The organism is Plantactinospora mayteni (genome assembly GCF_016862935.1).
GTDB classification, from domain to species: domain Bacteria; phylum Actinomycetota; class Actinomycetes; order Mycobacteriales; family Micromonosporaceae; genus Plantactinospora; species Plantactinospora mayteni.
In genome coordinates, this window is the sequence record NZ_BONX01000063.1 from 1 (window position 1) to 56,805 (window position 56,805).

Below are 56,805 nucleotides of genomic sequence, written 5' to 3' on the forward strand. Positions count from 1 at the left end.
CCTCGCCCTCCTCCTCGTCGTCGCCGCCGAAGTCGAAGACCTCGTCGGCGACCATGCCGGCGGCGAAGCCGAGCGCGGCCCCGCCGGCGACACCCGCGACGACACCGCCCATGCCGGGACCCCGGTCGCGGTGCTCCTCGTGGTAGCCGTGGCCGCCGCCGCCGTGATGGCTGTAGCCCGGGCCATGTCCGTACGCCGGGGCGGCGTAGCCGTGGCCGTACCCCGGCGGGGGCGGCGGGTACCCGCCCGGGGCGGCGTGGCCGCCGAGACTGCCCCGGTGGGCGTGGTGCTGGTCGAGCGCCTCGCGCAGCCAACCGTCGACCACACCGGCCCAGTCGGTCCGGTCGGCGTCGGTGTGCTCGATGCGGTAGCGGCCGTAGGAGTCGTGGCCGCCGGTGAAGAGGCCGGCCCGCTTGTCGAATTCCAGCACCACGTGCACCCCGTGCGGATCGGCGACGAGGGTCAGCTCGACCTCGTTGATGCCGTGCGCGTACTGGGACGCGGCGTAGTACTCGATCTCCTGGTAGAACGGCAGGCTCTGGTGCAGGCCGTAGATGTGGCCGCGCTCCAGGTCGGCGCCCTTGAACTGGAACCCGAGAGCGCCGAACGCCTCAAGGATCCGTTCCTGCACGGGCAGCGGGTAGGCGTACACCGGGTCGAGGTCGCCCTTGTCGGCGGTGCCACGGATGGAGACCTCGGTGCGCAGGCCCAGCGTCATGCCGTGCAGGCGTTGCCCGTACAGGTCGGTGACGGGGGTTTCCCAGGGCATGATGATCTGGAACGGCAGGGAGACCTGCTGGCCTTCCCGCAGATGCAGCCCGCCGGAGACGTCGGCCCGGTGGAACTCGACGAACGCGTCGTACTCCTCCTCGGCGCCGTCGACCTCGATCCTGGTGACCAGGCCGACCCCGATGTGGTCGATCTCGACGTCGTGGCTGCCGCCGGTCAGGTTCACCTGCCCGGCCAGCGGCAGACCCGGTCGGGTGTTCGGGTTGGACAGGACCGTGTCGACGCTGGGAGCGCCGACGCCGAAGACACCCAGCATCTTCTTGAAGACCACGTACTTCTCCCTGGCAACGGGGCAAACGGTTGTACTGGCGGCCGGCCCCATGGTGGAGAACCATGATCGGTGTCCTCCACTATGGATCCCGGTTGGCTCGGCACGTTAGCGTCCCATCCTGGGAGATAGCTGAACGTCTCGCATCAACTACGCAAAGCTATTGCGTGAATGCGATTCATTCTGGTTTGGTGCGCGGGGCGAAGATTGAGGCCAGCCGCGCGCCTGCCGTGAACACCCCTCCCCCGGCGCCGCTCATCCCGCATCGCCTGGCCAGGCGCCGGTGATGCACATCACATGACACATTGGACGGAGCAGCTCTTGACAGCGTGGACTAGGTGGACTCCGGGGTGCGGGCGCAGACGCGAAGTTGCGCCACCGCGCGGGCGATGACGTCGCGGCGGCGGCGATCCTGGCGGGCGTGCACGACGATGCGCCGCAGGACGGTGGGGTGCACCACGGGCCTCGACACGACTCCCTCGGGAAGCTCCGCGACGGCCAGGCGCGGCAGGACGGTGACTCCAACGCCCGCCGCCACCAGTCGCAGCGCCGCCCGATGGTCGTCCAGCCGGACGGCGTATCGCGGCGTGAATCCGACCGCCCGGCACGCACTGGAGACGATCTGCCCGATCGGGCTGTCGTAGATGTCGTGATCCACCCACGGTTCAGCTTCGAGATCCCGTAGCGCGACCTCGCGGGCAGCGGCGAGCGGATGCGCGACCGGGAACACCGCGACGAGTTCCTCGACGGTGAGTTCATGCCGCCGATAGCCGTCAAGCTGCACTTCGACGCCGCTGGCGGGCTCGGTCCGGATGTCGAGGTCCGGTTGTCGACGGCCGCGCCGGTCGACGGGTTCGTTGAGGCTGATCTCGACGGTGAGGTTCGGTTGGTGTTGACGGATGACACGTACGACCTCCGGTATCCACCGTTCGGCGGCGGAGGTGAAGCAGGCGATCGCCAGGTGCTCCGCCTGACCACCCCGCAGGTCCGCCACGACCCGTTCAAGCCGGTCGAAGTCGGCGACGAGAGCCTGGGCCTGATCCGCGAGGTGCCGGGCGGCATCCGTGGCGACGATGCCGCGCCCCTGCTTCTCGAACAGGACCAGTCCGGTCTCCCTCGCCAGGGCGGCCATGTGCTGGCTGATCGTCGCGGGCGAGTAGCCGAGGTTCCGGGCCGCCTTGTTGATCGATCCGGCCGCCAGTACCGCGCGCAGGACCACGAGCCGTCGCGGGTTGAGCATGCGGCCAACCGTACGGCGACAGCGAATGATCGGCGACTTTTGTTTGCTTGTTACGACCCCTGATCCGGCCCAGGATGACTGTCGGGCAGATCGGCCGGCCCGGTCTCCGGCGCGGTCAGACCCGTCTCCGCGGTCAGAGAGGAACGATGATGGACACGACGTTCTGGGACGAGGCGGACCGCCTCCTGATCCGCTACGGAGTGAGCTTCACCCCGCGGATCATCGAACGTGCCGCCGGCGCGTACGTCTTCGATCGTCAGGGAACGCCGATCCTCGACTTCACCTCGGGGCAGATGAGCGCGATCCTCGGTCATGCACACCCGGACATCGTGTCGACGGTCTCCGCCGCGGTCGCGTCGCTGGACCACCTCTACAGCGGCATGCTGAGCCCTCCGCTGCTGGAGCTCGCCGGCAGGCTCGACGCGACCCTGCCTGCCACGCTGGGCAAGACTCTGCTGCTCAGCACCGGCGCCGAGGCGAACGAGGCCGCGATCAAGATGGCCAAGCTCTGCACCGGCCGCTACGAGATCGTCTCCTTCGACCGCTCGTGGCACGGAATGACCCAGGGGGCGGCCTCCGCGACGTTCGCCGCCGGGCGGCGCGGGTACGGTCCGCCGACACCGGGGAACCTCGCCCTGCCCGCACCGAACGCCTACCGGTCGCCGTTCCGGTCCTCCGACGGGTCGCACGACTGGGAGGCCGAACTCGGCTACGGCTTCGCGCTGGTCGACCAACAGTCCGCCGGGAGTCTCGCCGCCTGCCTCGTCGAGCCCATCCTCTCCTCGGGCGGGATCCTCGACCTGCCGCCCGGATACCTCCGCCGCCTCAGGGAGATGTGTGACGAGCGCGGAATGCTGCTCGTCCTCGACGAGGCGCAGACCGGTCTCGGCCGTACCGGGGCGATGTACGCGTTCGAGCGCGACGGCGTCGCCCCGGACATCCTGACGCTGTCGAAGACCCTCGGGGCCGGGCTGCCCGTGGCGGCCGTCGTCACGACTGCCGAGATCGAGCAGGTCTGCCACGAACGCGGGTTCCTCTTCTACACCACGCACGTCTCCGACCCGTTGGCGGCGGCGGTCGCGCTGACGGTCCTCGACGTGATCGAACGCGACGACCTCGTCGCGCGTGCCGCGAGGCTGGGCGAGCAGCTCACCGGCCGGCTGCTGGCCCTGCGCGACAGCTACGAGGTCGTCGGTGACATTCGCGGCCGTGGCCTGCTCCAGGGTGTCGAACTCGTGCGGGACAAGGCGAGCAGGGCGCCGGCCGACGCGCTGGGCAAGGCGGTCACCTCAGCCTGCCTCGAACGGGGCCTGCACATGAACATCGTCCAGCTACCTGGCATGGGCGGCATCTTCCGGATCGCCCCGCCGCTCACGATCAGCGACGACGAACTCCACACCGGCCTGGACATCCTGGAGGCAGCTCTCCAGGCCGTACCCGGCGCCGCCGGATGACGTGGTCGCCAGGACAGCGCTGACCCCACCCGAGGGCGGTGCGCCTGCCGGGGTTCCGGCCGACGACCTGCCCGGGACAACGCCGGGCCTCGTCACGGTCGAATCGACAGGTGACGAGGCCCGGCCGGGGGTCAGCAGTACAGGTTGGCTCCGGCCGAGACGCCGAGAACGCCGACGAACTGCTGGTACTTGGTGACGCGGCTCTGCACCTGGGCGGGGTTCCCGCCGTTGCACTCGATGGAGCCGTTGATGCTGCGGATGGTCTCGCCGAAGCCGGCACCGGTGACCATCGCGTTGTGCGCGGTCATGCTGCCCGGCCCGTTCTGGGTCATCCAGTACCAGATGGCGGTCTTCCAGGCCACCGCGGCGTCGTTCTGGACCAGCCAGGGGTTGGTCAGCAGGGGTAGCCCGAGGGCGTTCCCGGCGGCGTTGTAGTTGAAGTTCCAGCTCAGTTGGATCGGCCCGCGCCCGTAGTAGGCGGCCTGCCCGGCGGGGCAGCCGTACGGTTGGCCGGCGTCGCAGTAGTGCGGGTAGTTGGCGGTGTTCTGCTCCACGATGTGGACGAGTCCACCGGTCTCGTGGTGCACGTTCGCCAGGAAGGCCGCCGCTTCCTGACGCTGGACCGTGGCGCTGCCGGTCCTGGTGAACGCCGGGTACGCGCCGAGCGCGGCGACGAGGCCGGAGTAGGTGTAGAAGGAGTTGCGGCCCGGGAACATCTGGTTGAACTGCGCCTCGCTGACCACGAAGCTGCCGGGGTTGGGGGGCGGAGTGGTGGGCGGTTGGCCACCACAGGTGTACGGCTCCCAATACCAGGTGCTGATGATGGGGTCGTAGCCGGGATTGTCGTGCTCGGCGATGTAGTACAGGCCGTTGGTGTAGCGCACGATGCTCCCGGCGGCGTACCAGGTGCCGGCGACCCAGTTCGGGTAGTTGCAGCTACCGCCCGGTGGCGTGGTACCGCCGTCGCAGGCACCGAGGTCCTGCCAGACGCCGGTGGTGCCCGGCGGCGCCTCGTTCTGGGTCCACCACTTCGCCTGGTAGTTGCGCCCGCTGTGGGAGACCTGGTCGCCTCCCCAGTAGACGGCCGAGGACTGCCACGGCGCCGCGCAGGCTGCCGCCGATGCGGGGGTCGACGGGATGATCGCCACGAGTGCACCGGCGACAACCAGCGCCGCGAGCGCGACCAGGGCGCGCAGTCTCGACATGTGATCACTCCTTCCTGGGGGTACATCGGAACGATGGCTGACCGCACATCGACGGCAGTGACTCTAACACGTTCTGTTCGTAAACTTTACTAATCATTTCGCGCGTGCCGACGCGACCCCACGCCGGGGATCCCGTCAGCCGTCGGTCACCACGCCGGTCAGGACCGCGTTCGGCACCGGCCAGTCCGATACGTCGACGAAGTGCAGTTCGACGACCTCGTCCGACTCGGCGACCGCGTCGGGGATCGTCGGTATGGTGATCTCGCCGCTGGTCGCGTCGGGGCCGATGAACAGGTACGAGACCAGCCAGGTCTCGGACAGCGGCCGGGACGGTTCCACCGGTTCCGCTGTGTTGTCGGTGAACCACTCCGGGTCGACGTCCGTGGTGGACAGTTCGACACCGGTGGCCGGAGCCTGCGGCAGGGCGTACGTGAAGATGCCCGTCTCGGTCAGCTCGGACGCGGAGAAACGCCAGGTCAGCGTCTCGCCCTCGGCAACCCGGACGGAAGCGGACTCGACGGACAGGATCGGTTCCGGGTCGTCGTTGAGGGTCGAGAGTCCGCCGAGGTAGCTGCCGACCATGAAACCCCGCTCCGCCTTGGCTGTCAGCGTCTGCCGCTCGGTGTAGTTCCACCGCGTGTCACCGACCACGTCGATCGGCACCCGGATGCTGCGCTCGCCGGGGCGTACGGTGGCCAGCCAGGACCGGCTCGTGTACGTCGTCTCGTCAAGCAGGAACAGTCGTACCGCGCCGCCGCCGCGTCCGGTGATGGTCACCGGGATCTCGTACGTCGCGGTGCCGGAGTCACCCTCGGCCACCTCCAGGGTGCCGATGTCGAGCCGTGGCAGGCGGGTCGGGCCCGGGTCGGGCGTGCCCGGCGACCAGCCCCACGCGTCGAGCAGCCAGGCGCGGCCCGTCGCGGTGCGCGGGGTGAGTTCGATGGCGGCCAGCCTCGCGGGTGCGTCCGTGAGCGGCACCCGCACCTCCTGCCCCCAGTACGAGGTCGTGTTGTCGGTGCCGGGCAGGCCGTCGATCCGGATCTCGCCGAGCGTGCTGCGCCGGCCGTCCGTACCCACCACGGTGACGCCGAGCCGGGTCCCGGTCGTGTTCGGCGGGACGACGACCCGCAGCGCCAACTGGCGGGCACCGGCGACGGTGACGGGCCGGGCCGGAGCCAGCCGGATCGGGCTGCCGGCGGCGGACCAGTTCAGCGCCGCCGCGTACCGGCCGGGCTCGGGGATGGTCCAGAGGAAGGGCACGAAGTGTCCCAGGGTGGCGTTGCGGTCCTCCGGGTCGATACAGGACCGCTCCGCGTCGTAGGTCACCTGGTCACAGATCCGCGCACCGCCGGAGACGGTCAGCGACGGGTCCGGGGTGATCAGCGGCGTACGGTTGCCGCCGAGCGCGTGGCTGAGTACCCGGGCCGGGTCGGCCGAGGGCGCCCGCACGCCGCTGCCGTCGAGCAGCGGCCGGACCCGGTCGTCGCCGCCGACGAAGAGCCGCGCGGCGGCGGCGATATAGGTCGCGCCGGCGGTCTGCTGCTGCGCCGCGGTGAGCCGGGTCGGGGCACCCGGGGAACAGACCGGGTCGGGCTCGTCACCGACCTGGAAGTCGTCGACGGAGGGTGCCACCGACTGCCCGGGTGTCCACTCGGTGTTGAAGAAGTTGTGGTTGGCGCCGAGCACGTACAGCGCGCTACGCAGCGCCCGACTGGTGCCGATGTCCCGGGTCTCGTCCACGAACATCTGGCCTTGCAGGTCGGAGACATCGCCGTCGCAGCCGGGCAGGATCGTCACCGACGGGACGTCGGAGACCGGATCGTGACCAAAGAGGGTGGGACCGACCAGCAGCATGCCGCGGACGGTCCAGCGAACCCGGCCGTGGTAGCCGTCCCGCCCGGCGGGCGGCGGGGCGAGCGAGTCCATCGCCGCGCGGCTGACACCCTCACCACCGCGCGAGTGACCCATCAGGAAGACCTGGGACAGATCGGCGCGCGGCGCGGCGCGCACGACCGCCGGCGCAGCGGCGCGTCCGCTGCCCGCCCAGTCGGCCCACTTCGCCAGGTGCAGCCGGACGAGCGAGGAGCGGGCCTGGGCGCCGCCGTCCTCGGCGTCCCAGTCCTGGCCGTTGACACCGTTGGCCGAGATGGACACGGTCAGGTAGCCCTGCGAGGCGAGCAGCCGCTGCGCCTGGAGGTAGCCACGGTAACTCGGGATCGGATCGGTGCCGGCCGGGCAGGGCCACTCCTGGGGTACCTCCTCGTCCCCCCGGTAGCAGACGGCGTGTCGGCCGTGCAGGAACAGGGCCAGGGGCCGGGCGCCGGACGTACCCTGCGGTGCGACCACGACCGCCCGCATCTCGACCTTCTCCGGGAAGTCGGGCAGCGTGACGGCGGGCAGCTCGTACTCCCCGGTGATGGACCGGTAAGGCCCGGCGACGCCGGGATCGACGGCGCCGGCCGGCTGGGTGGCCGGCACGGCGGCGATCGGCGCGGCGCGGCGGGTGCCGCGCGGCTGGTCCTGGTCGATCCGCCTGCCGCCGGCCCGCACCGTGAGTTCGCCGAGCCGGCCGGCCCCGCCCAGCCCGAGGCTGAAGGTCCGACCGTCAGGGTGGGGGCGAGCCCGGCCGAGCCGCCGGTCGCCCGACCAGAACTCCACGGCGGCATCGCCCATCGGGACGGAGGTGTCCGAGCGCCAGGTCAGCTTGCCATCGGTCACCGACCAGCCGCCGGTCGCCGACCCCGGCGGAGGGCTTCCGGGGGGAACGGCCGCCGCCGGCCCGGCCGCCCCGGTCACCAGCGCGAGGACGAGCCCGACCGCCATCAGGAATCTACGCATACGGCCGTGTCTATCCCATCCGTGCAACGTCGTCGGGTGGTGTCGAGCCGGGATACCGGCCGTGCATACTCGTAGCCGGCTCTACGACGTGCTCACCTCGCACGGTGGCAGGTTCGCCGGGACGGGACTCGATACCCGGGTCGTGGCGTATCCACTCTGGACCGCCGGGACGGCGACGGCGGTGGCCACGGCGTTGCTCGGCGCAGCCGTGGTACGACGGATCAGCAACCCGCGACGACCGACGTAGCGGTCACAGGTGCGGAGCGGATGTCACCGGGTCCGCCGGAGTCGCTGGGGAGGGACACCGGCGGCGGTGAGCCGGCTGGCTATCGCGGCGGAGCTGGTGCAGATGGAGACGATGACGTTGTCGTCGTCACCGACGTGGCACGCGGCGGCGAGGGTGCCGACGCCGATCGGGTCCAGGGCGGAGACGTCGGACAGGTCCACCATCACCCGCCAGGGACGAACCTTGCGAACCGCACGGACGAGAATGTGCCGCAGTTCGGCGGCGCAGTCGATCCCGACCGGCCCGTGCGGCTGCACGACCAGTGTGCCGTCCACGACCGTCGACACCTCTACCGGGGTGTTGGGCACCGGACCGCCCTTCTTCACCGTGTACTGCGTGCGGGCCCACCTTATGAAGGTGAGAAACACGTGTCGAGAACGGCGGAAGAATTGCGCCTCATATCGATATCAGGCCGGCGCCCAACACCACTCGGGTCGTGACCGGTCGGACGCCGGTCTTGGCTCAGCGGTAACCGGTGGCGTCGGCGGGCCGACCCGGATCCTGCACCTCCACGATGTACCGCCACGCGTCGGGTCGGCTGCCGTCCACGTCCGTCAACCCGTAGACCTGTGCGAGCTGACCGCTGGAGACGGACCGGCCCGACCAGCGCGCCCGGTCCGGATCGGCGGCGAGCGCGGCGACTCCCCGACCGACGTAGGTCGGCGACTCGGAGATGACGAAGTGGGGCTCCTTGACGGTCGCGTCCCGCCAGTTCTCCTCGGTCACCCCGAACAGGTCGAGCATCATTTCTGACCGCAGCCACCCCGGGGTCACCGCCACCGCCGCGCTCCCGTACGACGCCAGTTCGTGGCTCTGCGCCAGCGTGAGCCGCTCCACCGCCCCCTTGACCAGGTCGTAGTAGACACCCACCTGATGGCGGTACGCACGGTTGTACTCGAACGTGCCGTCGGTCATCTCGATGACGAGCCCGCCCGGGTTCCGGATCAGCAGCGGCAGCGCGAAGTGGCTCGTCACGGCGTGCGTGTCGATCCCCACCCGCAGCATCCGCAGCCCCTTCGTCAGGTCGTGCTCCCAGATCGTCTTCCCGAACTCGGCATGCACGTCTCCGCCGAAGATGTCGTTCACCAGGATGTCGAGCCGGCCGTGGTCGGCGTCGATCCGCTCCACCAGCCCGCGCACCTGGTCGGCCTCCAGGTGATCCACCCGCAGCGCGACGCCATCCCCGCCGGCCGCGGCGATGAACTCGCCGGTCTCCTCGATCGTCTCCGGACGGTCCATCTCCGAACGCCCCGCCCGGCTGCTCCGCCCGGTCGCGTACACCACGGCGCCGGCCCGGGCCAACTCCACCGCGATGGCCCGCCCCGCGCCGCGCGTCGCGCCCGCGACCAGTGCCACCCTGCCAGTCAACATCTTCGTCATGCCCCCGATCGTGGCATCGCTACCTGACAACCGATGTCCGGTTTTCCGAACCGGTCGGCCAGTGACCTCGCTCACCGACGGCCACCTGCGCACGCCTCGGCGAGGAAGGGAGTACGAAAACGAGCTGAAGCCGTGGTGAAGCCGCCGGTTGCTGGGATGGGGAGAGCCTTCGGGAGGACGAGGGCTCGATCCAGATCAGGAGGGTTCCATGGCCAAGAAACGCCTCTTCACCGTCCTGGCCGCAACCGCGCTCGCGGTCGGCTCGATCGCGGCCGGGCCGGCCGCGCAGGCATCGGCGGCCCGGACATCCGGGTCACCGGCGGTGGCGTACGCCGGCACGTCGGAGGTGGGGAATTCGTCCCCGGGTGTACTGATCGACGCCAGGCCGTGCAACACCAGCCAGACCCCCAGGCAGATCCGGCTCGTCCTGGCGCCCGGTGCCGTGATCTGCTACGGCGGCACCGTCGGCAGTTGGGACCTGGGCGAACTCTACGTACAGAGCCTGGTGGCGGGCGGGTACCACGGCTACCTCGTGTGCGAGAACTCGGGTGGCGGTTCGGGCTTCGTGCAGTTCTTCTCGCCCGGCCAGATCTTCTCGATCAACGACACCTGCCAGACGCTCGCGATCACACCGCCGCGCTAGTGTCCTGACTTCCTCGACCTTGTCGAGCGGCACCAGGAGACGCCGACCGGGGCGGAGGTGGTCGGGGTACGAAGCATCGGTGCGGCACGGTTGGGCTCTCGTACCGTGGCGGGAACGGTCCCCCGCCACGACAGCACGGCGGCCGTCACCCAGGTCGGGTGACGGCCGCCGCGTACTGTCCGAGCGTTGCTATCCGCCGATCTCGTACGCCCGCAGGACGGTCTGCCGGACGCTGTTGCCGTCGGCGTCGGTGACCGTGGCCCGCGGCGAGGCGTAGCCCGAGGCGGGATTCCGCACGGTGACCGTCCAGTGGCCGCCGGAGCGGCTGACCCCGGCCGGTTGCCGGCTACGGCCGTCGTCGTACGAGACGTCCACGGTGTAGGCGGTCACCGCAGGCGCGGCCGAGCTGCCCTGTCGCTCCACGAAGGACGGGAACGAGTAGCCAGCCCCGGTACGGCAATCACCCCGATCGGGTGGGTCCATTCGCCGGCTCAGCGATGCTGCCGGATCCGCTCCCAGTTGCTCGGTGGTTCCAGCGGCACTCCGCTGCGGAGCGTGCCGGTGACCGGTGCGCCGCCGCTGTCGGTGATCGCGGTGAGCTGGCCGTGTTCGGTCTCCGCCGGCAGTCGAGCCGGTATCGCGGGGAGGTCGAGGTCGAGGCGTATCGGGGTGCCGGGCCAGCCGATGACGGTCAGGTCCTTGCCGGCGTGGATGGTGGTGCCGGTGCCGAGTGGGCCGGTGACGGTAGCGACCTGGTCACCGGCCCGGACCACCGGATGTGCCTTCAGCCCGGTGGTGGCGGTCCGGACCAGCGGGCGGGTTGCCTTGAACACCCGGTCGAGTTGTACCCGGGTGTTCGCGCCGGGCTGGCCGAGGACGGCACCGACAATGGTGACCTTCCGGCCGCCGACCTTGACCACGGCGGCGAAGACGAGACACCCACCAGCCTCGTCGGTGGACCCGGTCTTGATCCCCACCACCCCGTCCCGGCCAACCAGGGAGTTGTAGTTGTACACCTCACCTGCGACCGGCAGGGTCGCCTTCTTCTGCGCCGCGATCTCGGCGAACGCCGGTAGGCGCATCGCCTTACGGGCCAGGATCACCTGGTCGACGGCGGTACTCACGGTGCCGGGGTCGAGGCCGGACGGGTCGGTGTAGTGGGTGTGGGTCATCCCCAACTTCTCCGCGGTGGCGTTCATCTTCGCCACGAACGCGTCGATGCTGCCGGCGTCCCAGGCGGCCAGGATCCGGGCCATGTTGTTCGCCGACGGCAGGAGTACCGCCTGCAACGCCTGTCGTTCGGTGAACACCGCGCCCGCGACGACCGGTATCAGTGACTCGCCCCGGGCAAACTCGTCCGGGTACGCCGCCGCCTGCGCCGCGCTGACGGTCAGCTTCGGCCCGTGCTCACCCCGCTTGAGCGGATGCTCGGTCAGGATCAGATACGCGGTCATCACCTTCGTCACACTCGCGATCGGCACCGGCTCACTGCCACCGGAGGTGCCCAGCGAACCGACTCCCTCCACCGACAACGCGGCCTGCCCGGTCGTCGGCCACGGCACCACCGGTGCTTTGCCGGGGATGGTCACCGACTCGGGCAGCGTCCGGGTGACCGCCGCCGCCGGCAACGGATTACGCAACGGTGCGACCGCGAACAACGTGACCCCGGCCAGCAACACGATCAACAACCCACTGACCAGCAGCCAGCGACTACGCCTGCCACCCCGCTTCCCCGCTCGCGGTGGTGGCGGCACAGGTCGGAGCACCTGAGTCGTCGTCGCGGAATCGAACATCCTGAAATCTCCCCCGTCTGACGCACCGGCCGCGCCGTACGGCGCGGCCGGTGCGCTGATCTCGGTATCGCTGGCGTGGCCGTGCCGACAAGGCACTCCGGCGCACGCCGCGAAGGTGTGTATTGAAGCTCCGCTCATCGATGATCGCGGCTCTGAACTGGTACGGCTCGATCCGCGCCGCACCCTCGATCGATCGAAGTCCGCGAGCGTCGTGCTCACATCGCGCCAGTCGGCGGCCGAACCTGCTCAGGCGAGAGTTTCTGCTACATAGCTGGCGGCCTGAGCGATGAGGGCCGAATCGTATTCGGCGTCTCTGGCGGTCTTGCTCGACATGATCGACATGACGAGTGGCGCGGAATTCGGGGGCCACACGACGGCGATGTCGTTGATCGTGCCGTAGTCACCGGTACCGGTCTTGTCGGCCACCGTCCAACCCTTCGGCAGACCGGCCCGGATACGTTGGGCGCCGGCCTCGGTGGCGTTGCGTTCCAGCAGATCGCGGAGGAAGGCGCGCTTGTCCGGCGGCAGCGCCTCGCCCAGTACGATCTTCTGGTAGTCGGTGCCGATCGCCCGGGGCGAGGTCGTATCACGCGGATCTCCCGGAGTCGCCTCGGTGATCGCCGGCTCGATCCGATCCATCCGGGTGACCGTGTCACCGATGCTGCGCAGGTAGCTCGTCAACCTGGCCGGCCCGCCGAGATCGCGGAGCAGGAGATTTCCGGCTGTGCCGTCGCTGTACCGGACCGCCGCGTCACAGAGTTGCCGGATCGTCATCCCGGTGGCCACATGCTTCGGACTGATGGTGGCGTTCTTGGTGAGATCTTCTTTGCTGTACCTGATTCGCGTGTCCAGGTGCGACAGCGGGTTTCGGTGCAGGACCGCCGCCGCCGCGAGTCCCTTGAACGTCGAACAGAACGCGAACTTTTCATCCGCCCGATGCGCGACGACGGTTCCGGTGCCGATGGCGAGCGCGTAAACGCCGAGGCGCACGTCGAATTTGCGCTCCAACTCGACCAGTCGATCGTGGCGATTGTCCGCCGCGCCGGAGGAGGGCGCGGCGGGGGACGAAGGAGTTGAAGAGGGAGCGGAAGCGGGTGTATCTGTCCTCGCGCAGCCGGCCAATGGCAAAAGTGCCGCCGCTCCGAGGAGTGTGCGGCGGGTGATGGTCGGTTGCGATGACGTCATGGTCTTCCTTCTTGCTGGGCACGAATGTGTAACCGGACCGTCCGTCGCGCCACGACTCGGCCGGTGGATGGGCCGGCAGGATGGCATCTCGTGGTCCTCGAGGAGTCAACCAGCGCTCCGTGTTCTATGTCCAAGAGATATGTTGGAACGCTCTATAGCTTTATGATATGCATGGCCGGTGGACCTGCTCGCACACCTTGAGGCGTACGTCGCCGTCGCGGAGGAGGGCAGCTTCTCCCGGGCGGCCGACGTCCTCTACGTCGCGCAACCGGTGCTCAGCCGCCGGATCAAGAACCTGGAGCAACACCTCGGTGGCCAGCTCTTCGACCGCTCCCGGCGCCAGATCACCGGTACCGACCTCGGCGTCCTGCTGCTTCCGCACGCCAAGGACGTGCTGAGCCGGGTCGACCACCTCCGTCAGGTGGCCAGGACGGCGCTGGCCTCGGCGGCGCACGCGCTGGGCGTACCGCCGGACTCCGACCCGGTGGCCCTGGCCCGGGTCATCCGAGCCGGCACCCGGCACGGCGTGACGATCGGCGTACGGGAACTGCCCGCCGAGGAGCGGGCAGGTGGGCTGGCGGACGGCTCACTGGCGTTCGCGCTGCTCCGGGTGCCGCCGGAGGCGGCGACGTACCACGTACGGCTCGGCCTGGCCGCCGTCGACCCGGTGACCGGGTCGTCCGGCCGACGACCGGTGCACCTGGAGAGCCTGCGACCACGACGAGGCGCGGAGAGCGGCTCGTCGCCGGCGATCCTGGTCACCGCCGAGGACGAGATCGGATTCGCGGCGGAGCGGTTCGACAAGGCCGCCGCCCGCGCCGGCCTGCCCGAGGGGCGGGTCCGCCGCGTCGCGTCGACCGCCAGCGCGGTGGCCGAAACGCTCGCCGGCCATGCCGTGTTGCTCTGCCCCGAGCCGTTCGCGCGGCGCCACGACCTGGCCTGGTCGCCGTTGGCGGACGCCGCGCTCCATCGCGGCTACGAACTCGCGACGGCGCGCCGGCGGGTCGGCAACCTCGGAACCCCCGTACTCGACTGGATGGCGCCGTTGCTCGCCGACGCGATCGGTGCCGTCGGCGTTCCCGCCGAGAACCCCGGGGCGGCGGAGCGGGGCTCCACCGTGCCGGATCCCCGCTCCCGGCTGGCGGCGCGGGGATGAGTCCCCGGCATCCGACCTTCGTCGCCAGCCCGGCGGAGCTTCTCCCGGTCGCCCAGTCGATCGCCGCGCAGTGGCAGCAGGTCGGCGCCACCGGCCACCTGCTCGCCCGCAACATCGACACCGGCGAAGAACTGGGGTTCGACGTCGACGCACCCGTGCCGCTGGCCTCGGTAGCCAAGGTCCCGCTGGCCCTGGTGGTGCTGGATCGGATCGCGACCGGAACGCTCGATCCGGCCCTGCCGATCACCATCGATCCGGCGTCCAAAAGCGTCGGCTGGACCGGCGTGGCCGCCTTCCGCCACCCGGCGACCCTGGCCGTCGGCGACCTGGTCCACCAGACCCTGACGGTCAGCGACAACGCCAGCGCCGACGCGCTGTTCGACCTGGTCGGCATCGAGGTGGTGGACGAGCGCCTGCGCGGGTGGGGATGCCCGGGGATCCGGGTCCGGCACCACATGCACCGGATGTACGAGTGCACCGCCGGTGTCGCCGGCGACGACTTCGGCCTCGCCCTGGAACTGGCGATCCGGGACGACGCCGCCGGCCAGCACTCCATCGAGACGCTCAATCCGGCGTACGCGAACGTCGGCAGCGCGGCGGCGCTCGTCGAGCTGCTGGAGCGGATCTGGCTCGACCAGATCTCCCGACCCGAGGCCACCGCCGAACTTCGCCGCCTGATGGCGCTCCAGGTCTTCAACCAGCGCCTCTCCAGCGACCTGCGCGCCGACACGGTACGGGTCAGCGGCAAGACCGGCACGTTCCTGCACCTGCGACACGAGATCGGCATGGTGACGACCGAATCCGGCGACCGGATAGCGATTGCCGCCCTCACCCGCTCGCACCGCCGGGCGAGCATCGCCCACGACATCGATCTCGCGATCGGCGCCGCCGCCCGCTCCGCCTTCGAAAGCCTGCGCCGCTAACGGGTTCGGCTGAGGCACCGATAGTCGACGGCACGGATGGCCGACGGCACGGGTGTCAGCGGGCGGCGGCCTGGAATCGGGCCGCCCACGCGTCCCGCTCGTCCGGTGTCGCCGGTCCCACCAGGGCGACGGCGGCGAGCCACGTGGGCGGTCGACACACCTGCCACTGCTCGTGGCTGAGGGCGAGCAAGCGCAGCCCGTCCAGCCCGGAGACCACGTCGAGGTCGGCGACCGCGGCACCGGACAGGTCGAGGCACTCCAGGCGGGGCAGCGTACGCAGCACGCCGAGGTCCACCGGCGACCGTGATCCGAGGGTCAGCGCGCGCAGCGTCGGGTGACCGGCCAGCGGGGCCACCTGGACGGCGTCCAGACGTACGTGCAGCGCCTCGAGGGGCGCGGCGCGCAGCGGGCCGAGGTCGAGCGTGTCGTGGCCGATCAGGATGGCCTCGTGCAGCCGCGGCGCCCCACGCACGGGTTCCAGGTCCAGCCCGTCGGCCTGGCGGGACCGCAGGCACTGCACGTGCGCGGGCATTCCGTGCAGCGAGCCGCCGTGGTCGTCGTCGTCCCACACCTGGGCCTCGACGAATTCGTTCTGGTCCGGAACGACCGCCTCGACCACCGACAGATACCCGTTGTCGAACTCGTACTCCCCGCCGTCGAGCGCCGCCACCTGCCGGCGCAGCAGCGCCGTAACGGAGTCGGCGACGTACACGGCGCCGTGTACGTGTATGCCGATGCTGATGACCTGCCCGACGCGGCCGGTGGGTCCGGGCTCCAGGTCGACCGCGAGGAAGTCGCCGCCCCCGCTGGTCGCGAACGGGATCCATCCGTGCCGCATGCGCGAGCGCCGCACCGTCCCCGCCGGGTCCGCGTCGAAGGCCGCCGACCACCACGGGTCGTCGCCCCAGCCGACCTCGGGCCACAGCCACGACATCGGCCCGGCCACGGTGCCGGCAAGACCGAACCATTCGTGGCCGGCGAAGGAGTCCCCGTCGGCGGCGTCACCGTCGGCCTCGCCGTAGAGGGCCAGCAGGTCGGGCGGCAGCGCCAGCCCGGACGCGGCCACCAGCCGGGCCCGCTCCGCCGGGTCCAGCGGTTCGACCAGCTCGTCCGCCGCCGGCTCGTCTTCCCGCTCGTCGTCGGTCCACCCCGCCAGCTCGGCTTCGACGAGTTCCGCGCGGCGGCGCCGGAACTCGTGCAGCAGCCGAACCGCCTCCGCCGGATCACCCGCCGGCGTGCTGTCGACCGGCCCGTCCTGCGCGTCGCCGGGATCGCCGGGACGGGATTCCGGGTCGAGGACGAGGACGACGCGCTCCGTCTGGCTCATTCGGACAGTTCTACCACCTTTGTCCGACAGCTATTTCGTCCGCTGGTGTCGGCGCCGCTCGCCGCGCTGTCACCCGCTATCTGTCCACAACCGACGGACGGTTCCCGATGACGTGGATTTCTCGGTCGGGCCGTCAGCGCACGGTGCCGTCCCACTGCCAGCGGGTCCGCCTGGGCAGCCCGGGAAGGGGAAGCCGGCCCGTACACCAGAGCAGGGTGTCGGATGGGCGGTGCCCGGCCGGGGCGTCGGGGAAGAGCCGGGCGACGACGGCGGCGCCGAGGGCGTCGGGCGGGGTCCAGGCGATGCCGAGGGCGCGGGTCAGGTCGTACGTGTGGACGGCCAGTTCCGTGGCTCCCATCGCCGCGAAGCCGGCGGGGTCGGAGTGGCCCCAGGGGTGCCAGGCCCGTACCTGCGGCGGCGTGTGCCGGACGGTGGTGGTGAGCAGGGAGGCGGCGATGCCGAGGCCCTCCAGGCAGGCGTGGATCGGGGCCTGCGGGTCGAGTGACGCGAAGAGCGTGACGTAGCGGTCGACGGGGCGGGCGATGAGCAGGCCCGCGTAGCCGACTAGGCCGAGGGCAATGTGGTCGAGGGTCTGCCGGCAGGTCCAGTCGAGGTCGCCGGCCGGGCGTGACCAGTCCTGGTCGGCTCCGCTCAGCAGTACGGCCAGGCAGTCGTCGGCGATCGCGGACAACCGGTCGGGCCACGAACCGGTGTCCGGGGACGGGGCAGTATCGACCGTGGTGGCGGCTGCGGTGGTCACCTGTCGCCCGCCGGCTTCTTCAGGACCTCGATCACACTCGCGTAGCTGTCGGAGCCGTGGCCGGCCTCCCTGGCCCGTTCCATGGTGGCCTTCAACAGCTCCGGCAGCGCGTTGTCGATGCCACGGGCCGCCGCGGCGTGGATCAGGTGGTCGATCGTGGCGATCTGTACGTCCACGGTGGCGTCGTCGCCCGGATAGCGGCCATCGTCCACCTGCCGGGCGTACGTGGTCAGGAAGCCGGCCACCGCGGACAGCCAGCGGACCGCGACGGTGGTGAAGGCGGTGGCCTCGGTCTTCTCCGCGCGGACCAGGGCGGTGCCGTGCAGCCAGCCGGTCATGGTCGACCACATCAGGCCGAGCAGGGCGGCGTCGTAGAGGGAGGCCAGCCCGGGGTCGGTGCCCAGGTGCAGCGGGTCACCCAGGGTCGCGAGGGTGGGCCGGTTCGCGTCGAAGACGGCGCGCGAACCGCTGTAGAGGAACATCATCTCCGGGCTGCCGACGCCCGGCGGGGTGGTCATGATCGCCCCGTCGAGGTAGTCGGCGCCGTGCGACCGGGCCCACTCGGCGGCCTCGTGGGCCTGCTCCGGAGAACCGGAACTCAGGTTGACCAGGACCTTTCCCGCGAGGGAGTCGGCGACCGGGTCGAGGACGGTGTGCAGCGCCTGGTAGTCGAGTACGCAGGCGACGACGACCGGGCTCGCCCCGACCGCCTCCCCGGGCGTCGCGGCCAGCCGGGCGCCCCGGTCGAGCAGCGCCTGTGCCTTGCCCGGCGAGCGGTTCCACACCGTCGTCGGGTGGCCGCCGTCCAACAACGCGCCGGCCAGCGCCGAGCCCATCGAGCCCAGCCCGATGACGGTCACGGCGAGGCGATCCGGATTCATCCCACAACTCCCTTGGTTCTTTCCGCCCGCAGGTGGCGGCGGTTGATCACGTACGGACCACACTCGCAGTGGGCGGCGGTGCGGAACAGTGGCACTGTTGACGGCCATCACCAAATTCCTGCCATACACTCGGCGGCATGAGTGCCGGTTCCGTGGCAGTGGTGGTGACCGAGGAGATCGACGTACCCTCCTGGGACCTCTACGAGCTGAGCATCCCGTGCACCGTCTTCGGCAAGCCGCAGCCCGATCTGGCCGACCCCTGGTACGACCTGCGGCTCTGCGGCACCGGAGAGCGGCGGTCGGACGACGGTCCGGCCGGCACCGGGCTCTCGCTACGGACCCGGTTCGGGCTGGACGACCTCGTCGGCGCCGACACCGTCATCGTGCCCTCGGTACCCGATCCCTGCGTCGAGGAGGGCGCACCGCTGCCACCCGGTCTGGTCCCGGCCCTGCGCCGCGCCTACGACTCGGGTGCCCGGATGGTCTCGCTCTGCACCGGCGCGTTCGCGCTGGCCGAGGCGGGGCTGCTGGACGGGCGTCGCGCCACGGCCCACTGGCTGCACACCGCGCAACTCGCCGAGCGCTACCCGAAGGTGCAGGTCGACGACTCGGTGCTGTACGTGGACGACGGCGACGTACTCACCAGCGCGGGACTGACCGCCGGGCTCGACCTCTGCCTCCACCTGGTACGCCGCGACCTCGGCGCGCACGTCGCCAACCAGCTCGCCCGGCGAATGGTGGTACCCGCGCACCGGCCGGGCGGCCAGGCGCAGTTCATCGACCTCTCGGTGCCCGCCACCGACGACACCGGACTCGGCCCCGTCCTGGACTGGGCCCGGGCCCACCTCGACCAACCGCTGACGGTCGAGGACCTGGCCCGGCGGGCGAGCCTGAGCCCGCGCACCTTCTACCGGCGCCTCCAGGCCGCCACCGGGACGACCCCGCTGCAATGGCTCCTCAACCAGCGCCTGGGCCGGGCGCAGAGCCTGCTGGAGTCGACCGACCTCACGATGGAGAAGATCGGGGAACTGAGCGGCCTGGGTACGCCGAACAACCTCCGCCACCACTTCCTCAAGCAGATCGGGGTGTCGCCGAGCGACTACCGGCGGGCCTTCCCCCGGGCGACGCCCGAGTCGTCACCCCACGGTTCATGATCGACGAACCGTCCTCTGCCGGCTGAACCGCTGGCGGCGCGGGCCGCCGGCAAGGTCCTGCCCGCCTTGGCCGGCCCGCGCATCAGGTCGCCGGGCGGCGGGTCCACCGTCGTGGGTGAACCCGCGTCGCTCGGCCGGCTGGGTCGGCCACCTCGGCGATCGTCGGTGCCGCGCGACGTTCACGGCCTCCCGGCCGACACGCTCCGGGCGATCTGCTCGCGGCGCTCGGTCTCCTGCTCGGCCTGCCGCTGTTCGTCCGCCGTCCGGACGTCGTACGCGGCGCGGGCAGCCGCGATCTCGTTCTGGTGCGTCTCGGTCCAGGTGACCAGCGCGCGGATGGTGTCGTGCAGGGTCGCGCCCAGCGGGGTGAGTTCGTAGTCGACCCGCGGCGGCACCGTCGGATGTACCGTGCGCCGGACCAGCCCGTCGCGTTCGAGGTGCCGCAGGGTACGGGTGAGCATTCGCTGGCTGATGCCGTCGACCTTGCGGCGCAGCTCGGTGAAGCGCAGGCTCCGGCGGTCGAGCAGGGCGATGACGAGCAGGGACCACTTGTCCGCGACGCGGTCGAGGATCTGCCGGACCTCGCAGTCCTCCCGGGTGTCCCACTGGAGCACGTCGTAGTCGGCGTCGGTATCCGGGCAGTAACCGAGGGACTTTGAAGTTCCGTCTTCCATGGCTACCGATAGTGCCTGACGATGCTCCTGGTTACCAGAGGGAACCGGCATGCACTGGAGGAACCAGGCCGATCGCCGGTTACCGGGAGGAGTGGATCATGTCTACGTCGAACGTCCGAATGGACGGCCGGGCGTGGGGTGTGTTGTTCGTGCTGTGCGGGGCGATCTTCCTGGAGGGCATCGACGTAGCGATGCTGAACGTGGCGTTGCCGGCGATCCGGGAGGATCTCGGCCTCTCCACCGGGACGCTCAGCGGAGTGGTGAGTGCGTACGTGCTCGGGTACGGCGGTTTCATGCTGTTGGGCGGCCGGGTCGCCGACCTGCTGGGTCGGCGCCGGATGTTCCTGTTCTGGCTCGTGGTGTTCCTGGTCTTCTCCGGGCTGGGCGGCTTCGCCACCGAGGGCTGGATGTTGCTGGTCGCCCGGTTCGTCACCGGCGTCGCCGCCGCGTTCATGGCGCCGGCCGGGCTGGCGCTGGTCACCGGCAACTTCCCGGAGGGCCCGCAGCGGACCAGGGCGCTCGGCGTGTACGCCGGCACCGCCGCCGGCGGCTTCTCCCTGGGACTCGTCGCCGGTGGTCTGCTGGCGGCGATCGACTGGCGGTGGGTGTTCTTCGCCCCGGTCATCCTCTCGGCGGTGATCCTGATGGCCGCCATCCCGCTGATCAGAGACGAGGCCACCGAGGCGACGGCGCGGATGGGCGGGTTCGACCTGGCCGGCGCGCTCAGCATCACCGGGGCGATGCTGCTGCTCGTCTACGGGGTGGTCCGGCTGGAGCACGGCGGCGACGGCCTCGCCACCACCCTCGGGGTGTTCGCCGCCGGTACGGCCCTGGTGATCGCGTTCGTCGTCATCGAGCGGCGCTCGGCCAACCCGCTGGTACGGCTGGGCATCCTCCGCTCCGGGCCGCTGGTCCGCGCCAACCTCGGCGCGCTGATGTTCCTCGGTTCGTTCGCCGGCTTCCAACTCCTCGGCACGCTGTACCTCCAGGAACTGCGGGGTTGGAGCGCCCTACAGACGGGCCTGGCGATGCTGGTCATCGGCATCGACACGATCCTCGCCCCGACCCTGACCCCACGGCTGGTGAACCGCTTCGGCAACGTCCGGGTCCTGTTCGGCGGGCTGGTGTCGGCCGCACTGGCGTACGCGCTCTTCCTGCCGGTCGCCGAGGACTGGACGTACGCCGCCATGCTGCCGACCATGCTGCTGCTGGGCCTGGCCTTCTCCCTGGCGTACGGCCCGCTGACCATGGCCGCCACCGACGGCATCGACGAACAGGAGCACGGCCTGGCCGGCGGTCTTCTCTACACGTCGATGCAGTTCGGCACGGCGCTGGGCATCTCCGCGGTGACCGCCGTCAGCGTCGCCGCGACCTCGGACGGCACCTCCGGGGTCGGGCTGGACGGGATCCGGGCCGCGCTGATCGTCCCGGTCGTCGTCGCCGCGCTGGGCGCTGTCATCACCGCGTTCGGCTTCGGCCGGCGGACTGCGCCCGGAGAGCACGGCGCCGAACTCGTACCCGTGCCGGTGCCCGCCGACACCTCGGCCTGACCGACCAGTGGAGGCATGACCATGGCCAGCAGAGTCGCGTCGTTCGCCGCGATCCAGGGGGAGTTCGACGCCTATCTGGGCGACATCGGCTACGCCACGATGACCACCGTCGACGCCAAGGGCCGGCCACGGGCCAGGGTGCTGATCGCGGTCTGGGAGACCGTCGACGCCAGGCCGGTCGGCTGGCTGGCGACCTACAAGACCCCGGTCAAGGCGGCGCACCTCGCCGGGAACCCGCACGCCACGTTCTCGTACTGGAGTCCCCGGCAGAACGCGGTCGCGATCGACACGGTCGCCGAATGGGTCGAGGACCACGAGGCCAAGCAGCACGTGTGGGAGCTGTACCGCAACGGAAGCCCGGACCGGGTCGGGTACGACCTCGGCCGGTACTGGCGGCGGGGTGTGACCGACCCCGAGTTGCACGTCCTTCGCCTCACCCCGTGGCGGATCCAGGTCATCCGGGGGACCGACCTGCGCAGCCGGATCTGGCGGGCGGACGGCATCGGGTAAGAGCCGTCGGATCGGCCGGTGCGTGCCGCCGGTGGATGCTCTCCCGAGCACCCACCGGCGGCACGCCCGTCGGCCGCCCACCCCCGTAGGCCGGGCCCGATCGACCGGCCGGCTTCACTCTGATCAGCCGGCTTCACTGTGATCGGCCGGGCTCAGCCGGTCGAGCGGCCGAGGACGACCAGCGCCCAGGAGAGGCAGCCGAACGCCGCCGTGCTGGTCAGCGCGCGGACGATGTTCCAGCTCACCCAGGTGGCTTCGAACCGCTCGCGGACGGCGGCGAGATCAGCGATCCGGTCGGGCTCACCGGCCGCCGCGAGGGTGTCGTTCAGCGGGACGTTGACCGCCATGGTGACGACGAACATCACCAGGTACAGGGCGAGCCCGCAGATGATCCACGGCAGGGCCGGGCGGCCCGCACCGCGCCAGGCCAGCACGGCCGACCCGGCGGCGAACACCACCGCACCCAGAAAGCTCAGCATGAACCACCCGTTGACGATGGTCACGTTGATCCGCTGCATCACGTCGACGAACGTCCGGTCGTCCGCCGCCCTGAGCGCGGGCATCACCGCGTAGGCGAAGGCGGCGAAGAGCCCGGCCATCAGCCCGGTGGTGACGGTCGCCGCGATCAGCGACACCTGTTGCGCGAGTCGCATCGCCGGCTACTCCCGGTCCCATGCGCCCGTGGCGGCGGCGTCCTTGGCGTACTCGGCGAAGTCCCGGGGCGGTCGGCCCAGGGCACGCTGCACCCCGTCGGCCAACTGGGCGTTGCGGCCGTCCAGCACGGTCGTGAACAGGTACGTCAGCAACTCGACGACCTCCGCCGGCACGCCCTCGCCGGCCAGTGCCCCGGTGTAGTCCTCGACGGAGACCTGGACGAAGTCGATACGCCGGCCCGTGGCCCGGGAGATCTCGCCGACCGCGTCGGCGAAGGTGAGCAGCCGGGGTCCGGTCAACTCGTAGAGCTGCCCCGCGTGTCCGTCCTCGGTCAGCGCCGCCACGGCCACCTCGGCGATGTCGTCGGCGTCCACGAACGGCTCGGGTACCGCCCCGACCGGGAGGACGACCTCGCCGCCCAGCACCGGCTCCCGCAGGTAGTCCTCGCTGAAGTTCTGGTTGAACCAGCTCGACCGCAGGATCGTCCAGTCGACCCCGGCGGACTGGATCAGCTTCTCGGCGGCCTGGGCCTCCTCCTCGCCCCGGCCGGAGAGCAGCACCAGCCGGGAGACCCCGGACGCCACCGCGAGATCGGCGAACGCGCTGACCGTCTCGGGTGCGCCCGGCACGGCGAGGTCCGGGTGGAAGGAGACGTACGCGGCGCCGACGCCCTGGAGCGCCGGTGCCCAGGTCGTCCGGTCCGTCCAGTCGAAGGGCAGCGCGGCGGAGCGGGAACCGACCCGGACCGGCAGTCCGCGCCGGTTCAGGCGTTCTACGACCCGGCGTCCGGTCTTGCCGGTACCGCCGAGGACCAGGATTGTCTTCTGCGTGTTGTTGTTCGTCATACGGACCATTGAAGTGCCGGCCGGTGAGACTTCACATAGCCAGGGCGCGCACTTTTGTGTTTAATCGTCTACGTGGATGCTGTTGCCAGTCTGCTGGACGGACCCCGGGCGCAGGGCGCGTTCCTGCTCCGCTCGATCCTGGCCCCGCCCTGGTCGATTGCGATCAGGGACGAGGCGCCGCTCACCCTGGTGGCCATGGTCCGGGGCGACGCCTGGATCGTTCCCGAGGAGGGCGCGGCCGTACGGCTCCACCCCGGGGACGTGGCGATCATCCGGGGCACCGGACCGTACACCGTCGCCGACGACCCGGGCACGGCACCGCAGGTGATCATCCACCCCGGGCAGCGCTGCACCACCCCGGACGGGCAGGAACTGGCCGAGATGTCGCAGCTCGGCGTACGCACCTGGGGCAACAGCCTGGAGGGCCCCACGATGCTGCTCACCGGCACCTACACCATGCAGGGCGAGGTCAGCCAACGGCTGCTGAGCGCCCTGCCGCCGCTGCTCGCCGTGCCACGCGAGTCCTGGGACTCCCCGCTGGTCCCGCTGCTGGCCACCGAGATCGTGAAGGACGACCCGGGGCAGGAGGCCGTCCTCGACCGGCTACTCGACCTGCTGCTCATCGCCACGTTGCGGCAATGGTTCGCCCAACCGGGCGCGAAGGCCCCCGCCTGGTACGAGGCACACAGCGATCCCGTCGTCGGCCGGGCCCTGCAAATGCTGCACAACGATCCGGCCCAGCCCTGGACCGTGGCATCGCTGGCCGCCAGGACCGGGGTCTCCCGGGCAGCGCTGGCCCGCCGCTTCACCGCACTGGTCGGCGAACCACCCATGTCGTACCTCACCGAATGGCGGCTGGCCCTCGCCGCCGACCTGCTCCGCGAACCCGGCACCACCGTCGGCGCGGTCGCCCACCGGGTCGGCTACGGCAGCTCCTTCGCCCTGAGCACCGCCTTCAAGCGCCGGCGCGGCCTGAGCCCCCGCCAACACCAGGTGGCCGGCCGGACCTGACCGACCGTCGGCCGCTCCGGGCGAGGGCCGGGCGGCGCGGCGGCGACGTTCGGCCATGCCGCGACCTGGTCAAACGGGCGGGAGTGGGTCGGCAGCGGCGATCCACCGCTTTAGCTGGGCCGGAAGGTACGGGCGACGGCTTCCTGCCAGACTTGCTAAATGGGCAATACGGGCAAACCCAGACTTCCGTGGCGACTCCGGCCGGTCACCGAAGGCATGCGGGTCACCCGGTTGGAGATCTTCTTCGATCTGGTTTTCGTGTACGCATTGTTCAACGTGTCTCGAGCGACCTACGCCGACCTCAATCCGGACGGGCTGCTGCGCGGACTACTGGTGCTGGCCCTGCTCTGGTGGTGCTGGACCTCGTACGTGTGGGTGGGTAACAGCGTCCGGGCCGGCGAGGGTGCGATGCCGCTGGTGCTGTTCACCGTCATGGCAGCCGTCTTCGTGGTGGCGTTGACGCTTCCCGAAGCCTTCGCCGACATCCCCGGTGGGCTCTCCGGGCCGATGGTGTTCGCCGGTTGCTATCTCGTCATCCGGGCGATGAGCCTGGTCATCTTCTGGCACGTCAACCGGGACCAGCCGGGGCTACTCCGTCGGACGTCACGCCTCGCCCTGCCGATACTCGTCGCCACCACGATCCTCGTCCTCGCCGCCCTCCTACCACCGCGACTCTCCGGCGTCGTGCACCCGTTCGCGGTCCAGGCCACACTGTGGCTGCTCGTCGTCGCCGTCGAGTACACCGCCGGCGTCCTGCTGGCCAGGACGGGCTGGACGATCACCTCCGCGGCGCACTGGACCGAGCGGTACGAACTGGTGGTGATCATCGCCCTCGGCGAACTGATCGTCTCGGTGGGCAGCGGCACCAACCCACTGACCCGGCCGATCACCTGGCCCATCGCCGGAGCCGCGATCCTCGCGATCATCGTGACCGCCACCCTGTGGTGGGCCTACTTCGACATCATCGCCCTCGCCGCCCAGCAGGTCCTGAACCACGCGCACTCGACCGCCCGTACCGCACTCGCCCGGGACGCGTACGTGTATCTGCACCTGCCGATGATCATCGGCCTGCTGACCCTCGCCCTCGGTGCGGAGAAGGCGCTCCAGCAGGTCGGCGAGAACCGCTTCCCGCTGAGTGAACCGTTGCGGTCCCCCGGCGTCTACCTGCTGTTCGGCGGGGTGATCCTCTTCCTGCTCGCCCACCTCGGCTTCCAGTTGCGCATCCTCGGCACGCTCACCTGGATCCGCCTGGGAACCATCGTGGCGCTCGCCGCGCTGACCCCGGTCGCCGCCGCGGTGCCGACCCTGGCCGCGCTCGCCATCCTCACCGCCGTCTGCGTGACACTCGTCTGCGCCGAACTTGTCATCCTGGCCACCTCCCGCCGGGTCGTCCGGGAGGCCGTACTGGAGGAACACCTCGCCCACGAGACCCGCGAAACACAATGGCGGAAACGACACCGGTGACGGCGACGAGGCGGTCCTCCGACGGGAGGCCGCCGTCATGGCCGCCCGCGAGAGGTCGGGTTGGTTGTCGGCGTAGCGGTGCCCGTCGGGGTGGCCGTGCCGCTGGGGCTCAGCGCCGTCGGTCACGGCGGCGCCGCCGGTAGGCCAGGACCAGCAGTGCGAGGGATCCGCCGACCCGGCCGGCCGCCCGACCGGCCCGCTCGACCGCCCCGGCCACGACGGCGGCCCGCCCGCCGGGCGGTTCCACCTCCAGCATCGGCAGATTCCCGTACGCCGTGTCGGCCGCCCGTTCCGCCTCCGGCCGGGACAGGTAGCCCTGGTTGCCGGTGAGCGTGACCTCGTCCGCCCGGTACCGCCACCGCCAGGTGCCGTCCCGTTCCCGCCACAGTTCGATCCGCGGGCCGCCGTCGCCGGCAGCCGGTCCCGTGGCAGCCCCGGTCGACCGGGGCTGCTCGGTCGACGGCCCGCCCTCGGTCGACGACTCCTCCTCGACGTCGCCCCGGCTGCCCACCGTCGCCAGCCGCCGGACGGACCGGACGTCCCGGCGGGTCACGTCGCCGATCCCCCGCCCGCCGCCGCGCAGCAGCGCACGCGCGAGAAGGTACCCGACGACCCCGGCCGGGACCGGCAGGACGAGGGCGAGTACCCGCAGGATCGACAGCACGTCCAGCACGGGCACCCGCAGCACCTTGGCGATGATGTCGTCGGCGGCGGCGACCAGCAGCACGACGAAGAAGGCCAGCACGGCGACGCCGAACCCGAGCCGGGCCGGGTGCCGACGGGGCGGGTCGAGCAACTGGTGGGACAACCCGTCGCCGCCACGCCAGCGTTCGAGGAACGGCCAGAGGTAGAGGCCGGCGAAGGCGACACCGCCCAGCACCGCCCCGGGCAGGAACGGCGACGGCACCAGATGACCGAAGACGCGGAAGTCGGCGGCGGGAAGGAGCCGGAGCGCCCCGTCGCCCCAGGCGACGTACCAGTCGGGTTGCGCGGGTGAGCTGGCCTGGGCCGGATCGAACGGGCCGTAGATCCAGACCGGATTGATCTGGACGAGGCCGCCGAGGGCGAAGGTCACCGCGAAGACCCAGGCGAACAGCGCCAGCGTCCGGGCGGTGTAGCCGGGCCAGAACCGGGACCCGACGACGTTGTTCTCGGTCCGTCCCGGGCCGGGAAACTGGCTGTGCTTCTGCCGGACCAGGATGCCCAGGTGCGCGGCGATCAGCGCGGTCAACACGGCGGGGACGAGCAGGACGTGCGCGACGAACATCCGCGGCACCGTCTCGGCGGCCGGGAACTCACCACCGAAGGCGAGGAAGACCAGCCACTCGCCGACGAGCGGCACCGACTGGGTCACCGAGTAGAGGATCCGCAGGCCGGTACCGGAGAGCAGGTCGTCCGGGATCGAGTAGCCGGTGAAGCCGTTGAACAGGGCGAGGGCGAGCATGGTGACGCCGATCAGCCAGTTGATCTCACGTGGCTTGCGGAAGGCGCCGGTGAAGAAGATCCGCAGCAGGTGCAGCACGATCGCGGCGACGAAGAGCAGCGCCGACCAGTGGTGGGTCTGCCGCATCAGCAGACCCGCCCGGACGTCGAAGCTCAGCCGCACCGTGGAGGCGTACGCGGCGGAGGTGCGGGAACCGTCGAGTGCCTCGTACGCCCCGGTGTAGGTGGTCTCCGCGGTGCTCGGCTCGAAGAACAGGGTCAGGAAGACACCGGTCAGCACGAGCACGACGAAGCTGTAGAGCGCGAGTTCGCCGAGCATGAACGACCAGTGGTCGGGGAAGACCTTGACCAGCGCCCTACGGACCACCGGCGCGATTCGCAACCGGTCGTCGACGGTCCGGGCCAGCCGCCGTACCAGCCATCGGGTGATCACTTCAGGCTCCAGAACCCGGGTCCGGGTGGGGCGGTGAAGTCCCCGGTGGCGGTGAGATAGCCGTCGGCGTCGACGGTGATCGGCAGTCCGGGCAGGGCTCGCCCGGCCGGCCCGGCGATCGGTCGGGCGGCGGCGAGCAGGTCGAAGTTGGACTGGTGGCAGGGGCACAGCACCCGGGCGGTGCCCTTGAGATAGAGGGCGACCGGGCAGCCGGCGTGGGTACAGAGCAGTGAGTAGACGACGATGCCGTCCAGGTCGCCGCCGGGTGGTGGTGCGGTGAACCGCGCCGGGTCCAGCCGGACGGCGAAGGCCGGCACGTCACCCCGGTCCCGGTGACCCTCCGGGAACACGGTCAGCACCGTCTCGGCGGGTACGTCCGCCGGGCGTACCGGGGTGCCGTCGGCGCGGACCAGTCGTACCCCCGGCGCCCACGGAGTGGTACGCAGCGCGTGTACCGGTCGTTCCCGGTCGAACGGCAGCAGCGAGCGCAGCGGGAAGAGGGCCGCCGCGCCCAGCGCGCCGACCGCCAGGCCGAGTGCCGCGACGAGTCCCCGGCGCCGCAGCGGGCTCTCCGTTCCGGTCAACTCGTCGGCGGTGAGCCGCACCTCGGCGGGAGGTGAGTCGAACGGCTCGTGTTCCTCCACGTGCCCGCCGCCGGGCAGCAGGCGGCGGGCCCAGACGCCCAGGCCGAGCGCGATGCCGGCGAAGGCGACCGCCAGGGAGAGTCCCTCCAGTTGGGTCTGGCCACCGGTGGCGTACACGGTGGCGAAGCCGGCCGCGCCGAGCGCGCTGACGGCGAACGCGGCGGCGACGACCCGGGAGGCCGCGCGTTCCCGGCGGAGTGTCTCGGCCGGCGGGCTCGCGGCTGCTCGTCGCGGGCTCGTCGGACCTTTGCCGACCTCACCGACGTCCCCGTCGTGGCGGGACGGGGACGTCGGGGCGCTTCCGTCGCGCGGTTCGGGCTGAGAGCGGTTCATTCGTCGGCCCTGCGGCCGAGCCAGCGGGCGGCCAGGACGAGCAGCAGCAGTCCGACCCCCCAGGCCACCAGACCCTCGGTGGTCGGGCCGAGCCGGCCCAGCGACGCGCCACCCCGGTCGAGCCGGTCGCCGCGCAGCTCCTGCACGTAGCTGGCGAGGGCATCCAGCTCCCGCTGCTGGAGAACCGTCTCCGGGAAGGCCGGCATCAGCCCGGGACCGACCCGTACCGCCTCGGCGACCTGGAGCGGTGTGGACCCTTCCAGCGAGGGTGCGATCAGCCCGTTGGTCAACGTCGCGCCGACACCGGCGGCCGAGTGGCAGGCGGCGCAGTTGGCGAGGAAGACCTCCCGGCCGGTACGCAGGTCGCCCGGCGACACCGTCGGGATCTCCGGGCCACCGCCGCCGAAGCTGTCCACGTGCGCGACGATGGCCCGGATGTCCTCGGCCGAGAAGGCCGGCCGGCGGTGCGGCGGCTGCACCGCCACCTTCTCCAGCGGCATCCGGCCGGTGCTCAACTGGAAGTCCACCGACGCGGGGCCGACCCCGACCAGCCCCGGACCTCGCTGGCTGCCCTGACCGGCCGGCCCGTGGCAGCTCGCGCAGTTGCGCAGGTAGAGGTCGGCGCCACGGGCGCCGGCCGGGTCTGCCGGCGGCACCGTCCCGGTCGGACCGCCGGTGGCGGCCGGGGACGCCGTGCCGCCGGGTAGGGAGGCGGCCGTCGGGGTGGGCACCGGAACCGGCGCCGCGGCTGCGGGCAGTGGTACCGGGCCGGCGGCGAGGCCGAGCACGACCGCGATCAACAGCGCCCGCCAGCCGTTCGGGCGACCGCCTCTGCCCGCCTCGGCCACCGCCGCTCCCCTCGGCACCCCCGCTCCCCTCGGCATAGCCGCTCCCCTCGGCATAGCCGCTCCCCTCGGCACCGCCGCTCCCCTCGGCACCGCCGCTCCCCTCGCTCGAAACGGGCCAAGATCATCCGCCGCCTCGGCTCCTCGCCCACCGACGTCGGCCACCTCCCGGTTCACCCGTGCCGCCTCATTCGAGGGTGAACAGGTAGGCGACGATGTCCCGGGCGTCGGCCTCGTCCACCCCGAGGTCGGGCATGGCGGTACCCGGCTCGACCGACTGCGGGTCCTGGATCCAGCGCCGCAGGTTCTCCGCGTTGTTCGGCAGCTCACCCGCGATGTACGAGCGCGCCCCGAACCGGGTCAGCGGCGGGCCCACCAGCCCGTCCGCCCGGTCCACTCCCGGCACGGTGTGGCAGCCCCCGCAGCCGTACTGCTGGATCAACCGGGCTCCTCGTTCGGGGTACCCCTCCCGCACCTCGGGGGGCGGCGGAGGTGGCACGCGGGCGCAGGCGGCCAGCACGGCCACCGCCGCGACCGCGACGAGCAGCGGTGGCCGGGGCCGGCCCAGAGCGTTCCAGTTCATCGGGTTCCCTTCCCGGCCGCCGGTCGGGCCGGGCTACCGGCACCGTGGTCGACCCGGGCGGACGCGTCGCGGCGGGAGCCGGCAGGCCGGTCGTCGGGGAGCGGCCCCGGTCCGCACGGGGAGGCCGGGTTGTCGGGGAGCGGCCCCGGTCCGCACGGGGAGGCCGGGTTGTCGGGGAGCAGCCCCGGTCCGCACGGGGAGGTCCGGTCGTCGGGGAGCAGCCCGAGGCCGCGCGGGGAGGTCCGGTCCAGCCCGGACAGCCAGCGCAGGAACACGATCGACGCCGCCGTGAGTATCGCGACGTCCATCGGGATCCACATGAGCAGCCCGGCGAGCTGCTGGTCGGCGAGCGGGTCGCCGTCGCCGGGCCCGAGGATCCCGGCCGGGTAGATCGGGTCGGACGCCAGGGTGAGGGCCGCACCGAGCGCGGATGCCGCCAGCATCGTGGCGACCAGCAGCAGAACGGCGACCGGACCGGGGATCCGGTGTCGTTCGGCGCCGAGCACCGTCGACCAGAGCAGGGCCGCCGCGACGACGAACGAGGCGTGTTCGACCATGTGCACGAGATCGTTCTGCACCGCCAGCCGGTAGGGGGCGGGCAGGTGCCAGATCCAGATCACGCCGCCGTGCAGGGTGCCGGCCAGTACGGCGAGGCTGCCGGGGCGGCGGAGCCAGGTCCCGGCCGCCGTGCCGCGCCAGCGGGCCCAGCGTCGGCGCAGCCGTCTCGGTCCGGCCAGCGCCAGCGGCAGGCCGAGCGCCGCCGCCGCCATCCCCGGCCCGGCCACCAGCAGCAGGATCATGTGCTGGGCCATGTGACCCGTGAAGGAGCCCTCGGCCCGCTCGTGTACCGGGCCGGTCGACGCGACCAGCACCGCGGCGACGCCCAGCCCGAACGCCGCGACCCGCCACCGGGGGACCACCGCGCCGACGCCGCGCCGGCTCCACAGCTCGTGTACGCCCCGGCCGTACCCGGCGCCGAGCATCGCGAGCGTGCCGAGCAGGGCCAGGTTCGTCCACGCCTGCCCGGCCACGGTGCCGTGGGCCAGCGGTTCGACCGGCCCGGCCCAGCCGTTCACCGTTGACATGGCGACAGCACCAGGGCGGCGACACCGCCGAGCACGATCATGGCCAGCGCCAGCGTGTTCAACCAGAGCCCGACGAAGGCCAGCAGATGGGCGCGGCCCACCGACTGCTCGCCGCCCTCCGGCAGGTCGGCGCGGGTACGCCGCCAGGCGAGCACCGAGACGCCGAGCGCGGCGACGGCACCGGCCGCCGGGAGGAGAACCGCCAGCGCGATGGCGCCGGTCAGCGGGAACCCGGCGAGTTCGTCGTGCCCGGCCTCGCAGGTGAGTTCGTCGATGCTCCAGGCGGCCAGCGCGTGCACGGTCCAGGACAGCACGCCACCGAGTACGGCGAACCAGAGCAGCAGCCCGCCGAAGGTGGCCGCCCGGGGCGAGAGTCGCTCGGTCAACGTCACAACCTCGGCGAGAGGTAGACGGTGAACAGGATCGCCACCCAGACCGCGTCGACGAAGTGCCAGTAGTAGGCGACGATGCGGACCCGCTCGTAGCGGTGCGGGCCGAAACTGCCGTGCAGGGAGGCGACGAGCAGCCAGCAGACCATCAGCAGCCCGACGGCGACGTGCGAGCCGTGGAAGGTGGTGATGGCGTAGAACAGCGACCCGTAGACGTTGGTGGTGAAGGTGTACTCGCGGAGGATCCCGGAGTACTCCACGCCCTGTAGGCCGAGGAACGTCCCGCCCATCACGAGGGTGCCGAAGAGGCCGGCCCGCAACTGCCAGCGCCGGCCCTGCCGGATGCCCGCCTCGGCCCAGAGCACCGGCAGGCTGCTCGGCACCAGTACCGCTGTCATGATCAACGGCAGCAGGAGTTCCGGCTGCCGGATCCCGTCGGGCGGCCACGGGGCGCCGTGCTGGAACCGGAGGTAGAAGTAACTGCCGAACAGCGCGGCGAAGAGCGTCCCCTCGGTGGTGAGGAACAGCATCACCCCCCACCAGCCGGTCGACCGGCCGACCGGTTCCTCGGTGGCCAACCCGGTCGGGCGGGTCGCCGCCGTCAAGATGCCCTCGCCGCGCTCGGTCATGCCGGCACGCCCGCTTCCTCCGGGGTACGGTGCGCCGGCCAGAGCCACCCGGCCAGCGTGCCGGCGAACAGGGCGCCACCGGCGGCGGCGACCCAGTACCAGGCGAAGAGCAGACCGACGAAGACGGTCAGCAGGCCGATGGCGGCCACCAGCGGTTTGAGGGTCTCCTCCGGCATCCGCACCGCCCGCTCGTAGCGGCCGTCGAGTTCGCTGGTGAACAGGGTCTGCCGGCCGTCGGTCAGGATCCGGTCCTCGGTCGCGCCCGGTCCGGTGGATTCGGCGGTACGCGGGTCCCAGACCGGATGCAGGCTGTGCACCCGGGGCAGCACCGGGAAGTTGTACGGCTTCGGCGGTGAACTGGTGGCCCACTCCAGGCTGTCGCCGCCCCACGGGTCGTCCGGGGCGGGCGCTCCGCGCCGCAGCGCGTGTACCACCCCGACCGCCACCAGCAACAACCCGAGGCCCAGCACGTACGCCCCGACGGTGGCCAGCAGGTTCCACGGGTCCCAGCCGAGCCCGCCGGGATAGGTGTAGACCCGGCGGGGCATGCCGAGCAGCCCGGAGACGTGCATCGGGAAGAAGGTGAGGTTCATGCCGACGAAGATCAGCCAGAAGGCGTACCGGCCGAGCCGCTCGCTGTACATCCGCCCGGAGATCTTCGGCAGCCAGTAGTAGATCGCGGCCAGGATCGGGAAGACCGCCCCGCCGAACAGCACGTAGTGGAAGTGCGCCACCACGAAGTACGAGTCGGTGGTCTGCTGGTCGAAGGCGGTCAGCGCGAACATCACCCCGGTGAAGCCGCCGATCACGAAGGTGACGATGAAACCGACGACGAAGAGGAACGGCACCCGTACGACGATCCGGCCCAGCAGCATGGTGGCGAGCCAGGCGAAGATCTGGAGTCCCGACGGGATCGTGATGATCGTGCTCGCGGCGCTGAAGAAGCCGTACGACAGTTGGGGCAGGCCGGTGGCGAACATGTGGTGCACCCAGACCCCGAACGAGATGATGGCGATCGCGACCACCGAGAGGACGATCAGCGGGTAGGCGACGATGCCGCGCCGGCAGAAGACCGGCAGTACCGCCGAGACGATGCCGAGCGCGGGCATCACGATGATGTAGACGTCCGGGTGGCCGAAGATCCAGAACAGGTGCTGCCAGAGCAGCACGTTCCCGCCCCGGTCGGTGTCGAAGAACCGGGTGTCGAAGCGGCGGTCGAGGAAGAGCAGGGCGTTGTCGAGGTTCAGCACCGGCAGCGCGAAAATGACCATGAACGAGGTGGCGACGATCGCCCAGACGAAGACCGGTACCCGGTTGAGCGACATCCCGGGAGCACGCAGCTTCAGCGAGGTGACGATGAAGTTGATCGCGCCGGCCGAGGTGGAGATGCCCAGGAAGAGCAGCCCCAGCGTGTAGACGTCCAGGTGCAGGCCGGGCGTGTGCCGCTCGTCGGTCAACGGCACGTACGCGAACCAGCCGCCGTTCGGGGCGGCCCCGGCCGGCACGCTCGCCCACATGAAGAGCCCGGCGAAGAGGAACACCCAGTAGCCGAAGGCGTTCAGCCGGGGAAAGGCCATGTCCCGGGCGCCGACCATCAGTGGCACCAGGAAGTTGCCGAACCCGAACAGCATCGGGGTGGAGAACAGGAAGATCATCGCCGTGCCGTGCATGCTGAAGAGCTGGTTGTATTCGCCCGGCGACAGGATCTCGGCCTCCGGCCCGGCCAACTGGGTCCGCATCGCCAGCGCACTGAATCCGGCGAAGCCGAAGAAGACCGCCGCGGTGACCAGGTAGCGCCGCCCGATCCGCTTGTGGTCCACGGTGCTGAACCAGCCCCGCAGGGTCGGCGGCTCCGCCCACTCGGCGGTCAGCCTCTCGACCACCTCGGTGCCGGGGCCGGCACCGCGCTCGGTCGTACTCGACGGCATGCGCCCTCCTCCGCTCCCCCGGCGCTACCGCAGCGATTGCAGGTAGGCGATCAGATCGGGCAGCGCCGCCGCGTCCACCGGCTGCGGCGGCATCGCGTTGCCCGGCTTGACCGTCTGCGAGTTGGCGATCCAGCCGCCCAGGTGTCCGCCGTCGTTCGACACCGCACCGGCGCCGAGGCTCCAGCGGGCGCCAACCGTGGAGAGGTCCGGCCCGACGGTGCCGGTGGCGGCGGTACCCCGCACGGTGTGGCAGGCGACGCAGGCGCTGCCCAGGAACGCCTGCTGCCCGCGTCGCTCGGCGTCGCTGTCCGGCGTCCGGGCCGGGGCGCCGAGCCGGGCCAGCCAGGCGTCGAACTCCGCCCGGGGCCGCGCCACCACCAGGAACGCCATGTGGGCGTGCTGCAATCCGCAGTACTCGGCGCACTGCCCTCGGTATTCTCCGGGGCGCTCCGCGTGCAGCCAGGTCTCGCGTACCTTGCCGGCGATCAGGTCGGTCTTCGGCATCAGTTGCGGCACCCAGAAGCTGTGCAGGACGTCGACCGTACGGAGCCGGACCAGCACCGGCTCGCCGACCGGGATCTGGATCTCGTTGGCCGTGGCACCGTCGACGCCGGCGTACCGCACCTCCCACCACCACTTGTGGCCGGTCACCTCGACGGTCACCGCGGGCGGCACCTCGGGGGTACTCAGCGCGGCCAGGTCACGCAGGCCGATGCCGTACACCGTCAACAGCACCACGATGGGCAGGCCGGCCCCGGCGACGACGACGAACCGGGTCGGTTCGGACCGGTTGACCCGCCGGTCCGGCCGGCGGCGGAACACCAGCGCCCAGACGAGCAGGGCCATGACCTCCACGAACACCACGACGGAGATCCAGAACAGCAGCCACCAGAAGCCCTCCACCCGGCGTGCGCCGAAGCCCGCCGGGTCGAGCGTCGAGGGTCCGCCGCCCGCGCAGCCGGAGAGCAGCAGGAGCAGGCCACCGCCGGCCGACCCGGCGACGAACCGGCGGCTGCGAACCACGGCGTCCGTACTCGCCACCGGTCACCGACTCCTCCGGACGTGGATCAGATGTCGACAGCCTAATTGGACTAAGAGGGCTTATAGGGCTTTTACTCTCTTTTCCTCTGCTCTCGTGCATGATGGGCAAGGTGGAGCTTTCCAACCAGGGGTACCCGCTCGACCGGCACCCGCCGAGGTGGACCGCCGACGGCCGGCGCGGTGCCGCCGACCGGCGGACCCTGGGCTGGCTGGCCGCCGGTCTCGGCGCGGTCGCCGCGCCGGCCGGCCTGCTCATCGCCCCGCCGGACCAGTTGCAGGGCAACACCCAGCGGTTGATGTACCTGCACGTGCCGGCGGCCTGGACGGCCTACCTGGCCTTCGCCGCCGTGCTCGCCGCCAGCCTGGGCTACCTCGCCACCCGCGACCTGCGCTGGGACCGGTGCGCGCGGGTCGCCGCGGAACTCGGCGTCGGCCTCACCGCGCTGACCATCGCGCTCGGCGCCCTCTGGGGACGGGCCGTCTGGGGTACCTGGTGGGACTGGGACCCGAGGCTGGTCAGCACCGCCCTGCTCCTGCTGGTCTACGCCGGTTACCTGGCCCGCCGCCAAGTCCTCGCGCAGCGGTACGCCGAGGCCGGCCCGCTGGCCGCGCACCGGGTCGCCCGGCCGGCCGCGTTCACCGGGATGGCGGGATTCGTCCTGGTGCCGGTGGTGCACTTCTCCGTCGTGTGGTGGCGTTCCCTACACCAACCGGCCACGATCCTCGCCCCCGAGCGGCCGCCCATCCATCCGCTGATGGCGACGGCACTGCTGTTGAGCCTGGCCGCGTTCACCGCCGGGGCGGCATGGATATTCCTGCGCCGACTCGCCGCCCTCGACCGGTCGACGCCGGCCGGGACCGGACACCCGCCGACACCGGCCGTCGAAGCCAGGCCGGCAGCGGACCGCGCCACCCTGGTGGAGATCCGGTGAAGGGCTGGCTCGACGTGCTGGCCGGCCTCGCCCTCACGGCCGCCGCCGTTGGCTGGGCGATCCGGTGGAGCGCCCGACCGGCCCACCCCGTTCGGGCCCGGGTCACCCGCCGTACCGGCGCTGCCGCCCGGTCGACCCGCCACCCGGCAGGCCCCGCGTGATCCGCCCGACCCGGGCCGGCCTGACCCTGACCGCCGTCGTCCTCGCCGGCACCGGGCTGCTCACCTACGGCGGGCTGCGGGGCACCCTCAGCTACTACCGGACCCCGGCGGAGGTGGCCGCCGACCCGGACGCCCGGACGACCCGGGCCCGGCTCGGCGGCACCGTCGTGCCCGGATCCGTCGAACACCACGGCGGACAGACGGTCTTCCGGCTCGTCGCCGACGGCCACGAGATCACCGTACGGCAGCACGGCATGCCGCCGGACACCTTCCGGCCCGGCCAGGACGCGGTCGTCGAGGGCGTACTCGGCCCGGACGGCGTCTTCCGCTCGGACCAGGTACTCGTGCGGCACGGCAACGAGTACCGCCCCGCCGACACCGACACGGGGACAGATGCCGGGACTGGGACCGGCACCGGGACAGACGCCGGGACGGAGCGGTGACCGGTCAGGTCGGCACCTGGGCGCTCGGCGCCGGCCTCATCGCCACCGTGGCGGCCACCCTGCTGTGGCTGCGCCTCGCACTCCACCCCGGTACGCCGGCCCGGGCGGCCCGACTGGCCACCGGAGCCGGACTGCTCTGCGCCGCCGTGGCCTGCGGCGCGCTGGAATGGGCACTGCTGCGCCACGACTTCGGCGTCCGGTTCGTCGCCGAGAACGGCAGCCGGCGCCTCGGCACCTACCACACCGTCACCAGCCTGTGGTCGGCACTCGACGGGTCACTGCTGTTGTGGCTGCTCATCCTCACCGGCTACGCGAGCCTGCTCGGCCGGCTCGGGCAACGCCACGACCAGCGGCTACACCAGTGGGCGATGACCCTGGTCAGCGTGGTCAGCCTGTTCTTCTTCGCGCTGTCGCACTTCGCCGCCAACCCGTTCGATCCGGTCCACCCCGTACCGTCGGACGGCCCCGGCCCCAACCCCCTGCTCCAGGAGCACCCCGCGATGGGGCTGCACCCGCCGCTGCTGTACGCCGGATACATCGGGCTGGTGGTGCCGTTCGCGTACGCGCTCGCCGGGCTGCTGGCCGGAGAGCCCACCCGGAGCTGGCTGCGGGCCGCCCGCCGGTGGACGCTGGCGGCCTGGGCGTGTCTCACCGCCGGTATCGCGCTCGGCGCCTGGTGGTCGTACGCGGTGCTGGGCTGGGGCGGCTACTGGGCCTGGGATCCGGTCGAGAACGCCTCGCTGCTGCCCTGGCTGACCGCCACCGCCTTCCTGCACTCGGTGCTGGGTCGGCGGGCCTCGGCCCGGTCCGGCTGGCCGGTGGCGCTGGCCTGCGCCAGCTTCCTGCTGGTCCTGGTCGGCACGTTCCTCACCCGCTCCGGACTGGTGGCCAGTGTGCACGCCTTCACCGAGTCGACGCTCGGCCCCATGCTGCTCGGGTTCCTGCTGCTGACCGCGATCGGCACCGTCGTCCTGGTCTGCTGGCGCGGCACCTCGGACCCGTACCCACCGGAGGCGACGCCGCCGCTGTCCCGGGCCACCGCCCTGCTCGGCAACCGGATCCTGCTCACCACCATCACGGCGGTGGTACTGGTCGGCACCGTCCTGCCGCCGGTCGCGCAGGCCCTCTCCGGCACCGGTACCGCGGTCGGGCCGGCGTACTTCAACCGGACCGCGGTGCCGCTGGCGATCGCCGTACTGGCCCTGATGGGTCTGGCCGTGCTGCTGCCGCCCAGCGGTACCAGGCCCGCCGAGACGGCCCGCCGCAGCGTCGCTCCGGCGGCCGTCGGCCTCGCCGTCGTCGCGGTCACCGGGCTGGCCAGTCGCCCCGGGCCGATGGTGCTGGCCGCCTTCGGCTGCGCCGGGTTCACCCTGGCCGCCACCGCCGCCGCGCTGGCCCGGCGGATCCGGGCCGGTGGCACCCTCCGAACCGCCCGGTTGCGCTCGGCGCTCGGCGGATCGGTGGCACACGCCGGCATCGCGCTGGTGGCGGTCGGCATCGCCGGCTCCTCGGCCTACACCGTGGCGACGGAACGCGAACTGCCGATCGGTCAGACGCTGGCAGTACCCGGCGCCACCGTACGGCTGGCGGCGGTCGACCGCGTCCGCACCGGATCCGGCATGACGGTCCGGGCCCGACTCACGATCGCACCGTCGGCGGGATCACCGCAGACACTCACCCCGGAGCTGACCTACCATCCGGCTCAGGACACGACGGTGAGCGTCCCCGCCGTCCGTACCGGGCTGCTCCGCGACACCTACGCCACCCTCCTCGCGGTATCGGCCGACGGCCGTTCCGCCACGATCCGGTTGGCGGCCAACCCGATGGTGTCACTGATCTGGGCCGGCGGGGCGCTGACCGCACTGGGTGGCCTGCTCGCCCTCGGCACCGCACCGCTGACCTCGCGCCGACGACGCCGGACAGCCTGGCCTGGGCGCCCGCTGACCTCGCGCGGACGACACCGGACAGCCTGGCCTGGGCGCCCGCTGACCTCGCGCCGACGACGCCGGACAGCCCAGCCCGGGCGACCGACGGCGGGAACCGCCCGGCCGGTACCGGCCAGCGCGTCCACACCGGGAGCGGCGGAGTGATCGCCCGGCTGCCGCCGTGGGGGCCTGACCAGATCACCGACGAGGGGCGGGACGGCGTGCCACGCCGACGGCCGCTGCCCCGGCTCCCGGGCATCCGGCGCCGGCGACTGCTGCTGGCCCTCGGCCTGGGCGCGCTGGGTGTGACCGGGGCGGTCGGCATGACCGGTACCGGCGGCACGAAGGCACCGGTGGGCAGCCCGGGAACACCCGCACCGGCACTGCGCGGCCCGACCCTGGCCGGGGAGCCGTTCGACCTCGCCGAGCTACGCGGCCGGGTCGTACTCGTCAACGTCTTCGCCTCCTGGTGCGGCCCGTGCCGGGACGAGCTGCCGATGCTGGCCGACGCCCAGCGCCGCTGGTCGGAGCGGGTCCTGCGGGTGGTCGGCCTGGCCGTCCGGGACAGCTCGGTGGCCGTCCGCGACCTGCTCGACCAGACGGGAGCCCAGGACCTGACCGTGCTGCCCGATCCCACCGGTACGACAGCGGTGGACTGGGGGGCACGCGGTGTGCCGGAGACGTTTCTGGTGGACGGCCACGGCCGGATCGCGGACCGGGTCATCGGGCCGGTCAGCGCCGAGTGGCTCGACCGGCGGCTGACGCCGCTGCTGGATCCGTGATCCGGGTCCGGGTACCGAAGACGACGGCGCTGGGAGTGGGGCTGACCGGCGTCGGCCTGGCGATCCTGCTGCTCGGTGCCGTACTCGGGATCTGGCGATCCGCGTCGCCCACCGGCGACGGCGACCCGGCACACCGCCTCGCCGCCGAACTGCGCTGCCCCGCCTGCCAGGGCGAGTCGGTAGCCGACTCCCGCTCGCCGATCGCCGCCGCGATGCGCGAGGCGATCAGCACCCGGCTCGGGCGGGGAGAGAGTCCGGACGAGGTCCGGACCTACCTGGTACAGCGCTACGGCGTCGAGGTGCTCACCATGCCGCCCGCGCGCCGGTGGGGGCTGCTGCTCTGGGCCGTTCCGGTGCTGGCGTTGGGCGCGGGCCTGCTGCCAGTGCTCAGGGCCGGGTACCGGTCACGGCGCGCGGCCCGGAGCGCGTCCCCGGGTCGACCGGCCGGCCGCGACGACAGGGCTGGCGTCCGAGGTGGGGCTGCCGGTGACGTGGCGGGCCAGGGCCGTCGCGCCGGCAGCCGTCGGCACCGCGTCTTCGCCCCGCCCTCGGGCAGCCGCGTCTGGAACGTCGGCGCGGTCGCGGTCCTCGCCCTGGTCGGCGCCGTCGCGCTGGCCACGCCGGGCCCCCAAACCCCACCCGGCCCCGCCACCTCCCCCGACCCGGTCCCCGCCCAGCTTGCCCTGGCCCGGTCGATGGAGCAGCAGGGACAGTACGAGGCCGCGGCGGAGGTCTACCGGACGGTGCTGGTGGAGCGTCCGGCGGACGACGTCCGGCTCCGGCTCGCGTTCATCCTGATCCGACTCGGACAGGCCACCGAGGCCGCCCGGCTCGCCGGGGAGGTGCTGGCGCACACTCCCGACGCACCGGACGGCCTGCTGATCCTGGGGCTCGCCCAGCGGGAGAGCGATCCACCGGCGGCGACCGCGACGCTACGCCGGTTCCTCACCCGGGCACCGGACCATCCCGCCGCGGCCGAGGTACGCCGACTGGTCGACTCCGGCTGACCGTCTCCCGCCGGCTCACGCCCTCGGGGTACCGGGGCGGGGAGTCGGGTCGTCAACCCCGTCCGGCTCGTACCCCGGCCAGTACGCCGCGCAGCTCGGTGCCGAGCCGGCCCGTCCGGCCCCCGGCCGAGCGCAGCCGCACCAGGCCGACGACGGTGAGGAACGCGGCGGTACCCAGATAGCCGGCGGCCAGCACCGCCGCGGCCCGACGTGGCGGCTGCCTCGCGTCCAACAGCCACAGCGCCGCGGCGGACGCCGAACCGAGCCCCAGCACGGCGGCGATGCCACCCCCGACCAGCAGCGCCGCACCGAGACCGGCCCGGCGGACCGATTCCGCCAGGTCGCCGCGCATCCGCGCCGTCTCGCGGCGGGCCAGTACCGCGATGTCCTGGGCGAGCCGGTCGGCCGGCGCCACGTCGCCGGTCGCCGGCTCCAAGGGCGGATCAACTTCGGACACGGTCACCACTCCCCCGCCGCAGGATCAGTCGCCCGGATACCCCCGTTAGGGCCGTTGTCACCCGCACGCCCGGGAACAGCGGACCAGGCGCGGCGGCTTCGCGGTAACGGCCCTGGGGTGCGGTTCCGGTCGTCGCGCTGGGTTGCCGCCTTCGAGGTTTGCCATCGGCCTGGTGGGTATGCCCTGGCCGTGAAGAGGTTGGCGTCCGACGTGCTGGTCTCCCGGCTGCTCGACTGGGGTGTGGAGACCGTTTTCGGGCTGCCCGGCGACGGCATCAACGGGGTGATGGAGGGGCTGCGCCGGCACGCGGACCGGATCCGGTTCGTGCTGGTACACCACGAGGAGGCGGCGGCCTTCATGGCGACCGCGTACGCCAAGGCGACCGGGCGGCTGGGCGTCTGCCTGGCCACGTCCGGGCCGGGCGGAATCCACCTGGCGAACGGCCTGTACGACGCGAAGCTGGACCACCAACCGGTGCTGGCGATCACCGGCATGCAGGAGACCAGCGTGTTGGGGACCGGTTACCAGCAGGAGGTCCACCTCGACCGGTTCTTCTCGGACGTCAGCGTCTACAACGAGATGGTGGTGAACCCGGCGCAACTGCCGGGCCTGGTCGACATCGCGATCCGGACCGCGTACGCCCGGCGCGGGGTGGCACACCTGACCGTGCCCAACGACATCCAGGTCGCCGAGGCCGGGCAGCAGCCGTACGAGGCGGTGGCCCCGGCGAGGCCGCCCGCCACGGCGCCGATCAGCCTGCCACCCCAGGTACGGCCCAGGGACGAGGATCTGCGGGCGGCGGCGCGACTGCTCGACGACGGCGGCCGGACCGCCATCCTGGCCGGGATCGGCGCCCGGGGCGCGGGTCGACTGGTCGAGCAGCTCGCCGAGGTGCTCGGCGCACCGGTCATCAAGACCCTCTCCGGCAAGATGGTGCTGGCCGACGACTCGCCGTACACCACCGGCGGGCTCGGGCTGCTCGGTACGGCACCCAGCGAGGATCTGGTCGAGGACATCGACACCCTCGTGATGCTCGGCACGAACTTCCCGTACACCAAGCACCTTCCCCAGCCGGGAAAGGTCCAGACGGTGCAGGTCGAGATCGAGCCGGTCCGGGTCGGGGTGCGGATGCCGACGCAGCTGCCGTTGGTCGGTGACGTCGCCGCCACCCTGGAGGCGCTGCTGCCGATGCTGCACCGCCGCACCGACCGTACCCATCTGGAGCGCTACCAGGCGAAGATGCGGGACTGGCGGGCGAAGATGGCCGCCCTCGAATCTCCCCGGCGCGATCCGATCGCGCCGCAGTACCTGGCCTCGTTGCTCGACGACCTCGCCACCGACGACGCCGTGTTGACCTGCGACTCGGGCACGATCGCCACCTGGGCCGCCCGGCACTGGACGATCCGCGGCAACCGGGAGTTCTACCTCTCCGGCAATCTCGCCACGATGGCACCCGGACTGCCGTACGCGATCGCCATCCAGCACGCCTATCCCGACCGGCAGGTGATCGCCTTCCAGGGCGACGGCGGGTTCGCGATGCTGATGGCCGAGTTCCACACCGCCTGCCGGTACCGGCTACCGATCAAGGTCGTGATCAACAACAACAACTCGCTGGGCCAGATCCTCTGGGAGCAGATGGTGCTCGGCTATCCCGAACACGGAATCCGGTTCGGCGAACCCCAGGCAGACTACGCGGCCTGGGCGCGGGGCTGCGGCGCCCTCGGCGTACAGGTCGACAAGGCGGACGCGCTGGGACCGGCGCTGCGGGAGGCGCTCGCCCACCCCGGCCCGGCGCTGGTCGACGTCGCCGTCGACCCGAACGAGCCGCCGATGCCGGGCAAGGTCACGTACGAGCAGGCCAAGGAGTTCGGGCGGGCGTTCCTGCGCGGGCAGCCGAACAAGGTGGCGATCGCCACGACGCTGTTCAAGGACCGCATCCAGCGACTGCGGCGGGCCTGATGGGCGCCGTCGAACTACCCCACCCGACGCTACGGACGGCGGCCGGCCGGGACGGGCCGGCCGCTGACCTGGGCACCGACCTGGCCGCCGACCTGGCCACGTCGCTGTCGGAGCGGATCGCCGGCGAGGTGCGCTTCGACACCGGCAGTCGGGCGCTCTACGCCACCGACGCGTCGAACTACCGGCAGGTGCCGATCGGCGTCGTCGTACCCCACGATCCCGACGACGTGGTCGCCACCGTCGCGGCCTGCCGGGAACACGGCGTGCCGGTGCTCTCCCGGGGCGGCGGGACGAGCCTGGCCGGCCAGGCCTGCAACGTCGCCGTGGTGATGGACTTCTCCAAGTACGTCAACCAGATCGAGTCGTTCGACCCCGGCGCCCGGACCGTGGTGGTGCAGCCGGGGATCGTGCTGGACACCCTCAACGCGCAGACCCGACGCCACGACAACCTGATCTTCGGACCCAAGCCGGCGACCCACTCGCACTGCACGATCGGCGGGATGATCGGAAACGACTCCTGCGGCTCGACGGCACAGTGGAGCGGCACCACCGGCGGCAACGTCCGGCGACTGGAGATCCTCACCTACGACGGCACCCGGATGTGGGTCGGTGCCACCTCGGAGGAGGAGTACCAGCGGATCATGGCGGGCGGCGGCCGGCCGGCGGAGATCTACCGGCGCGTCCGTGACCTGCGCGACCGGTGCGCCGAGCAGATCCGCCGGTTCCCCCGACTGCCCCGGCGGATCTCCGGATACAACCTGCCGGCGTTGCTGCCGGAGAACGACTTCCAGCTCGCCCAGGCGCTGGTGGGCAGCGAGTCCACCTGCGTCACCGTGCTCCGCGCCGAACTGACGCTGCTGCCCGAGCCGGCCAACAAGGCGATGGTGCTGCTCGGCTACCCGGACATCGTCGCCGCCGCCCGGGCCGTACCGGAGGTCAACCAGCACCAGCCGTTCGTGGTGGAGGGCATCGACGACAAGCTCATCACCTTCGAGACCCGCAAGCACATGCACCCGGAGGCGCTGCACCTGCTGCCCCGCAGCGGCGCGTGGCTGCTCGTGCAGTTCGGCGGGGACACCGCGGACGAGGCCCGGGGCAGGGTCGACGACCTGCTCGGCGCGCTGGCCCGGGCCGGGCATTCGCCGGTGGCCAAGGTCTTCGCCGACGCGGCACACGAGGAACAGATCTGGGCGGTACGCGAGGCCGCGCTGGCGGCGACCGCCCGGGTGCCCGGCGAGGCCGACACCTGGCCGGGCTGGGAGGACTCGGCCGTACCGCCGGAGCAGCTCGGTGACTACCTGGCCGGCTTCACCACCCTGCTCGACGAGTTCGGCTACGCCGAGGCGAGCCTCTACGGGCACTTCGGCGACGGCTGCCTGCACACCAGCCTCCCGTTCGACCTGCTCACCGTCGACGGCGTCGCCGCATACCGGGCGTTCGTCGAACGGGCGACGGAGCTGTGCGTGTCGCACGGCGGGTCGCTCTCCGGCGAGCACGGCGACGGCCAGGCCCGCGGCGAGCTGTTGACCACGATGTACGGCGCGGAGATGGTGACCGCCTTCGAGGAGTTCAAACGGATCTTCGACCCGGACAACCGGATGAACCCCGGCAAGGTCGTGCAGGCCAACCGGCTCGACGAGCAGCTCCGCCTCGGCCCCGGGTACGCCCCGGCCGAGCCGGCAACCCACTTCCAGTACCCGGGCGACAAGAACAGCTTCGCCCGGGCCGCCAACCGGTGTGTCGGGGTCGGCAAGTGCCGCCAGCCCGGCGGTGAGGGGGTGATGTGCCCCAGCTACATGGTCACCGGGGACGAGCAGCACTCCACCCGTGGCCGCGCCCGGCTGCTCTTCGAGATGGTGCGCGGTGAGACCGTCACCGGCGGATGGCGCGACGAGTCGGTCGCCGACGCGCTCGACCTCTGCCTCGCCTGCAAGGGGTGCAAACGCGACTGCCCGGTCAACGTCGACATGGCCACCTACAAGGCCGAGTTCCTGGCCCACCACTACGCCGGCCGGATCCGCCCCCGCGACCACTACAGCCTCGGCTGGCTGCCGGTCTGGGCCCGGCTCGCCATGCTCGCCCCGGGCACGGTCAACGCCCTCGCCCACACCCCCGGGATCGGCACCCTCGCCAAGAAGCTCGGCAACCTCGACCCCGGGCGTGACCTTCCGCGCCTGAGTACGGCCAGCTTCAAACGCTGGTTCCACCGGCGTACCCCGGGAGGTTCCGGCGATCGCGGCCCGGTCCTGCTGTGGCCGGACACCTTCACCACGTACCTCTCCCCGGGGGTCGGTGCGGCGGCGATCGGCGTACTGGAGGCGGCGGGCTTCCGGGTGGTGATGCCTCGCCAGCAGGTCTGCTGCGGGCTGACCTGGATCTCCACCGGCCAGTTGGGCGTGGCCCGCACCGTGCTGCGGCGTACCGTCGACGTGCTCGCGCCGTATCTCCGCGACGGCCTGCCGGTGGTGGGCCTGGAGCCGAGCTGCACCGCGGTCTTCCGATCCGACGCGCACGACCTGCTCGGGCACAGCCTCGACGTCGAACGCCTGGCCAGCCAGACCAAGACGCTCGCGGAACTGCTCACCGAGCGGGCCCCGGAGTTCACCCCGCAACTGCCGGCGCCGGACGGCCGCCGGCCCCGGGCGATCGTGCAGACCCACTGCCACCAGCACGCCGTGCTCGGCTTCGACGCCGACACCGAGCTGATGGGCCGGATCGGCCTCGACGCCGAGGTCCTCGACTCCGGGTGCTGCGGGCTGGCCGGCAACTTCGGCATGACCCCGGAGCACCGCGAGGTCTCGCTCGGCTGCGCCGAACGGGTCCTGCTGCCGGCCGTCCGCGAGGTCGCCCCGGCCACGCTCGTCCTCGCCGACGGCTTCTCCTGCCGCACCCAGATCGAGGACGGCGACACCGGCCGCCGCGCCGTCCACCTGGCCGAGGCGATCAACGGCGCCGTCCGGGGTACGCCAATCGGCGACTACCCGGAGCGGACGGTGACCTGGCGCCCCGAAGGACGACGTGCCCGGCGTTGACGTACCCGTCGACGACCTCTCGTGGGCGGCCTACCGGGTACCCACCGACGCGGCCGAGGCCGACGGCACCATCACCTGGCACGCCACCACCATGGTGCTGGTACGGGCCCGGGCCGGCGCGACGGTCGGCACCGGCTGGACCTACGCGCCGGCCGCGGCCGGAACCCTGGTCGGGGAGGTACTCGCCGACGTGGTGACCGGCCGGTGCGCCCTCGACGTGGCGGGCGCATACCACGCCATGCACCGGGCGGTACGCAACGCCGGGCGGCCCGGAGTCGCCGCCACCGCCATCTCCGCCGTCGACACCGCGCTGTGGGACCTCAAGGCCCGCCTGCTGCACGTCCGCCTCGCCCGGCTGATCGGCACCGTACGCGACCGGGCTCCCGTCTACGGCAGCGGCGGTTTCACCAGCTACGACGACGCACAGCTCGGCCGACAACTGGAGTACTGGGTGCACCAGCTCCGGATCCCCAGAGTGAAGATCAAGATCGGGGAGTCGTGGGGGAACGCCGTCGACCGTGACCTGGCCCGGATCCGGTACGCCCGGGACGTGATCGGCGCCGACGCCGAACTGTACGTCGACGCCAACGGCGGCTACACCCACAAGCAGGCGATCCGGGTCGCGTACGCGACGACCGACCTGGACGTACGGTGGCTCGAAGAGCCGGTCTCCTCCGACGACCTCGACGGCCTACGACGGGTCCGCGACGCGGTCGCCGCAGACGTCACCGCCGGCGAGTACGGCTACGACCTCGACTACTTCCGGCGGATGTGCGCCGCCGGGGCCGTCGACTGCCTACAGGTCGACGTGAGCCGCTGCGGTGGCATCACCGAGTGGCAGCGGATCGCCGCCGTGGCGGCAGCACACAACCTCCAGGTCTCCGGGCACACCGCTCCGCACCTGCACGTCGACCCGGCCGTCGCCACCGCCAACCTGCGCCACCTGGAATGGTTCCACGACCACGCGCGCATCGAGTCGATGCTCTTCGACGGCGCCCTGGCGCCGGACGGCGGGACACTGCGGCCGGATCTGTCCGTACCCGGCAACGGCCTCACGTTCCGCGACGCCGACGCCGCCCGGTACCGCATCGCCTGACGACCTGCTCGGTGGGGTCGGTCAGCGGCCGAGCGAGAGTCGGATGTGCCCCTGCCGGCCGGCCGCCTCGATGTCCCATTCCTTGCCGAGGACGGACACCCGCCGCAGCATGATACGGCCGAGTTCGGGCGGCACGTGGGGTTGCACCGACAGCCGGTCGTCGACTACCTCCATGCCGAGCAGGGTGCGGAGGAACAGCAGCGGTGCGGCGCTGGCCCATGCCTGCGGGCTACAGGCGGTGGGATAGGGCACCGGCTTGCGGCCGTAGGCGCGGTCGTAGCCGGAGAGCGCCTCGGGCAGCCGGTGTTCGAAGAACTGGGCGGCGTGCAGCATGGCGAGCGCGATCCGGTTGGCCTCGTCCCGGAAGCCGTACCGGGCGAACCCGTGGGCGATGATCGAGTTGTCGTGCGGCCACACGGTGCCGTGGTGGTAGCCGATGGGGTTGTAGCACTCGTCGGAGTCGGCGGTGGTCCGGATGCCCCACCCGGAGAACATCGTCTCGGACATGAGGTGCTCGACGACCAGGCGAGCCCGGTCCGGTGGCACGATGCCGCTCCAGAGTAGATGTCCCATGTTGGAGGTCATGGAGTCGATCTGCCGCTTGTCGCCGTCCAGGCCGATGGCGTAATAGCCACCGCGCCGGTCGATCCAGAAGTCACGGTTGAACCGGTCGCGAAGCTCGGCCGCCTCCGTCCGCAGCCGCGCCGCGAGCGGAGGGTCGTCGAACGGCCCGTCGGCCAGCTCGGCCATCCGCAGCTTGGCGTCGTAGGTGTAGCCCTGGATCTCACAGGTGGCGATCGGCAGGGTCGGCATCCGACCGTCCGAGAAGATGACCCCGTCGGGCGAGTCCCGCCAGCAGTGGTTCCCGAGCCCCTCGGGAGAACGGGTGGCGTACTCGACGTAGCCGTCGCCGTCCGGGTCGCCGTACCTGTCGATCCAGCCCAACGCCTGGTAGGCGCTCCGGCGCAGCCCGAGGACGAACGGACTGTCCTGGGTCCAGCGCCAGTACTCGGAGAGCAGGATCAACCACAGTTGGGTCGCATCGGCGGTGCCGAAGTACGGGCTGTGCGGCTTCACCCCGATGCGGGTCAGTTCGCCGCTGCGTACCTCGTGCGGGATCTTGCCGGGTTCCTCGTCCCGGAAGTCGTCGAGCTGGGAGCCCTGGTTGAGCGCGAGCGCCTGGAGGGTGCCGCGGGCGAGCCGCGGTCCGAATCCGAGGCTCTGGTGGGCGGTGATGAGCGAGTCCCGGCCGAAGATCGTCAGGAACCACGGCAGGCCCGCTGCCGGTAGCACGATCGGCACCTTGCCGGGGCATTTCTCGATGCGCAGGGCGACCAGGTCGGCCTGGGTCTTCTCCAACACGTCGCGCAGGAGTTCGGAGTCCAGCTCGAAATCGGGACAGTCCTCTCGCCAGCTGGTGGCCGGATCCTCGTCCACCAGCTCGAATCCCTCGCCGAAGTGGCGGTGCACGGTCTCCCGCTCGTCCCGCTCCTGCGGGAGGTTGACCGTCACCTGACACTGCCACGTCACCCCCGGGCTCAGGTGCAGGTCCCAGACCAGGTCGTCAGCCTCGATCCGGTCGGGGCGCGGATCGGCCTCTATCTCGGCCCGCGCCTCGAAGTGCAGGTTGCGGTAGCAGAAGAAGATTCCCCGACCGTTCGGGGCCGGGGTCCGGGTGATCCGTGCCGAACGGTCCGGTACGGCGTCCTTGATCTCGAACAGGTCCGCGAAGTCGGTTCCGACGCTGAGCCGGAGCTGTACGGGTTGGCTGAGGCGGTTGAAGAACTGCACCTGGATACGCTCGTGCAGGCGGTCGCTGAGAAATCTCTGTCGCCGGATGCCGATGCTGTTCGCGGGCAGTGCCGGCAGGTCGGTGTTGGTCAGGAAGAACGCGGCCGAGTCGTCGTCCACGGTGCCGGAGCCGAGGATGAGCAACGCGGCGCCGCCAAGGGTGAGTTCCCACCTGTTCAACAGCCGGGTGTCGTCGTGCACCAGCCCGCCGATCGAGCCGGGCGGGATGTCCCCGGAGGCACCGGAAACCATGAAGGTACGCCCGTTGACCACCGCCACCGAGTCCGGACCCAGCTCCGGTGGCTGGGTACGCACCACGGCGCTGGGCGCTCTGGTGTGCCGTTTCCGACCCGGCATCGGATTGGCGGGAGTAGCACGCTCCGAGTGCTTCTCCATGTGACATCCCTTCCGTGGTGCAACGGGAGGACACTCCACCGGTTGTCCGGTCCGCTCCGGCCGCGCCTCGCTCTCCGGAGGCCCGGCGCGTCCTGTCCCGGGCCGCTTCCCCTGGCGAAGCAGGGTCAAACCCGATAGGCGGGTCGTGGAGTGAACCTTTTTCAACCTCCCCTTGCGGTCCGTGGGACCGCAGGGTCGGACGCGGTGTGTGAGCGCCGCGCGGTTCAGGTTGAAAAAGGTTCAGTGGTGGACGGGGTCGAGGTCGCCGGGTAATCCTGTGGCGTGCTGTTGCGTGAGTTGGAGTATCTGACGGCGTTGGCCCGGGAGCGGCACTTCGCCCGGGCGGCTGCCGCCTGCCACGTGTCACAGCCGTCGCTCTCCGCCGCGATCAGGAAGCTGGAGCGCGAGTTGGACGTGCCGATCGTGTTGCGGGGGCGCAGATTCGCCGGGCTGACCCCGGAAGGCGAACGGGTGCTGCTCTGGGCGCACCGGATCCTGGCGCAACGCGACGCGCTCCGTCAGGACCTGTCGTCGATGCGCGGCGGACTGACCGGCACCCTGCGGATGGGTGCCATCCCCACGGCGTTGACCGCGGCCTCGCTGCTGACCACCCCGTTCTGCGCCCGGCATCCCCAGGTACGGGTCGGCTTGGAGTCGGTGTCGTCGCGGCAGGTCTCCCATCTGCTGACCGAGTTCGAGATCGACGTCGCGGTGACCTATCTGGACGACGAGACGCTCGGCCGGGTCCGGACCGTACCGCTCTACGAGGAGCGGTACCTGCTGCTGACCCCGGACGACGGGGCGTTGGCCGACCAGCCGACGGTGCGGTGGGCGCAGATCGCCGAGCTGCCGCTCTGCCTGCTGGCGCCCCGGATGCGGAACCGCCGCATCGTCGACGAGTTCTTCGCCGCCGAGGGGGCCACCGCGGTGCCGGCGGTGGAGACCGACACCGTCGGGGCGCTCTACGCGCACATCGCCACCCGCCGATGGTCCAGCGTCATCGCGCACGCCTGGTTGCACACCTTCGGCGTACCGGCCGGGATGCGGGTCGTGCCGGTCCGCAGCCCGGACCGGGGGCCACGGATCGGCCTGGCGCTGGCCGACCGCGATCCGGAGCCGTACCTGTTGCGCGCGTTGTTGGACGTCACCCGCGAAATCGACGTCCGCCGTTCCCTCGACACGGTGCTGCGCAGCTATCTGACCCCGAGATAGCGCTGGGCTATCTCGTCATAGCGAGTTTCGTTTTGACCGGCGACTTCCCCGACGGGGACGGTGGAGACACATTCCCGTGCCGGAAGAGGAGCGACTCCATGGCGAAAGTACTGTGCGTGCTGTACGACGACCCGGTCGACGGCTACCCGACCTCCTACGCCCGCGACGACCTGCCCCGCATCGACCACTACCCGGGCGGGCAGACCACTCCCACCCCGCACGGAGTCGACTTCACCCCCGGGCACCTGCTCGGCAGCGTCTCCGGCGAACTGGGGCTCCGGCGCTTCCTGGAGGACCGTGGCCACACCCTGGTGGTCACCTCGGACAAGGAGGGTCCCGACTCGGTGTTCGACCGGGAACTGCCCGACGCCGACGTGGTCATCTCACAACCGTTCTGGCCGGCCTATCTCAGCGCGGAACGGATCGCCAGGGCGCCGAGGCTGAAGCTGGCCGTCACGGCCGGGATCGGCTCGGACCACGTCGACCTCGACGCCGCGATCGCCCACGACATCACCGTCGCGGAGGTCACCTACTGCAACAGCATCAGCGTCGCCGAACACGTCGTCATGATGATCCTCTCCCTGGTCCGCAACTACCTGCCGGCGCACCAGTGGGTCCGGGACGGCGGATGGAACATCGCCGACTGCGTCGCCCGCTCGTACGACGTGGAGGGCATGCACGTCGGAACGGTGGCGGCCGGCCGCATCGGGCTGGCCGTACTGCGTCGGCTCACGCCGTTCGACGTGCGGCTGCACTACACCGACCGGCACCGGCTGCCCGCCGAGATCGAAGCCGAACTCGGCCTCACCTACCATCCCAGCGCCGCGGATATGGTCCCGCACTGTGACGTGGTGACCGTCAACGCACCCCTGCATCCGGAGACCGAGGGGCTGTTCGACGACGCGTTGATCGGGCAGATGAGGCGCGGCGCCTACCTCGTCAACACCGCCCGGGCGAAGATCTGTGACCGCGATGCGGTCGACCGCGCCCTGCGTACCGGCCAACTCGCCGGGTACGCCGGTGACGTCTGGTTTCCCCAGCCGGCCGGACCCGACCACCCCTGGCGCAGCATGCCGCACCACGGGATGACCCCGCACATCTCCGGATCGTCCCTCTCCGCCCAGGCCCGCTACGCCGCCGGCACCAGGGAGATCCTGGAGTCCTGGCTGGACGACGTCCCGATCCGGGACGAGTATCTGATCGTCGACAAGGGCGGCCTCGCCGGCACCGGAGCGCACTCCTACTCCACCACTGCCCCGAAGGGCCGGGCCGGGTAGCCGGGCCCGGACGGCGTCGGCGGGGACGGCCGCCACCGCCGTCGCGGTGACCCGAGGTGCGAGGCCCGGACACCAGGGCTCCACCAGCGCCCGCCTCGGCCGTCGGGTCACCGCTGGGACCGGCCGGGTCATTCCACCCGGTTCCGGTCGCCGGGCGCCGCCGGGTAGACCCGGGTTTCGGTGGCCTTCACCGTGGCCCACAGGGGTTGTCCGGCGACGAGGTGCAGGTGCGCGGCGGCGGCCGGAGTGACGTCGGCGGCCACGTCGATCGGGCCGGCGAGCTGGATCCGCAGGTTGTCGCCGTGGCGTTGGATGCCGGTGATCGTCGCCGGCCAGACGTTGCGCGGGCTGCCGTCGGGGCGGCGCGGATAGAGGGCGACGGCGGACGGCGGGTAGGCGACGAAGACCTCGCCGTCGTGTCGATCGGCGATGGTCAGGGAGAAGTCGGAACCGATCCGGACGGTGTGGCCGGCGGCCCGGCCGCGGTGCAGGTTGAGCCCGACGAGCCGGGCGACGTAGTCGGTCCGGGGTTGCGCGGTGATGGTGGCGGCATCGCCTTCCTGGACGACCTGGCCGTGTTCGACGATGACGAGCCGGTCGGCGAGGACGAGGGCGTCCAGCGGGTCGTGCGTGACCAGCAGGGTGGCGCCGGGATGTGCGGCAAGGTGGCGTTGCAGTTCGGCCCGGGTGTCGAGGCGGGTACGGGCGTCGAGTGCGGCGAGCGGCTCGTCGAGGAGCAGCAGCGCCGGGTTGACCGCGAGGGCGCGGGCGAGCGCCACCCGTTGGGCCTGCCCGCCGGAGAGCTGCCGCGGCTTGCGGCGGGCGTGTTCGGTCAGTCCCATCCGGGTCAGCCAGCCGCTGGCGACCTCGCGGGCGCGATGGCGGTCGAGACCGTGCCGCCGGGGCCCGAACGCCACGTTGTCCAGGGCGGTCAGGTGGGGGAAGAGCAGGTAGTCCTGGAAGACGACTCCGATCGGGCGCCGCTCGGTCGGCGTCCACCGCCGGGTGTCGGGCCGGTCGAGGTCCTGGCCGGTCAGGGTGATGTGTCCGCGGTGCAGCGGGGTCAGGCCGGCGAGCGTCCGAAGCGCGGTCGTCTTGCCCGCGCCGTTCGGACCGAGTAGTGCGACGACCTCGCCGGCGCTGATCCGCAGGGTGAGGTCGAGCCGGAATCCGGCACGGTCGACGACGAGGTGGGCGTCGAGCATCGGTGTGCCGGCGGCGGGTTCGTCCCTGACCACGGTGAGGGCGGTCACGGGCTGGTGATCCAACGGTCGCGGAGGCTGGCCAGGATGGCCACGGAGACGACGAGCAGGATGAGGCTGAGCACGATCGCGGCCTCCAGGTCGGTCTCCAGGGCGAGGTAGACGGCGAGCGGCATGGTCTGGGTACGGCCGGGGAAGTTGCCGGCGAAGGTGATGGTGGCGCCGAACTCACCGAGGGCCCGGGCCCAGCACAGCACCGCGCCGGCGGCGATGCCGGGGGCGACCAGCGGCAGTGTGACGTGGGTGAAGGTGGTCCACCGGCTGGCGCCGAGGGTCGCCGCCGCCTCCTCGTAGCGGGTGTCGGCGCCGCGCAGCGCCCCCTCGACCGCGATGATCAGGAACGGCATCGCGACGAACGCCTCGGCCAGGACGACGCCGCTGGTGGTGAACGGCAGGGTGATGCCGAAACTGGCGTCGAGCCACTCACCGAGGAGTCCCCGACGGCCGAAGACGAGGAGCAGGGCGACCCCGCCGACGACGGGTGGCAGCACGAGCGGGACGGTGACCAGTGCGCGTACGAGCCGTCGGCCGGGGAACTCGACCCGGGCCAGCAGCCAGGCCAGCGGTACGCCGAGGGCGAGGCAGAGCAGCGTGGCCAGGGTGGCGGTCTGCAACGACAGCCCCAGCGCGGTGAGTACGCCCGGTTCGGTGAGCCGCTGCGGAAGGGTCGTCCAGGGGGTGCGGACCAGTAGGCCGACCAGCGGCAGTACCAGGAAGAGCAGGCCCAGGGCCGCCGGGACGAGTAACGCGAGCGGGACGCGGCCGGCCCGTCGGCGCGGGTGCGACGATACGCCGATCTCCGGCCGGGTCGCCGCACCCGCGTCGTCGAGGAGGGACACCGGTTACGGCGCCTGGAAGCCGGCCGAGGTGAGCACGCTCCTGCCGGTGTCCGAGAGCACGTGGTCGACGAACGCCTGCGCGGCCGTCTTGTTGGGTGCGTTCTTCAGCACGACGATCGGGTAGTCGTTGATCGCCCCGGCCGACTCGGGAAACTCGATGCCGTCGACGTCGGCGGTGGCCGCCTTCGCGTCGGTCCGGTAGACCAGCGCGGCGTCGACCTCACCGAGCTTCACCTTCGACAGGGCGGCCTTGACGTCCTGTTCGAGGGTGACCGGGGTGAGTTTGACGCTGGCGGCGTCGAGGGCCTTCTTCGCCGCCGCGCCGCACGGCACCTGCTCGGCACAGAGCGCGACCTTGGCGTCGGGCTTGGTCAGGTCGGTCAGCCCGGTCACCCCGTCGGGGTTGCCCTTGGGTACGGCGATGACGAGCTGGTTGCGCACGAACGTGGTCGGGGTGCCGGCACCGTTGCCGGCATCGGTGACTGCCTTCATGTTCGCCGGTGCGGCGGAGGCGAACACGTCGGCCGGTGCGCCCTGGTTGATCTGGGTCGCCAGGGCCGAACTGCCGGCGAAGCTGAACGTGACCTTCACGCCCGGGTTCGCCGCCTCGAAGTCCTTGCCGATGGTGGTGAACGACTCGGTCAGCGACGCCGCCGCGAACACCGTCACCGTGCCGGAAACGCCCGGACTGGCGTTCCCCGAACCCGGTTCGGCGGTGTCGTCACCACCACAGCCGGAGAGCGCCACCACCGCCAGCGCGGTGAACCCGGCCAGGGTCGTGCGGAATCGTCGTGCCATCACGAACTGCTCCTCCCTCTGCTACCGGCGGTCATCGTGGGCTTCTCCACCATGACCGTGGTCGACTTGATCACCGCGATCGCCACCGAACCGACCTCCAGGCCGAGGTCGTCGACGGCTTCCCGGCTCATCAGCGACACCAGCCGGAACGGTCCGGCCTGGATGTCCACCTGCGCCATCACCGTGTCCTTCACCACGGCGGTGACGATGCCCCGCAACCGGTTACGCGCCGACGACTCCTCCGCACGGTCCTCCGGATCGCCACCCTGCGCCTGGACGAACCCGGCGAGAGCGACCCCGTCGACCACCCGGTGCCCGTGCTCGTCCCGGACGGCCGGCAGGCGTCCGGCGTCGACCCAGCGCCGCACCGTGTCCACGCTGACGCCGAGCAGTTCCGCGGCCTCACCGATCCGAAACATCGTCACCCGGCCACGTTAGCTGGCCGCAACTGCCAAGCAGAACCGCCCGAACGGCCCGCATCCGCCGCAGGTGCTAGCCGGGGTAGGCCAGCATCTGCATGATGGACGGATGGCTGGTGAACCGGTTCCCGTACCGGCATGGCAGACCCTGACCGGCGAGCAGGCCCGGCGATGGACCGAGGTCCTCGACCACCTCGCCGCCGCCCTTCCCTCCGGTGCCGCCACCGTCGTGGTCGACGGCGGCAGCCCCCACCCGGGCGTCGTCGCCGACCGGCTCGCCGACACCCTGACCGCCGTGGGTCGTCCCAGCGCCCGCCTCACCGACACCGCGCCGCTGGCCGACGAGGACACCTGGCGGGCCGACCGGACCCCGCAGACCGTCGTCATCGCCGACGGACCCCGCTGGCGCGCCCACCCGCCCACCGGGAAGTGGGACGTGGTCGTCTGGCTCCGCACCCCACCGGCCGGCGCGCGCACGCACGGCGGTCACGGGCGCGACTGCGACGTCGTCATCGACCTGCACGACCCCGGCTGGCCGGTGATCCGTCACCTCGCCGACCGGCTCGCCCCCTGGGAACGCTGGTACGTCAGCGAATCCCGAGCCTTCTTCGCCATCCGCGCCGCGACCTGGGACAGCAAGTTCGGCGAGGACCTACCCGCCTACACCGCCGCCGTCACCGAAGCGCACCTGCCGGCCGGCGGAGTCGCCGTCGACATCGGCTGCGGCACCGGCCGCGCCCTGCCCGCGCTCCGACACGCCGTCGGACCCACCGGTACGGTCATCGGCCTCGACCTCACCCCGCAGATGCTGGCCGCCGCCCAACGGCACGGCCGTGACACGGCGGCGACCCTGCTCCTCGGCGACGCCCGGCGCCTCCCGTTCCGGGACGCCGCCGTCGACGGGGTCTTCGCCGCCGGCCTCATCACCCACCTGCCCGACCCTGAAGCCGGCCTTCGCGAACTCGCCCGGATCACCCGCCCCGGTGGCCGTCTCGTCCTCTTCCACCCCTCCGGCCGAGCCGCTCTCGCCGCCCGGCACGGCCGCACCCTGGACCCCGACGAACCCCTCGCCGAAACCCCGCTGCGCCGGTCCACCATCCGCGCCGGATGGGACCTCACCAGCTACGACGACCCGGCACACCGGTTCCTCGCCACCGCCACCCGCCAGCCGCGATAGCCCGTCCGACCACCCGGCGGCGGGACATCCGAGGTATCTCGGCCCACGACCGCCACCAGACGTACGCCGCTGGCGCCGCGCCGCTTTCTCCCGAGCCGGCCCAGCCGGCCCAGCAAGGCGACCAGCGCTGGGGGGCGATCGACACGAAGTGGGTCGAGAGGGTGGCATGGTCGAGAGGGTGACGCGAGTCGGGGCGCGGACCGGTCGGCCCGGCGCCCCGACTCGACCTCGGACCAGCGGCGACCGCCGGCGCCGCCGTGGGGCGGAGACAGGGACGGTCAGGAAAGGGAGTTGAGGAACGGCTCGTGGGCGTTCCGGAACTCCCAGCCGTAGTAGCGGTCCCAGTTGATCGACCAGGTCATCAGGCCACGGAAGTTCGGGTTGGTACCGCTGCGCGGGGTGTAGCCGCCGCAGGAGGTACCGCGGACCAGGCAGGTCACCGCCTGTTGCACGCCGGCAGGGGCCACGTACCCGTTGCCGGCGCTGGTGGCGGCCGG

The 56,805-nt window shown here is 71.7% G+C and carries 53 protein-coding genes (1 of these 53 only partly in view); 22 read left to right on the forward strand and 31 right to left on the reverse strand.

All coding sequences use genetic code 11. The annotated features are described in order from the left end of the window. Both Pma05_RS37440 and Pma05_RS37445 read right to left on the reverse strand, forming a co-directional pair. The coding region (locus Pma05_RS37440; protein WP_203862272.1) for a sporulation protein at positions 1–1,060 on the reverse strand (1,060 nt) is incomplete at its 3' end. Positions 1,061–1,391: 331 nt separating this feature from the next. Continuing rightward, positions 1,392–2,297, reverse strand: coding sequence for a LysR family transcriptional regulator (locus Pma05_RS37445; RefSeq protein WP_203862273.1), 906 nt, complete (start codon positions 2,295–2,297; stop codon positions 1,392–1,394). Between the two features lie 149 nt (positions 2,298–2,446). Here Pma05_RS37445 and Pma05_RS37450 point away from each other — a divergent pair, with 149 nt between their 5' ends. Further along, on the forward strand, positions 2,447–3,751 hold the full coding sequence (locus Pma05_RS37450) for an aspartate aminotransferase family protein (RefSeq protein WP_203862274.1): 1,305 nt from the start codon (positions 2,447–2,449) through the stop codon (positions 3,749–3,751). 131 nt (positions 3,752–3,882) lie between these two features. Here Pma05_RS37450 and Pma05_RS37455 read toward each other — a convergent pair whose 3' ends face one another. Together Pma05_RS37455 and Pma05_RS37460 are read right to left on the reverse strand one after the other, a co-directional pair. After that, positions 3,883–4,956, reverse strand: coding sequence for a glycoside hydrolase family 19 protein (locus Pma05_RS37455; protein WP_203862275.1), 1,074 nt, complete (start codon positions 4,954–4,956; stop codon positions 3,883–3,885). Positions 4,957–5,091: 135 nt separating this feature from the next. Beyond that, positions 5,092–7,794 carry an alpha/beta hydrolase gene (locus Pma05_RS37460; RefSeq protein ID WP_203862276.1) on the reverse strand — a complete coding sequence of 901 codons (2,703 nt, stop codon included), beginning with the start codon at positions 7,792–7,794 and terminating at the stop codon, positions 5,092–5,094. A gap of 61 nt (positions 7,795–7,855) precedes the next feature. On the opposite strand from Pma05_RS37460, the gene Pma05_RS37465 reads away from it, so the two are divergent. Next, on the forward strand, positions 7,856–8,041 hold the full coding sequence (locus Pma05_RS37465) for a hypothetical protein (RefSeq protein ID WP_203862277.1): 186 nt from the start codon (positions 7,856–7,858) through the stop codon (positions 8,039–8,041). A gap of 23 nt (positions 8,042–8,064) precedes the next feature. On the opposite strand, the gene Pma05_RS37470 is transcribed toward Pma05_RS37465, so the two are convergent. Both Pma05_RS37470 and Pma05_RS37475 read right to left on the reverse strand, forming a co-directional pair. Further along, the gene (locus Pma05_RS37470; protein WP_239313945.1) at positions 8,065–8,406 is read right to left on the reverse strand and encodes an STAS domain-containing protein; all 342 of its coding nucleotides are present in this window, start codon (positions 8,404–8,406) and stop codon (positions 8,065–8,067) included. A gap of 136 nt (positions 8,407–8,542) precedes the next feature. Then, on the reverse strand, positions 8,543–9,460 hold the full coding sequence (locus Pma05_RS37475; protein WP_203862278.1) for an SDR family oxidoreductase: 918 nt from the start codon (positions 9,458–9,460) through the stop codon (positions 8,543–8,545). Between the two features lie 208 nt (positions 9,461–9,668). Here Pma05_RS37475 and Pma05_RS37480 point away from each other — a divergent pair, with 208 nt between their 5' ends. Beyond that, a complete protein-coding gene (locus tag Pma05_RS37480) occupies positions 9,669–10,103 on the forward strand; it encodes a hypothetical protein (protein WP_203862279.1) in 435 nt (144 codons plus the stop codon). A 189-nt stretch (positions 10,104–10,292) separates the two neighbouring features. Here Pma05_RS37480 and Pma05_RS37485 read toward each other — a convergent pair whose 3' ends face one another. From Pma05_RS37485 to bla, 3 genes are all read right to left on the reverse strand, one after another. After that, positions 10,293–10,586, reverse strand: coding sequence for a hypothetical protein (locus Pma05_RS37485; protein ID WP_203862280.1), 294 nt, complete (start codon positions 10,584–10,586; stop codon positions 10,293–10,295). A gap of 8 nt (positions 10,587–10,594) precedes the next feature. Next, positions 10,595–11,782: a D-alanyl-D-alanine carboxypeptidase family protein gene (locus tag Pma05_RS37490; protein ID WP_239313968.1), complete on the reverse strand. Its 1,188-nt coding sequence runs from the start codon at positions 11,780–11,782 to the stop codon at positions 10,595–10,597. A 360-nt stretch (positions 11,783–12,142) separates the two neighbouring features. Then, entirely contained in the window at positions 12,143–13,081 is a 939-nt protein-coding gene (bla, locus tag Pma05_RS37495; RefSeq protein ID WP_203862282.1) for a class A beta-lactamase, read from the reverse strand. A gap of 178 nt (positions 13,082–13,259) precedes the next feature. Here bla and Pma05_RS37500 point away from each other — a divergent pair, with 178 nt between their 5' ends. After that, entirely contained in the window at positions 13,260–14,237 is a 978-nt protein-coding gene (locus Pma05_RS37500; RefSeq protein WP_203862283.1) for a LysR family transcriptional regulator, read from the forward strand. Then, positions 14,234–15,160, forward strand: a complete 927-nt coding sequence (locus Pma05_RS37505) for a serine hydrolase (RefSeq protein ID WP_203862284.1) — start codon at positions 14,234–14,236, stop codon at positions 15,158–15,160. The genes Pma05_RS37500 and Pma05_RS37505 overlap by 4 nt, the downstream gene beginning before the upstream one ends. A 55-nt stretch (positions 15,161–15,215) precedes the next feature. Here the strand turns inward: Pma05_RS37505 and Pma05_RS37510 are convergent, their stop codons facing one another. The 3 genes from Pma05_RS37510 to Pma05_RS37520 form a co-directional block, all read right to left on the reverse strand. Then, on the reverse strand, positions 15,216–16,487 hold the full coding sequence (locus Pma05_RS37510; protein ID WP_203862285.1) for an SMI1/KNR4 family protein: 1,272 nt from the start codon (positions 16,485–16,487) through the stop codon (positions 15,216–15,218). A gap of 133 nt (positions 16,488–16,620) precedes the next feature. Further along, positions 16,621–17,247, reverse strand: a complete 627-nt coding sequence (locus Pma05_RS37515) for a maleylpyruvate isomerase N-terminal domain-containing protein (RefSeq protein WP_203862286.1) — start codon at positions 17,245–17,247, stop codon at positions 16,621–16,623. Next, positions 17,244–18,128: an NAD(P)-dependent oxidoreductase gene (locus tag Pma05_RS37520; RefSeq protein WP_203862287.1), complete on the reverse strand. Its 885-nt coding sequence runs from the start codon at positions 18,126–18,128 to the stop codon at positions 17,244–17,246. The genes Pma05_RS37515 and Pma05_RS37520 overlap by 4 nt, the downstream gene beginning before the upstream one ends. A 137-nt stretch (positions 18,129–18,265) precedes the next feature. Between Pma05_RS37520 and Pma05_RS37525 the strand changes: the two genes are divergently transcribed. After that, positions 18,266–19,282, forward strand: a complete 1,017-nt coding sequence (locus Pma05_RS37525; protein ID WP_203862288.1) for a GlxA family transcriptional regulator — start codon at positions 18,266–18,268, stop codon at positions 19,280–19,282. A 179-nt stretch (positions 19,283–19,461) separates the two neighbouring features. On the opposite strand, the gene Pma05_RS37530 is transcribed toward Pma05_RS37525, so the two are convergent. Continuing rightward, positions 19,462–19,956 (reverse strand): winged helix-turn-helix transcriptional regulator, encoded by a 495-nt coding sequence (locus Pma05_RS37530; RefSeq protein WP_203862289.1) that lies wholly within the window; start codon positions 19,954–19,956, stop codon positions 19,462–19,464. Positions 19,957–20,054: 98 nt separating this feature from the next. Here Pma05_RS37530 and Pma05_RS37535 point away from each other — a divergent pair, with 98 nt between their 5' ends. Continuing rightward, positions 20,055–21,506, forward strand: coding sequence for an MFS transporter (locus Pma05_RS37535; protein WP_239313948.1), 1,452 nt, complete (start codon positions 20,055–20,057; stop codon positions 21,504–21,506). A 21-nt stretch (positions 21,507–21,527) separates the two neighbouring features. Continuing rightward, the gene (locus tag Pma05_RS37540; protein ID WP_203862290.1) at positions 21,528–22,016 is read left to right on the forward strand and encodes a pyridoxamine 5'-phosphate oxidase family protein; all 489 of its coding nucleotides are present in this window, start codon (positions 21,528–21,530) and stop codon (positions 22,014–22,016) included. 152 nt (positions 22,017–22,168) lie between these two features. Here the strand turns inward: Pma05_RS37540 and Pma05_RS37545 are convergent, their stop codons facing one another. Both Pma05_RS37545 and Pma05_RS37550 read right to left on the reverse strand, forming a co-directional pair. Further along, positions 22,169–22,669 (reverse strand): anthrone oxygenase family protein, encoded by a 501-nt coding sequence (locus Pma05_RS37545; RefSeq protein ID WP_203862291.1) that lies wholly within the window; start codon positions 22,667–22,669, stop codon positions 22,169–22,171. 6 nt (positions 22,670–22,675) lie between these two features. Beyond that, the gene (locus tag Pma05_RS37550; protein WP_203862292.1) at positions 22,676–23,515 is read right to left on the reverse strand and encodes an NAD(P)H-binding protein; all 840 of its coding nucleotides are present in this window, start codon (positions 23,513–23,515) and stop codon (positions 22,676–22,678) included. A 72-nt stretch (positions 23,516–23,587) separates the two neighbouring features. Here Pma05_RS37550 and Pma05_RS37555 point away from each other — a divergent pair, with 72 nt between their 5' ends. Together Pma05_RS37555 and Pma05_RS37560 are read left to right on the forward strand one after the other, a co-directional pair. Beyond that, the gene (locus Pma05_RS37555) at positions 23,588–24,526 is read left to right on the forward strand and encodes an AraC family transcriptional regulator (protein ID WP_203862293.1); all 939 of its coding nucleotides are present in this window, start codon (positions 23,588–23,590) and stop codon (positions 24,524–24,526) included. Between the two features lie 159 nt (positions 24,527–24,685). Beyond that, on the forward strand, positions 24,686–25,990 hold the full coding sequence (locus Pma05_RS37560; RefSeq protein WP_203862294.1) for a low temperature requirement protein A: 1,305 nt from the start codon (positions 24,686–24,688) through the stop codon (positions 25,988–25,990). A 109-nt stretch (positions 25,991–26,099) separates the two neighbouring features. Here the strand turns inward: Pma05_RS37560 and qcrB are convergent, their stop codons facing one another. The 9 genes from qcrB to coxB form a co-directional block, all read right to left on the reverse strand. Continuing rightward, positions 26,100–27,866, reverse strand: coding sequence for a cytochrome bc1 complex cytochrome b subunit (gene qcrB / locus Pma05_RS37565; protein WP_203862295.1), 1,767 nt, complete (start codon positions 27,864–27,866; stop codon positions 26,100–26,102). Next, positions 27,863–28,843, reverse strand: a complete 981-nt coding sequence (locus Pma05_RS37570; RefSeq protein ID WP_203862296.1) for a QcrA and Rieske domain-containing protein — start codon at positions 28,841–28,843, stop codon at positions 27,863–27,865. Before Pma05_RS37570 ends, qcrB begins: the two co-directional genes overlap by 4 nt. Then, the gene (gene qcrC / locus Pma05_RS37575; protein WP_203862297.1) at positions 28,840–29,727 is read right to left on the reverse strand and encodes a cytochrome bc1 complex diheme cytochrome c subunit; all 888 of its coding nucleotides are present in this window, start codon (positions 29,725–29,727) and stop codon (positions 28,840–28,842) included. Before qcrC ends, Pma05_RS37570 begins: the two co-directional genes overlap by 4 nt. Before the next feature lie 148 nt (positions 29,728–29,875). Further along, a complete protein-coding gene (locus Pma05_RS37580) occupies positions 29,876–30,271 on the reverse strand; it encodes a c-type cytochrome (RefSeq protein WP_203862298.1) in 396 nt (131 codons plus the stop codon). Beyond that, positions 30,268–31,356 carry a cytochrome c oxidase assembly protein gene (locus Pma05_RS37585; RefSeq protein ID WP_203862299.1) on the reverse strand — a complete coding sequence of 363 codons (1,089 nt, stop codon included), beginning with the start codon at positions 31,354–31,356 and terminating at the stop codon, positions 30,268–30,270. Before Pma05_RS37585 ends, Pma05_RS37580 begins: the two co-directional genes overlap by 4 nt. Beyond that, entirely contained in the window at positions 31,344–31,742 is a 399-nt protein-coding gene (locus Pma05_RS37590) for a hypothetical protein (protein ID WP_203862300.1), read from the reverse strand. The genes Pma05_RS37585 and Pma05_RS37590 overlap by 13 nt, the downstream gene beginning before the upstream one ends. 2 nt (positions 31,743–31,744) lie before the next feature. Beyond that, the gene (locus Pma05_RS37595) at positions 31,745–32,374 is read right to left on the reverse strand and encodes a cytochrome c oxidase subunit 3 (RefSeq protein WP_203862301.1); all 630 of its coding nucleotides are present in this window, start codon (positions 32,372–32,374) and stop codon (positions 31,745–31,747) included. Continuing rightward, the gene (gene ctaD / locus Pma05_RS37600) at positions 32,371–34,302 is read right to left on the reverse strand and encodes a cytochrome c oxidase subunit I (protein WP_203862302.1); all 1,932 of its coding nucleotides are present in this window, start codon (positions 34,300–34,302) and stop codon (positions 32,371–32,373) included. The genes Pma05_RS37595 and ctaD overlap by 4 nt, the downstream gene beginning before the upstream one ends. 24 nt (positions 34,303–34,326) lie before the next feature. Continuing rightward, a complete protein-coding gene (coxB, locus tag Pma05_RS37605) occupies positions 34,327–35,343 on the reverse strand; it encodes a cytochrome c oxidase subunit II (protein WP_203862303.1) in 1,017 nt (338 codons plus the stop codon). A gap of 98 nt (positions 35,344–35,441) precedes the next feature. Here coxB and ccsA point away from each other — a divergent pair, with 98 nt between their 5' ends. From ccsA to Pma05_RS37635, 6 genes are read left to right on the forward strand one after another with little or no spacing between them, the layout of a single operon-like run. Then, a complete protein-coding gene (ccsA, locus tag Pma05_RS37610; RefSeq protein ID WP_203862304.1) occupies positions 35,442–36,275 on the forward strand; it encodes a cytochrome c biogenesis protein CcsA in 834 nt (277 codons plus the stop codon). Next, positions 36,272–36,436 (forward strand): hypothetical protein, encoded by a 165-nt coding sequence (locus Pma05_RS37615; RefSeq protein ID WP_203862305.1) that lies wholly within the window; start codon positions 36,272–36,274, stop codon positions 36,434–36,436. The genes ccsA and Pma05_RS37615 overlap by 4 nt, the downstream gene beginning before the upstream one ends. Continuing rightward, complete coding sequence (locus Pma05_RS37620; RefSeq protein WP_203862306.1) at positions 36,433–36,879, forward strand: cytochrome c maturation protein CcmE; 447 nt, start codon at positions 36,433–36,435, stop codon at positions 36,877–36,879. Before Pma05_RS37615 ends, Pma05_RS37620 begins: the two co-directional genes overlap by 4 nt. Beyond that, positions 36,876–38,969, forward strand: coding sequence for a heme lyase CcmF/NrfE family subunit (locus Pma05_RS37625; RefSeq protein WP_203862307.1), 2,094 nt, complete (start codon positions 36,876–36,878; stop codon positions 38,967–38,969). Before Pma05_RS37620 ends, Pma05_RS37625 begins: the two co-directional genes overlap by 4 nt. Continuing rightward, on the forward strand, positions 38,966–39,586 hold the full coding sequence (locus Pma05_RS37630; RefSeq protein ID WP_203862308.1) for a TlpA family protein disulfide reductase: 621 nt from the start codon (positions 38,966–38,968) through the stop codon (positions 39,584–39,586). The genes Pma05_RS37625 and Pma05_RS37630 overlap by 4 nt, the downstream gene beginning before the upstream one ends. Then, positions 39,583–40,593: a cytochrome c-type biogenesis protein CcmH gene (locus Pma05_RS37635; RefSeq protein ID WP_203862309.1), complete on the forward strand. Its 1,011-nt coding sequence runs from the start codon at positions 39,583–39,585 to the stop codon at positions 40,591–40,593. Before Pma05_RS37630 ends, Pma05_RS37635 begins: the two co-directional genes overlap by 4 nt. 52 nt (positions 40,594–40,645) lie before the next feature. On the opposite strand, the gene Pma05_RS37640 is transcribed toward Pma05_RS37635, so the two are convergent. Continuing rightward, positions 40,646–41,050: a phage holin family protein gene (locus Pma05_RS37640; protein ID WP_203862310.1), complete on the reverse strand. Its 405-nt coding sequence runs from the start codon at positions 41,048–41,050 to the stop codon at positions 40,646–40,648. Positions 41,051–41,239: 189 nt separating this feature from the next. On the opposite strand from Pma05_RS37640, the gene Pma05_RS37645 reads away from it, so the two are divergent. From Pma05_RS37645 to Pma05_RS37655, 3 genes are read left to right on the forward strand one after another with little or no spacing between them, the layout of a single operon-like run. Next, positions 41,240–43,009, forward strand: coding sequence for a thiamine pyrophosphate-dependent enzyme (locus tag Pma05_RS37645; protein WP_239313951.1), 1,770 nt, complete (start codon positions 41,240–41,242; stop codon positions 43,007–43,009). Continuing rightward, entirely contained in the window at positions 43,009–46,041 is a 3,033-nt protein-coding gene (locus Pma05_RS37650) for an FAD-binding and (Fe-S)-binding domain-containing protein (protein WP_203862311.1), read from the forward strand. The genes Pma05_RS37645 and Pma05_RS37650 overlap by 1 nt, the downstream gene beginning before the upstream one ends. Next, positions 46,028–47,137: an enolase C-terminal domain-like protein gene (locus tag Pma05_RS37655; RefSeq protein ID WP_239313954.1), complete on the forward strand. Its 1,110-nt coding sequence runs from the start codon at positions 46,028–46,030 to the stop codon at positions 47,135–47,137. The genes Pma05_RS37650 and Pma05_RS37655 overlap by 14 nt, the downstream gene beginning before the upstream one ends. Positions 47,138–47,158: 21 nt before the next feature. Here the strand turns inward: Pma05_RS37655 and Pma05_RS37660 are convergent, their stop codons facing one another. After that, on the reverse strand, positions 47,159–49,324 hold the full coding sequence (locus Pma05_RS37660; RefSeq protein WP_239313956.1) for an amylo-alpha-1,6-glucosidase: 2,166 nt from the start codon (positions 49,322–49,324) through the stop codon (positions 47,159–47,161). Between the two features lie 282 nt (positions 49,325–49,606). Here Pma05_RS37660 and Pma05_RS37665 point away from each other — a divergent pair, with 282 nt between their 5' ends. Together Pma05_RS37665 and Pma05_RS37670 are read left to right on the forward strand one after the other, a co-directional pair. Next, on the forward strand, positions 49,607–50,536 hold the full coding sequence (locus tag Pma05_RS37665) for a LysR family transcriptional regulator (RefSeq protein WP_203862312.1): 930 nt from the start codon (positions 49,607–49,609) through the stop codon (positions 50,534–50,536). A gap of 98 nt (positions 50,537–50,634) precedes the next feature. Next, positions 50,635–51,813 (forward strand): NAD-dependent formate dehydrogenase, encoded by a 1,179-nt coding sequence (locus tag Pma05_RS37670; RefSeq protein WP_203862313.1) that lies wholly within the window; start codon positions 50,635–50,637, stop codon positions 51,811–51,813. A 128-nt stretch (positions 51,814–51,941) separates the two neighbouring features. Here the strand turns inward: Pma05_RS37670 and Pma05_RS37675 are convergent, their stop codons facing one another. From Pma05_RS37675 to Pma05_RS37690, 4 genes are read right to left on the reverse strand one after another with little or no spacing between them, the layout of a single operon-like run. Next, positions 51,942–53,018: an ABC transporter ATP-binding protein gene (locus Pma05_RS37675; RefSeq protein WP_203862349.1), complete on the reverse strand. Its 1,077-nt coding sequence runs from the start codon at positions 53,016–53,018 to the stop codon at positions 51,942–51,944. Positions 53,019–53,062: 44 nt separating this feature from the next. After that, positions 53,063–53,872, reverse strand: coding sequence for an ABC transporter permease (locus Pma05_RS37680; protein WP_203862350.1), 810 nt, complete (start codon positions 53,870–53,872; stop codon positions 53,063–53,065). Positions 53,873–53,917: 45 nt separating this feature from the next. Beyond that, positions 53,918–54,712, reverse strand: a complete 795-nt coding sequence (modA, locus tag Pma05_RS37685; RefSeq protein WP_203862314.1) for a molybdate ABC transporter substrate-binding protein — start codon at positions 54,710–54,712, stop codon at positions 53,918–53,920. Next, positions 54,712–55,137 (reverse strand): TOBE domain-containing protein, encoded by a 426-nt coding sequence (locus tag Pma05_RS37690; RefSeq protein ID WP_203862315.1) that lies wholly within the window; start codon positions 55,135–55,137, stop codon positions 54,712–54,714. The genes modA and Pma05_RS37690 overlap by 1 nt, the downstream gene beginning before the upstream one ends. Before the next feature lie 103 nt (positions 55,138–55,240). Between Pma05_RS37690 and Pma05_RS37695 the strand changes: the two genes are divergently transcribed. Then, positions 55,241–56,308: a class I SAM-dependent methyltransferase gene (locus Pma05_RS37695; RefSeq protein WP_203862316.1), complete on the forward strand. Its 1,068-nt coding sequence runs from the start codon at positions 55,241–55,243 to the stop codon at positions 56,306–56,308. Between the two features lie 278 nt (positions 56,309–56,586). On the opposite strand, the gene Pma05_RS37700 is transcribed toward Pma05_RS37695, so the two are convergent. Then, a protein-coding gene (locus tag Pma05_RS37700) for a chitinase (RefSeq protein ID WP_425567881.1) crosses the window boundary here: on the reverse strand, positions 56,587–56,805 show its final stretch. Its footprint extends 1,299 nt past the window's final position; 219 of the gene's 1,518 nt are visible here — the last part of the coding sequence; its start codon lies off the right edge, out of view — the gene reads right to left on this strand; the stop codon is at positions 56,587–56,589.

What these genes read in the sequence shown, in the direction of transcription:
- Pma05_RS37520 (WP_203862287.1), bottom strand. Translation starts at nt 18,128, where the DNA reads ATGAATCCGGATCGCCTCGCCGTGACCGTCATCGGGCTGGGCTCGATG.
- Pma05_RS37580 (WP_203862298.1), bottom strand. Translation starts at nt 30,271, where the DNA reads ATGAACTGGAACGCTCTGGGCCGGCCCCGGCCACCGCTGCTCGTCGCG.
- bla (WP_203862282.1), bottom strand. Translation starts at nt 13,081, where the DNA reads ATGACGTCATCGCAACCGACCATCACCCGCCGCACACTCCTCGGAGCG.
- Pma05_RS37445 (WP_203862273.1), bottom strand. Translation starts at nt 2,297, where the DNA reads ATGCTCAACCCGCGACGGCTCGTGGTCCTGCGCGCGGTACTGGCGGCC.
- Pma05_RS37540 (WP_203862290.1), top strand. Translation starts at nt 21,528, where the DNA reads ATGGCCAGCAGAGTCGCGTCGTTCGCCGCGATCCAGGGGGAGTTCGAC.
- qcrC (WP_203862297.1), bottom strand. Translation starts at nt 29,727, where the DNA reads ATGCCGAGGGGAGCGGGGGTGCCGAGGGGAGCGGCGGTGGCCGAGGCG.
- Pma05_RS37485 (WP_203862280.1), bottom strand. Translation starts at nt 10,586, where the DNA reads ATGGACCCACCCGATCGGGGTGATTGCCGTACCGGGGCTGGCTACTCG.
- Pma05_RS37450 (WP_203862274.1), top strand. Translation starts at nt 2,447, where the DNA reads ATGGACACGACGTTCTGGGACGAGGCGGACCGCCTCCTGATCCGCTAC.
- Pma05_RS37460 (WP_203862276.1), bottom strand. Translation starts at nt 7,794, where the DNA reads ATGCGTAGATTCCTGATGGCGGTCGGGCTCGTCCTCGCGCTGGTGACC.
- Pma05_RS37525 (WP_203862288.1), top strand. Translation starts at nt 18,266, where the DNA reads ATGAGTGCCGGTTCCGTGGCAGTGGTGGTGACCGAGGAGATCGACGTA.
- ctaD (WP_203862302.1), bottom strand. Translation starts at nt 34,302, where the DNA reads ATGCCGTCGAGTACGACCGAGCGCGGTGCCGGCCCCGGCACCGAGGTG.
- Pma05_RS37675 (WP_203862349.1), bottom strand. Translation starts at nt 53,018, where the DNA reads ATGCTCGACGCCCACCTCGTCGTCGACCGTGCCGGATTCCGGCTCGAC.
- Pma05_RS37650 (WP_203862311.1), top strand. Translation starts at nt 43,009, where the DNA reads ATGGGCGCCGTCGAACTACCCCACCCGACGCTACGGACGGCGGCCGGC.
- Pma05_RS37475 (WP_203862278.1), bottom strand. Translation starts at nt 9,460, where the DNA reads ATGACGAAGATGTTGACTGGCAGGGTGGCACTGGTCGCGGGCGCGACG.
- Pma05_RS37670 (WP_203862313.1), top strand. Translation starts at nt 50,635, where the DNA reads ATGGCGAAAGTACTGTGCGTGCTGTACGACGACCCGGTCGACGGCTAC.
- Pma05_RS37695 (WP_203862316.1), top strand. Translation starts at nt 55,241, where the DNA reads ATGGCTGGTGAACCGGTTCCCGTACCGGCATGGCAGACCCTGACCGGC.
- Pma05_RS37560 (WP_203862294.1), top strand. Translation starts at nt 24,686, where the DNA reads ATGGGCAATACGGGCAAACCCAGACTTCCGTGGCGACTCCGGCCGGTC.
- Pma05_RS37545 (WP_203862291.1), bottom strand. Translation starts at nt 22,669, where the DNA reads ATGCGACTCGCGCAACAGGTGTCGCTGATCGCGGCGACCGTCACCACC.
- Pma05_RS37455 (WP_203862275.1), bottom strand. Translation starts at nt 4,956, where the DNA reads ATGTCGAGACTGCGCGCCCTGGTCGCGCTCGCGGCGCTGGTTGTCGCC.
- modA (WP_203862314.1), bottom strand. Translation starts at nt 54,712, where the DNA reads ATGGCACGACGATTCCGCACGACCCTGGCCGGGTTCACCGCGCTGGCG.
- Pma05_RS37550 (WP_203862292.1), bottom strand. Translation starts at nt 23,515, where the DNA reads ATGACGAACAACAACACGCAGAAGACAATCCTGGTCCTCGGCGGTACC.
- Pma05_RS37510 (WP_203862285.1), bottom strand. Translation starts at nt 16,487, where the DNA reads ATGAGCCAGACGGAGCGCGTCGTCCTCGTCCTCGACCCGGAATCCCGT.
- Pma05_RS37585 (WP_203862299.1), bottom strand. Translation starts at nt 31,356, where the DNA reads ATGTCAACGGTGAACGGCTGGGCCGGGCCGGTCGAACCGCTGGCCCAC.
- Pma05_RS37570 (WP_203862296.1), bottom strand. Translation starts at nt 28,843, where the DNA reads ATGAACCGCTCTCAGCCCGAACCGCGCGACGGAAGCGCCCCGACGTCC.
- Pma05_RS37480 (WP_203862279.1), top strand. Translation starts at nt 9,669, where the DNA reads ATGGCCAAGAAACGCCTCTTCACCGTCCTGGCCGCAACCGCGCTCGCG.
- ccsA (WP_203862304.1), top strand. Translation starts at nt 35,442, where the DNA reads ATGATGGGCAAGGTGGAGCTTTCCAACCAGGGGTACCCGCTCGACCGG.
- Pma05_RS37530 (WP_203862289.1), bottom strand. Translation starts at nt 19,956, where the DNA reads ATGGAAGACGGAACTTCAAAGTCCCTCGGTTACTGCCCGGATACCGAC.
- Pma05_RS37660 (WP_239313956.1), bottom strand. Translation starts at nt 49,324, where the DNA reads ATGGAGAAGCACTCGGAGCGTGCTACTCCCGCCAATCCGATGCCGGGT.
- Pma05_RS37505 (WP_203862284.1), top strand. Translation starts at nt 14,234, where the DNA reads ATGAGTCCCCGGCATCCGACCTTCGTCGCCAGCCCGGCGGAGCTTCTC.
- Pma05_RS37595 (WP_203862301.1), bottom strand. Translation starts at nt 32,374, where the DNA reads ATGACCGAGCGCGGCGAGGGCATCTTGACGGCGGCGACCCGCCCGACC.
- Pma05_RS37535 (WP_239313948.1), top strand. Translation starts at nt 20,055, where the DNA reads ATGTCTACGTCGAACGTCCGAATGGACGGCCGGGCGTGGGGTGTGTTG.